Raw genomic sequence first — 57,671 nt, 5'->3', positions numbered from 1 at the left:
TATCCACACCTTGATATCGGTGCTTACTCGCAACACAGCATCACCCTCTGACCCCGGCGATTTCGCTGTTTTGCATGAATACGCAAGTAAGAGAAGCAAAGATAGAAAAACCACGGTGGCGCTTACCGACACCTTGGTACATACATTTTCTAACCGTCACTTTCCCCTTGTTGTAGGGCGAAATATATCGCTACTTGCGCTTGGAATGTTGCCCGCTGCTAAAAAGCAGTTTGTTAAGCAAACCACTGGATACGGCTTAGGTGCTAAGTGAGCCATTGCCAAGCACATAGCTGTACTTGATCAGTTTTTAAAAGAATTCAAACCAAGCCTCTAACGAGTCTTAACCTAAGAAACAAGAGAGAGTTATGCAACACGTTGATATTGGAATAGTGGGTGGCGGAATTGTTGGCTTAACGCTAGCCGCTGCGCTAAAAGAAAGTTCGCTGTCTGTTGCGATAATTGATAAGCACCCTTTATCAACCGCCCTAGGCGAGAAGCCCACCGCACGAGTCAGTGCTATTAATCAGGCCAATATTGCTGCTTTGCAATCGTTAGACGCATGGCAATACCTTCAAAAAAACCGCGCCAATGCTTACGTGGCTATGCATGTGTGGGACAAAGACAGCTTTGGCGATATCCATTTTAGCTGTGAAGAAATGGGCAGCGATGCCCTTGGCGTTATTGTTGAAAACCAGGCATTAATTAATGCGCTGGCGCAGAGCGTTGAAAGTCAGTCTAACGTTCAGGTATTTGAATCTGGCATAGAGCGGGTGCTGTCAGGGCCAAATCAAAATATGGTGATGTTTGACAATAACGACGCCCTTAGCTGCCGACTGCTTATTGGCGCAGATGGTGCTAACTCCTTTGTTCGTCAGCAGGCAGGTTTTCCAATCACGTTTAAAGACTACGAACATACGGCCATTGTTGCCAATATCAAAACCGCGCTGCCCCATGAAAACGTGGCAAGGCAAGCTTTCACCCCAACAGGGCCTCTTGCGCTATTGCCTATGGCAGAGTCCAACGTTTGTTCTATCGTGTGGTCACAAACACCTGAAGCTGCGGCTAAACTTGCCGCAATGAGCGACAGTGATTTTTGCAATGCTCTTACAGCCGCAAGTAACAGCATTCTTGGCACAACCGCGCTAGAAACTCAGCGTTCAGCATTTCCATTAACCATGCGCTACGCCAGAGAATGGGCTAAAGACGGCATCGCACTAGTGGGAGATGCCGCCCACACCATTCATCCTCTTGCGGGACAAGGCGCAAACTTAGGAATGCAGGACGCGCTAGCACTGGCTGAATTATTGATACAGCTGTCGAACGAGGGCAGCGATATTGGGTTACACAAAAACCTACGACCTTACGAGCGCAGCCGTAAAACCGAAGCGATGAAGATGATTGCAGCCATGGATGGTTTTAAGTTGCTATTTGACGGTAACGACCCGCTTAAAAAGCTTATTCGCGGCGTGGGCTTGGCGGCTACTGATAAAGTGGGGGCGATTAAGCAGGCCTTCGTCAGTCATGCAATGGGGTTATAAACCGCTTTGTGTATTTAGAAAAGCGGTACTAAAAACGTAGACAAAGAAACCATTTAAAAAATAATAATATACACGACAGGTGAATTTTATGGATAAACGACATTTTTTAAAGTTTGCAGGCGCTGGGCTCGCGCTATCACCGGCACTTTCGGTGGCGGCAAATGCCTCTTCCAGTGCTGACGCCAGCAGCACTGCTCCTATGCCGTCGCTATCATCACTAAAACCGCTCACTGAAAACGCAAAGCCTATTACCCAAGCAGAGCGAAAAGCAAGAATAGAAAACGCACAGTCTTTAATGAAAGCACAAGGCATAGCGGCCATTCTTATCGAGCCGGGCGCGGCAATGGACTATTTCTCTGGTATTCAGTGGTGGCGCAGTGAACGACTAACGGCGCTTATTATTCCTCAAAAAGGGGATATTGCTGTTGTTACTCCGTTTTTTGAAAAGCCAAGCGTACTAGAGTCTCTTAAAGTAGGCGATGATGTTCGTGTGTGGCAAGAGCATGAAAGCCCCTTTGACGTTGTTGCCGACATTCTAAAATCGAGAGGCGTTACCAGCGGCAAGTTAGGTGTTGAAAATAGCGTTCGCTACTTTGTGGTGAACGGCGTAAGTAACGCTATGCCTAGCTTGGAAATTGTGCCTGCAGAGCCTATTACCCGTGGCTGCAGGATGTATAAAACGGCTGCCGAGTTAACGCTGATGCACAAGGCGAATGAAGTTACTCTTGCAGCATACGACGTTGTGTTTAAGCACCTCAAGCTAGGCATGAACCAAGCTGAAGTTAAAGCCTTAATGCACAAAGCACAGCAACAGTTAGGTGGCAGCAATACGTGGTGTCTTGCCTTATTTAATGACGCCAGTGCGTACCCGCACGGCACCAATGCAAAGCAGGTTATTCAGCAAGGCTCCGTAGTATTGCTTGATAGCGGATGCAGTGTGCACGGGTATCAAAGTGATATCAGCCGTACTCTCGTGTTCGGTAAGCCATCACAAAAAGTGACAGACGTATGGAATACTGTGCGAGAGGGTCAAAATGTCGCGTTTGATGCAGCCAAAGTGGGCACACCTGCTGGTGAGGTGGATGACGCCGTGCGTGCTTATTACGTTACTCAAGGTTACGACAAAGACTATGCACTACCTGGGCTAAGTCATCGCACAGGACATGGCATTGGCATGGAAGGTCACGAAAGCGTGAACTTTGTTCGCGGCGAAACAGCACCGCTTAAAAAGGGTATGTGTTTTTCTAACGAGCCTGGCTTATACATTCCTGGCGAGTTTGGCGTGCGGTTAGAAGACTGTTTATATATGACAGACAAAGGCCCACGATACTTTACTGAGCCACCTGCATCGCTAGAGGAACCGCTGGGTCGTCTAGTGCCTATGGTATAGCACTTTCACCCGTTAGTTATTTTTAAGCCGTGTCGTAAAAAAATCCGCCAAGGTCTTACTAATAACAGGGTGCTGGGTATCTTGGTTGAACAAGCAAATATTCACCTTGCCCAATTTCGGTAGGTGAGGGTGTTTAAGCAAAGTCAGGTTGGCAGGTAGGCTTGATTTTGCCAACGCGGTAACGCCTAAGCCCTGCTGAATAGCCGCAGTTATGCCCCCCAAGTCAGCGTTGGTATACGTGATTTTCCACGCAAATGTTTGTTGCTTGAGTTGCTCTATTACCCGGCTTCTATACATACAGCCATCTGGGGCCAGTACAAGGGGAATAGTGCTACCTACCAGCGGATGCGCACTATCTCCTACCCACACCACATCATCTTCTAACACCACTTCGCCTTCGGTGTCTTCATCGGGATTCACCAACGCCAAAATAAGGTCAAAATGATCTCGCTGGCTAGGGTGCAGTAAGTCTCTGCTGAGAGAGGACGTGACTTCTAATGATACATCGGGGTAGCGCTTTGAAAATTCGCCAATTAACCCTGGCAACAGGGTAGAGGCAAACTCATTGGGAATGCCCAATCGAAGACGGCCGCTAAGCGGGGCAGGGGTTAAACTTCGAAATATGCTGTCATTGAGTTCAAGTAACTCTTTGGCTTTTGCATACAGCCAATTGCCATCTGCACTTGGCACATGTCGCTGGCCCAGCTTGATAAAAAGCTTTCGATCTAACTGCGATTCCAGCTTCTTAATTTGCAGGCTGATAGCTGGCTGAGAACGACCAAGAAAGTCGCCGGCTTTAGCGTACCCACCAAGCTCAATAACACTCACAAATGTACGCAAGTTATCTAACGAAAGCTGTTTCATTATATAAGTATTTCTAATTACCTACCCGCTCAACATTATATTTGTAAATGTTAATATTGAAAACCGCTATTACTCAATCAATAGGTTCTCGTATTCGGTTTTTGCATTTTAAGCAGCATATCTTTCACCATTTGCTGTGGGTTAATCGTCGCTGCTGCTTTATGACGTGCACTATCGTGCTTAAGTGGTGAAAAGCGCTTCATGCCAGCAAAAATGCAATACCAAGAGGGGCGTAAATACACTAAATTGGCATCTACTTCGTTTAATGCATCTTCAAAATTTGCGCCGCTGTCCCATTCTTTTAGCAAGTAGGCAAGGGTATCTGGCACCTTCATTTCATTTCTACATGCCACCCAATAAGGGGTATCGGTGCGTGTATTAAGATAATAATGCGCAGCAATGTAATCTCTAATACCATCGAACATGCGGTTCATTTCGTTATTGTATAGGGCGTGTTTACGGGTATCAGGCATGGGCTGCTGCCAACAGTCGATGAAGTGATGAAGCGCGTATTGCACTAACATCAAAGCGGTCGCTTCTAACGGCTCAATAAAACCTTGAGACAGACCAACGCTTAAACAGTTTCCCGCCCAATGGGTATTTAACCGGCCTACCTCCATCTTCAAATGACGGGCAGGGCTGCCAGAAGCGCTATTATTAAGAGTGTTTTCTTCATTTAATACGCTTCTAAGCTCTTGTTCTGCTTGTACCGATGTACAAAAGCGAGAGCTGTACACGTAGCCATTGCCCGTGCGAGCGGTAAGGGGAATATTCCACTGCCAGCCATATTTTAGGGCTATTGAACGTGTTTGATATTTGATGGTGTCACTACGTTTAGTGGGTATGGCTACCGCGGCATCGTTAAAAAGAGTGTCGGCATAGGATATAACTGGCCTATTCAGCGCTTTTTTACCTAAGATACCGCGAAAGCCAGAGCAGTCGATAAATAAATCGGCATGCAGCACACCGTGTGAATCTGTGTGGAGCGCTTCGATGTTATCACCATGAGCGTGTACATCGACTACATTGCCTACTTTGTGAATCACCCCTTTGCTGGTGGCATAACGCTTTAAAAACTCGCCCAACAAGCCAGCATCAAAATGATAGGCGTAATCGATATTGGCATTATCTACTATGGTGTTGGGCGCTATGTTCTGCTTTACCATTTCAGCGGCGGTAAAATAATGCGACTCAGAAATATTGCTTGGCTTACCATGCCGCCGTTTGTTCACTGCACTAAAGTAATGCTCGGCAGTGGGCACATCAAGCGCTGAAAAAAATGGATGAAAATAAGAGGGCGTTCGAGATGGGTGAGAGTCATCGCTTTTATTCCACCCTTCAAAGTTAATACCCATTTTGTAAGTCGCGTTACAGGCTTGCATCCAAGTTCTTTCTTCCACGCCTAGATAGGCGAAAAAATGTCGTAAATAGGGGGTAGAACCCTCTCCCACACCAACAGTGGGAATGTTGGAAGACTCAAGCAGCGTAATACTGCTCGATGGCAAAGACTGCTGGGTTTGTTGTTTTTGTTGAGAGTGAGAGCCAGACAGCTCAGCAGCTCTTGCGAGGTAACAGGCTGTCATCCAGCCTGCACTGCCTCCACCAACAATGACAATGTTATTGGGCAATGCTTTCATAGCGAAACCTTAGTGGAGCGTCTCACGACTAATTGAGGAATAAAGGTTTGGGTTAAATTATCGAATTGTGATTTTGTCTTTTTAGCCCGTAAATATTGAATAAGCGATGAGGTTGCAGATTGCGCAATTTCGTTGGTGGGCTGAGACGCAGTTGTCAGCGGTGGAAAAGTTTGTCTTGAGAATGGGCTATCCTCAAACCCCGCAATGGCTAAATCGTTGGGTACATCAATACCCTTCATTCTTGCGCCAAACAAGGTACCCGCGGCTATTTCATCGTTACAAGCAAATACTGCGGTGGGGCGTGACGGCATAGAGAGTAATACATCAGCACTTTTTACCCCGGTTTCAAATGAATAGGTGCCTTCTATAATTAACGATTCATCGAAGAGGATAGAGGCTTTTTTCAACGCTGCTTTGTAACCATTTAAGCGCTCGGTAGTCGATTTGTGAATGACTTCACCCGCGATAAATGCGATATGTTTGTGGCCTTGGGCAATTAAATGCTCAGTAATGTGAAAAGCGGCCTTGAAATCGTTTACCAAAACATAAGGTAGGGTAGAGCTAAATTCGCTATCGCCAGACAAAATACGCACGTAGCTAATATTTTTCTCATTAAGATGGTGCAGTACATCGGGCATTTCAGACAGAGGTGGAGAAAGGACTAGCCCAGCAAGCTGTGCAGAATCCACCATATCTACTAACTCTTGTGCAATATTCTCAGAACTTGCATCGCAGGGATGAATAAGAAGCTCGAAGTTATTCTTGCGACAAACATCTAAAATACCTTTCTGCATGTCAATAATGTAGTAGGCGTTGGGGTTGTCGTAAACGTAACCGAGTACCGAGGTAGCGTTACTGGCAAGATCTCGCGCTGCCTTATTTGGCGTGTACTTAAGCTCGGCAATTGCCTGTTCTACACGCTTGAGTGTATCGGGCTTAACCGTACCTTCTTTATTAACGACACGAGACACCGTTTTAATTGAAACACCGGCCAACTCAGCGACACTTTTGATTGTTGCAGCCAATTTTCACCTCACCAAAAAATTGCTTTAAATTTCAACAAATAAGTTCCATTTATTACTTTTTTGTTAAATTTTTAATTGCGCGTTCACATCTTGTCATGTAACTTAACACCTAATGACAGCGCTGTCATCTTTAAATGTATGCAGAAAACAGCGCCTGTCATTTTATTATTATAATAAATGACAGCGTTGTCATTTTGGCTGAGAGAAGGTTAAAACCATGTACAAAAATCAACAAAGCAAACTCACGAGAAGTATTCGCCTCGCCATTACAATGGGCGCATTAAGCGGCATGATAGTGCCGGTTGCACTAGCACAGCAGCAAGACGATCAACAGCAAACTAAAAAGAATCAAACTGAAGTAATAGAAGTTACGGGTATTCGCGGCAGCCAAAAAGCAAACATCAACGCTAAGCGTTTTTCAAACGCAATTGTCGATGCAATAACAGCCGAGGACATTGGCAAGTTTCCCGATAAAAACGTGGCAGAAACCCTAGCACGTGTACCAGGTATTACAATCGATAGAGATTTTGGTGAAGGTCAGGGCGTCACAATTCGTGGTGTACAGCCTGATCAAAACTTAACCTTAGTGAATGGTCAAGCAGTAGGTACAGGGCAGTGGTTTGTATTATCCGATGCCACTCGTAATTTTAACTTTGAAATTCTAGCCTCTGAAATGATTGCAGGACTTGAAGTATACAAGTCGTCTCAAGCTGATATTGATGAAGGTGCATTAGGTGGCACGGTAATACTGAAAACCAGAAAGCCATTCGACCTAGACGCGAACTCTGGTCAATTGTCTATCGAAGGGCAGTACGGCGATATTGCCGATGCTTTAGACCCATCAGTCTCGGGTTTATACAGCTGGAAAAATGAGGAAGAAACTTTTGGTATCTTGTTTTCAGGCTCATACCAAGAACGTACCGTGGAACGTGAAACTAACGAAGACTTTGGTTGGTTTGGGCCTAGCATTGCGCGTATCGACCCGCTTATAGAAGCCCCAAGTGGAGCGCAGGAAAAAGGCGCACTGCCGTGGGGAATGGGCTCTGCCTTATTTAAACAAGACCGCGAACGCGTTGGTTTTGATGTAACTGCACAATGGGCACCAACCGATAACTTCGATATGTCGGTGCACTATTTATCCTCTACCCTTAAGGCAGACAACGTTAACTCAAACCTTATTGGTATTCCATTTCGCGGCATTGCGTATATGGGAACAGATACCAATACGGGTACTGTGAGCGACGGCGTTGTAGAATCGCTTAATGTCACTGGTTTACCGCAGCGTCCAGCGTGGGCGCGATTCATTGCCTATGACAATATTTTCCGTGACGGTTCAGAAATGTCTACAGAAATTATCGATATTGAAGGTAACTATCTTACCGACAGCGGCGTGCTGCACTTCCAAATTGGTACCACGACGGGCGAGGGCGAAAACCGCGATTTCTTTACCGAGTTTTGGGCTGATGCTAACGACCCACGAGCTGCGTTCGATTTTTATAATCCAGGCGGTGATTCGCCTTACATCGACTTCACAACGGCAAGTCCGTGGCTGGCTAATCCGACTGACGAAATGTGGCTAGGCGGCATATTCGACCAATTCAACAGCACAGAAGATACTGAAAACTACGTACAGTTTGATTACGAGCACTCAGTAGACTGGGGCGCTATCACCGAGGTGAAAACGGGTGTGAAACGCCGCGATAGAAGTTTTTCACAGTCGCGTTACAGAACAGATTTGGCTAATTTAGCGCCAGTAGGCGAGGGAAGTTTGGGGCCTGCGTCAGATTTTTGGACCGGCGATATGCTTAACGTGTCTCACAGCGAAACCAATGCGGTAGCGGCAAGCTATTTTTTCCCAGATAAAGACAGCATGTACAACGCATTCTACGACGTTGCCGAGTGTACAGGCGATGAAACAACGCTGTGCCGCACTACCGATCGCTTCTTGCCAGAATCTTCTTTTGAAGTAGAGGAAGACATCACCGCACTTTACGTTATGGCAAAATTTAGCGGTGAGGGCTTTAGAGGTAATATGGGTTTACGCTATGTTGAGACCGACTCAACCTCTAATGGCTTCGACTTAAACTCTGGTGAAGCCGTTTCGTTTGACGGTGGATATAATGAATGGCTGCCAAGCATTAACCTATCTTACGATTTAGCCGAAGACGTATTAGTGAGAATGGCGGCGTCACGGGTGCTTACTCGTCCAGCGCCTTTCCAACTCGCTCCAGCGGTTAACCTAACGCCTGAAACCAGCTCTGGCTCTGCCGGTAACCCGCAGTTAGATCCGTTAACAGCCAATCAGTTTGAAGTTGGTGCCGAGTGGTACTTTAGTGAGTCATCCATTGCAGCAATTACAGTATTTAAGAAAGACATTAATGACTTTATCTTTACTAAAACCGTGTCTCGCGAAATTGATGGCCAGCAGATTAATCAGCTAAGAACGCCAGAAAATGGTGGCTCAACCAGCATTGACGGCGTTGAAGTGCAAGTGCAGCACGTGTTTGAAAATGGGTTTGGTGGTTATGCAAACTATACGTATACCGATGTAGCAGATGCACAGGTTGATGAAGCGGTACCCGTGACCGATGCCGACGGCAACATAACGGGGGCAACACTAGCCTCGCGCACAGTGAGCTTTCCAAATACGTCTAAAGACTCGTTTAACGTAGGGGTGTTCTATGAAACTGACTTGTACAGTGCGCGTTTGAACTACAACTATCGATCGGAGTACTTTATTGCCCAGGCCGAAATTGGCGACCAATTCCGCGACGAGCAATCGCAGCTTGATGCGCAGCTTAGCTGGAATATTACCGAAACCATTACACTTAAAGCTGAAGCCCTTAACTTAACCAATGAAATTTGGGAGAACTATTATGTTCGCTCAAGTGATGGTAAGCGACTGGGTGGAACGCAAAGTGCGAATGGACGTCGCTTCTTTGTAGGCGCTAGCATGAGGTTTTGATAGGTGAGGTTTTGATAGCTGAGGTTTTGATAGCTGAGGGCTCTAATAGCCCTAGCGAATTAGAACACTAGCTAATTAGAACTTTAGCGAGCTTGTGCTTTTTTAATTGGTACTTAGCCGAACAAAACATTAAGAAGCGTTCGTTACAAATGAGGGGCAGGGCATCTTTCTTGCCCCAACAGTTTTCCCCTGTAATTGTCGATGTAGCGGTTTATAAAACAGCTTGAGAATGCAGGTGCAAAGAGCGGCTTGAAAGAGCAAACGAAACAACAAGGAATTATAGAGTGAAACGTGTCTTAGGTTTATCATTGTTGCTATTGGCAAGTTGTACACTTAATGCCAACGCAGCAGTAAAGATGGGGAAGGCAGATCCTGCTCCTAAATCCAAACCAGAACAAGCTGCGTTAAATGCGTTGGGGGAGCATCTTGAAGTAAGTTACAACGTGCTTAGCAATCTCGACGATACATTTTGTAAATCTTATATTCAAAAAGGTGATTGTTTTTCTTCGCGCATCCAGTTGCGTGCTAAAGCGCAGACCATTGCAGCAACCACCTCACTGTATTTTAGCCATATCGCTCCACTTCGAGGTTTTTCTACCACAAGCGATATCGCGATTGAACACTTAAATGGCGACCTCCATCGGTTAACATTTAATAAAGCTGTACCGCCAAATACGGCTGTTAGCGTTGATGTTGCTGCCCCGTTTTGGCATGCATCTCGTTCAGACGCTATGGCGAATTACTATCTTACATTGGGCGAGCTATCTCCTGTTGTGGTTGCCTCTACTACTCGGGTAAAAGAGCCAGGCAGCGGGCTGCTTATTAACCAGCACACGGGTGATTGGCTAAATGAAGAGCAGTATAAGCGAGCCAACATCGATAATGTGCCGCTTATGGATAGCGAGTATATGTATGAGAAGTTGGAACGAGAAGAGCCGTCAGTAACCTTTCCTCTAGAAAGGCTAAATAGGTCACACCACGTAATCCCCAACGTGTTGGTACAAGAAAATACGGGCAACATTATAAGGGCGACAGGCGTAAGGTTTTCTAAAAAAGATGCTGAGCTACTAGCGCCTGCTCGAGCACAAATGTCATTCTTTGGTCTTGAAGAGCAACCCGACGGCCTGATGGTGTCGGTGGCCATTAGTGATGAGCCCACGCAGCGTGCTGCTGTAAAGCAGAGCGCGAGGCTAGATGCTACACCTAAACCCTCTGTCAATTCGGCTGCGAAGCCTTCTTTAGCCGAACAGACAAAACACAACGATAGTAGTTATGAGCTTGTTGTAAGTGAAACCGGCATTGAGATAAGCGCAGTTAATCACGTTGCAGCAAATTACGCCCTGCTCACGCTTATGCAGCTTTACAACCAACACGACAGAGAATTTACGGCTACCTTTATTAAAGATTCACCGCGATATAACTTTCGCGGCATGCATATGGACGTGGCGCGCCATTTTCCCGGTAAACAAGCAATAAAAAGCGTAATCACGCAAATGTTCACCTATAAGTTAAATACTCTGCATTTGCACCTTAGTGACGATGAAGGTTGGCGTATTGAAATAGAATCGTTACCTGAACTAACCAATGTTGGTGCATACCGCTGTCATGATTTGTCTGAAACTCAATGCCTACTGCCGCAGCTTGGAAGTGGTCCGCACAGAAGTGCCATTGGCAATGGCTATCTCTCTAAAGAGGATTACATTGAGTTAGTGCGTTATGCTCATCAGCGCGGCATAGAAGTTATTCCCTCTCTTGATATGCCGGGTCACGCGAGGGCTGCCATTGTGTCAATGAACGCGCGATATCATCGTTTAATGAAAGAGGGTAATAAAAAAGCCGCAGCGCAATATCTCTTGGTAGATAAAGACGACACAACTCGCTACGAAAGCGTTCAGTTTTATTCTGACAACACAGTAAACCCATGTTTAGACAGTACGTTTACCTTTATCGATACGGTAATGCGAGAGATTAAGGCGCTGCATGTGGCGGCTGACGTACCTCTTAAACGCTTTCATATTGGTGCGGATGAAACGGCAGGGGCATGGACTGAATCTCCAGTATGTCAGGCCAGTGGAGTCAATACAGACACCATGCTGCCTGCGTTTGTCACCCGAGTACAGCAACTCGCCTCAAAGGCGGGGCTAGAAATAGGGGGCTGGAGTGACGGCATGGAAAAAGCCGCCTCTACCTTAGATAATACAAGCGTATACACCAATGTGTGGCATCTTTTAGCAGCTGGTGGAAACGACACCGTTGCCCACTTTGCCAATGAAGACATTCCGGTAGTGCTGTCATTTCCAGACGTGCTGTATTTTGATTTTCCCTATGCAAGTCATCCTCATGAACCTGGCTACTACTGGGGTTCAAAGGCGACATCGAGCGAAAAGATCTTTTCTTTTATGCCTGAAAACTTGCCGCAACACAGCAGTATTTGGCAAAACAGAATGGGCAACGATTATGAAACATCCGACAGTAATAATACCGCGTCGGTAATAGGTATTCAGGGACAGCTTTGGAGCGAAGTCACTGTTAATCAAGCTGCAGTGGAATACATGGTATTTCCGCGGCTGTTAGCGCTAGCCGAGCGTGCCTGGCATCAAAGTGAATGGCCACAAAGTGAATGGCCACAAAGTGAATGGCCACAAAACGAGCGCTCTCTAAGCAGCACAGCTAATAGCGAGAGCGCTGCTGAAAAAGACTCCCAGCGCCAGCAGGCTTGGATAAATTTTCGAAACGCGCTTTACACGCAGCATATTCCAGCACTGGTTAAGCAAGGTATTAACCTGCGGGTCCCTACACCTGCTGCAGCAATTAAAGAGCAACACCTTGTAATGAAACAGCGTCCTGGTTTAGTCAATGAGTACAGTATCGACGGGCAAACATGGCGGGAGTTTACTCAGCCGTTTCCTCTTCCTGTTAACAGCAGCGTGCACGTGCGCACAAAAGTGGCAGGCACACAAGCGTATAGTCGGGCTTTAGTGTTATGAGCTTGCGTCTTAACTTGTTGTTTTTATTGGTTAAAAATGACAGCGCTGTCATCATCAAAGGCGCTGTTTTAAAAATTAGGGACATATTCCCGCATGAGAAAATGTGAATGAAATCTAACTTATTTTTTATTGGAATAGACGGTGGCGGTACAAAGTGCCGAGCTCGTCTAGAAGACAGCAATGGCATGCTAATTGGCGAAGGTATAAGCGGGCCTGCCAATATTATGCGCGATAGTGCCTTGGCACAGCGCTCAATGGTTGAAGCTATTGAAAAAGCGGTTGCTGCATCAAGGCTCTCTATTGGTAAAGAGCAGTGCGTGGTCGGCGCTGGTCTTGCCGGTGCAAATATAGCGCAAGCAGCTGTGCAGTTTAGCGATTGGTCTCACCCTTTTCATCAAATGCATGTACTCAGCGACCTGCACGCTGCCTGTTTAGGGGCGCACAATGGGCAAGAAGGCGCTGCAATTATTACCGGAACGGGCTCATCGGCTACCTGTTGGAATAACGGAGAGTTTACCGATATCGGCGGACATGGATTTCCCATTGGCGATGTGGCAAGCGGTGCATGGCTTGGCTTAAAAGCCGTGCAGCATACTTTGCTGTGTTTAGATGGTTTACGCCCAGTGGACGAACTGTCGGCAACAATTTGCAAAGCGCTTCACACGCAAAATGCAAACGATATTGTTAGTGAGTGTGCCACCTTTAATACCCATCACTTTGCCGCGCTAGTAGAGCAGATGCTGCCACTTCTTTATATGTCGGTAGACAGTGTAGTGAGTCTGTTTACAGAGGGTGCAAACTACCTTGATCGCGTGGCAAACGTGTTGCTGGCGAATAATGATTGTTCTCTGGCCATGATCGGCGGCTTGAGCACCATATACTCTCAGCATCTTTCTAGCCCTATACAGGCGCGCACAGTATCGAGCAAGTCATCGCCTCAGCAAGGCGCACTGTTTTTCGCAAAAACTCGATATTCCGATCTTGAATCCTTAAAGTTAACAGGTGAACAATGAATTTTTCAATTATGGCTAAAGAGGCCAGAGAAGCTCCTTTGGTAATACAAAATCAGTTGTCTAAAAATGACGACAACGTAAAGCGAATTGCCGAAAAGCTTCGCAGTATTAATCCTCAACTCATCTACATTATTGGGCGCGGCTCCTCTGATCACGCTGGGGTATTTGGTAAATATTTATTTGAAACTGAGCTGGGTATACCCGTGTGTAGTGCAGCGCTGAGTATCGCCGGGGTATTCAATAAACAGCTAACATTAAATAATGCGGTAGCCTTTGTCATATCGCAGTCGGGAAGAAGCCCTGACATTTTAAGGCAAGCCGAATCTGCCAAAAAGGGTGGTGCGTTTACTATTGCAATTGTAAACGATGAAACGTCGCCATTAGCTCATTTGGCCGATGCGGTTATTCCAATCTCTGCGGGTGAAGAAAAAGCCGTAGCGGCAACTAAAAGCTATCTGGCGACGCTGTCTGCGCTATTACATTTATGCGCTCACTGGAGTAAAAACGATGAACTACTTGCATCGCTACAGGCATTGCCAGCTAGCTTAGATTCAGTGGTGAGTGCCCCCATGCAGCTAACCACTGAGTTTCTAAGGGCAACGCGAAACACTATTATATTGGGGCGCGGCTTTGGGTATGCGATTGGTCGTGAAGTAGCGCTTAAACTAAAAGAAGTGTTAGGCATTCACGCTGAGGCCTTTAGTAGCGCAGAGTTTATTCACGGGCCAGTCACATTGGTTGAGCAGCAGCTCAAAGTAGTGTCTTTACTTGTTAACGATGAAAGTGAAGCACTGCACAGGACCATTATTGGCGATGTAATAGGCCGAGGCGCTCAATGTACTGAAATAAACGCTGGCAGCGCGAATGCGGCTGCCAGAGCGATTACTACTGCTAGAGCGATTACCGATAGTGGCCTTCATCCTCGCTTGCTACCCTTGCTAATTATGCAGCGTTTCTACTTAGATATTGAACATATTGCGGTTGATATGGGGCTTAACCCAGACACCCCGCCCGGGCTTAATAAGGTAACGAAAACACAATGAATAAAACTATCTATGTCGATTCAATCTTAGTCAACGCTGAATGGAAAACGCAGCAGGTGATGATTGTTGAAGACGGCACTATTTCTGACATTGTCGACGCTGCTAAATTCGATACCGGCAGTGAAACGACTGCAAACAGTAAGCACCTCGCTAGCATGGTGAATTTTGACGAACGTATTGAAGGAACGGTTATACCTGGCTACGTAGATACCCAGGTGAATGGCGGTGGCGGCGTTATGTTCAATCATGCCCCCACACTGGAAAGTTTAAATATTATCGCTGATGCCCACGCGCAATTTGGCACTACGAGTTTGTTTCCCACGCTTATCACCGATGACTTTGCCACCATCAGCAGCGCTGCCGACGCTATATCGCAGGCAATACGCTTAAATCACCCCTCTATTATGGGCGTTCATTTTGAAGGGCCGCATTTGTCGGTAGCGAAAAAAGGGGTGCATAAGGCCGCTCATATCAGAACAATGTCAGATGAAGAGTTGGCGGTGTACACGCGAAAAGATATTGGCCAAGTTATTGTTACCGTGGCGCCTGAAAATGTGTCGCCTGAGGTCATACATACCCTTGTTAACGAGAATGTGATTGTTGCGTTAGGCCATTCAAATGCGCCATATGAGGTGGTGCAGCAAGCCCTTGATGCTGGTGCTACTGGGTTTACCCACTTATTTAATGCCATGTCGCCATTAACCTCGAGAGAGCCGGGTATGGTGGGCGCTGCACTTTTATCTGATGCCATTTGCGGGCTTATTGTCGACCATCAACATCTTCATGAAAAGTCGGCAGAACTCGCCTGCAAAGTGAAAGGTGAAGAGGGCATTATGCTTGTCACCGATGCCATGGCTCATGTTGGGGGAAGAGAAGACACTATTGCTTTTTTTGATACTGAGATCACTCGCACGAGCACCCGCACGGGGGAGAAGTTAACCACGCCCGATGGCACATTAGCCGGCAGCTGTTTAGATATGCACTCGGCGCTACGTCACTGTGTTAACGATTTAGGCATTACGCTTAAAAGTGCAAGTGTAATGGCAAGTACCACGGCCGCTCGTTTCACTCGCACCCAGAATAACATTGGCCAATTAATAGCGGGAGCCGCGGCCAATTTTGTTGTACTTGATGAGCAGCTTCACCTTAATCAGGTTTGGCAGCATGGCAGAAACCGAGATAATGCTAAATAAGTGTTAATAAACAGCAATTACTAAAAAACACGAAATAACAAAGAAAATACAAAAACAAATACAAAAAAATACTTAAAGAGAGCGTAACAATGACCCTACATGCCCAAACAAGCGCTATACCGCCAAGCGGACTTGCGCGCTTCACCCCAATAGTCAGTATTGGGCTATTGTTCTTTATTTTTGGCTTTATCACCTGGCTTAACGGTGCGCTTATTCCATTTTTACAAATGGTGTGCGAACTCACAGAGATTCAAGCTTTGCTTATTGCGTTTTGTTTTTACATTGCCTATGTGGTGATGGCGCTACCAATGGCGAAAATACTTGAAAAAACAGGCTATCAAAAGGGCATGAGTTTAGGGCTGGGTATTATTGCGCTAGGGTGTGCGCTATTTGTACCTGCTGCCCTAAGCGCATGGTTTCCCATATTTTTACTCGCGCAATTTGTTGTGGGCAGTGGGTTAACCATACTACAAACCGCTTCTAACCCTTTCATCGTGCGATTAGGTAGTGAGGAAAGCGCGGCTGCGCGAATAGCGTTTATGGGGCTTTTAAACAAAGCCGCTGGCGTATTAGCACCCATTATATTTACCGCGCTTGTGCTAAATGGCTTACCTGGTGTGAATCAAGAAATGTTAGCTGCAATGGCAGAGCAAGAGCGAGCGGCGTTAATTAACGATATGTCGGTGTCTCTTATACAGCCTTACATAGGAATGGCTATTGCGCTTACCGTACTTGCGCTGGGTTTTACAAAAATCAATTTACCCGCCATTGAGGAAGGCAATTCTGAAAAAAACTCAGAACAACACTCTGACCGAGCTGGCAATGTAGACAGTGGCGTTAATACTCCGCAAGCTGATAAACGTATTTTACAGTTTCCCCATTTGGTATTGGGCGCAGTAAGCCTGTTCTTTTACGTAGGGGTAGAGGTAGTGGCTGGCGACACAATAGGGTTATACGGTTCATCCCTTGGTGTGGACAATGCGACTACATTAACTTCGTACACTATGGTGGCCATGGTGATTGGGTATGCCATCGGTTTAGTGTGTATTCCTCGGTTATTCTCACAGCAGGCCGCGCTGCTTGGCTCTGCTGTTACTGGTGTATTATTCACCTGCGCTATTTTGCTTGCATCAGATACAAGTACGTCAATTTCAGACGCCTTATGGGGCTGGGCTGGAATTCAGGTATTGCCAAACAGCGTAGCGCTTATCGCACTGCTGGGTTTTGCTAACGCGTTAGTATGGCCTGCTATTTGGCCGTTGGCTCTCAATAATTTAGGTAAATATACCGCGCAAGGCTCTGCGCTACTTATTATGGGAATAGCCGGTGGCGCCATATTGCCAATGGTATATGGCGGTGCAAGTGAGTGGGTAGGCGGGCAGTATGCCTACGCTATTATGCTGCCCTGCTACTGCTTTATTGGCTACTACGCTATTTGGGGAAGTAAAAAGCAAACTTGGTGAGGCGCAGTTTTGTTAAGGGGCTAGCTTGATAAGGAGCAGTTTTGTTGAGGAGTAATTTTGTGAAGTGACTGTCTTGTTGGGTGGCTGTCTTATTGAGTGGCTTGTTGAGTGGCTGTTTTATTGAGTGATAAGGCGGTGGTGAGAATGAATGGCGAATGTGCGTGGCTAAAATAGTATCGAAAACTCTGCTCTTAGTATTTGAACTTTTGAAACTCACTATTGCCCGACCTCTTGTAACTGTCAAAAACCGCAACTGGCAAAACCACAGTTACCAACAATTGGCTAGGTGGCTTGTATTTAAACAATATGTTTATGGCTTTATTTTTTAAAAGGGTACAGCTCATCGGGTTAATTGACATTCACGAAATGACAAGGAGCTTTAATGAAGCTTATTAAGACAACATTGCTCACCGCCGCCTTAACCGCAGGACTAAGCGCAGGTGCAGCCATTGCACAGGAAACAAATACGCAAGCCTCCAAGGCACAAGGCGTACAGGCTCAAGAACAGCAGGGCGCCACACAACAGATACAAATTTCTGAAAAGCAGGTAGATCAGTTTGTTGATGCCTATTTAACGGTTCAGTTAATAGGGCAGAAGTATCAGGCAGAAATTCAGGCTGCTGGCGATCAGGCAAAAGCTAAAGATCTTCAGCAAGAAGCCAGAGAAAAAATGCAAACCGCGATTTCCGACAGCGGTATAGCCATGCAGAAATACCGTGAAATTTCTCTTGCCGCCAATCAAGACGAGGCATTACGAGGCCGCATTTCCGAAAAGCTTACCGTAGAGCTAGAGTCGCGCCAGCAGGCCCAAAACGTCGACAGTTAAGTCGCTTCACATTTACGCATTCTTAATAAAACGCTGCATCAATATGTAGCGTTTTTTATTTTGCGCTATTTATTTAGCCTTCGTCTATTTAGCCTCAGTCTATTTTGTCACTATTTATTTAGTCCTTATCTATTTTTCCCCAATTGGCAAACCTGCTCTATCAACGCTCTCTAATCTTGCTAAACAGGCTCTCCTCGAAGGCTTTTCTTAAGCTCTTTTACAGCTCGTCTAAAGCCCTTCTCAACTCCTCTAATGAATATAACGTTTTCTGATGTTCTCTAGTATCTACATCAGGTTTTCAAATGTAGTGATAAGAATTATCAATTTGTTGCGCGATTGTTACCTAACTATACTCAATATCGTTTTCTATCTTTCAACAAGAGTAAAGTGGAATGTCTAACACCACCGCCCTACATGCGAAGCACCTAGAAGCTGGTGCCAAAATGGTCGACTTTTTCGGCTGGGATATGCCGATTAACTATGGTTCTCAAATTGAAGAACATCACGCCGTACGCCAAGACGCCGGTATGTTTGATGTGTCTCATATGACCATTGTTGACGCGAAAGGCCCGCAGGCAAAAGCGTATCTTCAATACCTATTGGCAAACGACGTTGCCAAGCTGAAAGACAAAGGCAAAGCCCTTTACAGCGGTATGCTAAACGAAGAGGGTGGGGTTGTTGATGACCTTATCGTGTATCACTTTGACGAAACCAATTACCGCTTAGTGGTTAACTCAGCCACTCGCGAAAAAGATATGAACTGGCTGTTGAGCAAAGCAGAAGATTTTGACGTAACCATCAACGAACGTTCTGAGTTCGCGATGATTGCAGTACAAGGCCCAAATGCAAAAGAAAAAGCGGCAACGCTTTTCAGTGCGGCGCAAAAAGAAGCAGTAGCCGGTATGAAGCCGTTCTTTGGCGTACAAGCTGAAGACCTTTTCATTGCAACAACAGGCTACACCGGTGAAGCGGGCTACGAAATTATGGTGCCAACGGCGCAAGCAGCAAGCTTTTGGCAAAGCTTGTTAGACGCAGGCGTTAAGCCTTGCGGCCTGGGCGCACGAGACACATTGCGCTTAGAAGCAGGTATGAACCTTTATGGCCAAGACATGGATGAAACCATATCGCCACTAGCGGCTAACATGGGTTGGACGATTACTTGGGAGCCAGCAGACAGAGACTTCGTTGGCAGAAAAGCCCTCGAAACACTGCGTGAAACAGGTACCGACAAGCTAGTAGGCTTAGTAATGACTGAAAAAGGCGTGCTTCGTCACGGCCTAAAAGTAAAAACAGAAAGCGGCGAAGGGGTAATCACTTCAGGTACGTTCTCACCTACATTAGGCCATTCTATTGCCATGGCACGAGTGCCTAGCAATGTGGGTGACACAGTAGAAGTGGAAATGCGCAAAAAGTGGGTTACAGTAAAAGTGGTTAAGCCCTCCTTTGTTCGCAACGGAAAAAGTGTTTTATAAGTTTACGTCTCAAGTTTACAAAATTGACAAAGATTAACAGGAACGATTATGAGCAACATCCCAACTGATTTACGTTATGCCGCTACCCACGAATGGGTTCGCTCTGAAGGCGACGGTGTTTTTACTGTAGGTATTTCTGAGCACGCACAAGGTTTACTTGGCGACATGGTTTTCGTTGAGCTACCTGATGTGGGTGACGCGGTAACCACTGGCGACGACGTGTGTGTTGCTGAGTCGGTTAAAGCGGCTTCTGACGTTTACACGCCAATCACTGGCGAAGTAATTGAAGTTAACGAAGACCTAGAAGACTCGCCAGAGCTAGTAAACTCTGACCCATACGGCGAAGGCTGGATGTTTAAGATTAAAGCGGAAGACCCTGCAGAAGTAGAAAGCTTGCTTGACGCAGAAGGTTATGAAAACAGCATTGACGAAGAGTAATTCGTTACGAGGGCGTGTTGATCTTTGATGTACATTTTTGTAGCGGTCTGTGAGTTATTTAGACAAGGCGAATGGTTGAAGGTCTAGCGGGCTAAATCGAAACCATACAACGCAGGGTAAATAGCTCACAGACCGTTGCCCGAAGGGGGCGTTATGTAAGCATTTTATTCTTTGTCACAGCCCTTTGACTTAGCCCACTAGGCCTACAGGACTGTTCCGCGCATTAAAATGCTTTCATTTAGCCCAAAACTCGTACAACAAAGGTCAACACGCCCTAGAAAGATACACAGTTGAAAAAGGGGCATGAATATTATTCAGCCCCTTTTTAACTTTTAGATTTAACGACGCCCTTGCGGCAACCATTAAGAGTGCTTAACAACGTTATGTCGAATACTTCCCCTACATTGGCTCAATTAGAGCAAAAAGATACGTTTATCCGCCGTCATATTGGCCCGGGTAAAGGCGAAATTGAAGAAATGCTGTCTGCCATTGGTGCTAGCTCATTAGATGATTTAATTGAGCAAACCGTACCGGCAGGTATTGCGCTACCAGAACCGTTAAAATGCGGCGAAGGTGCGACAGAAGTTGAAGCATTAAGTGAATTAAAAGCGGTTGCGGCGAAAAACAAAATTAACCGTTCGTTTATCGGCATGGGTTACTACGATACCCACGTACCTAACGTTATTTTGCGTAACGTGCTAGAAAACCCAGGTTGGTACACAGCGTATACACCTTATCAGCCAGAGATTGCGCAGGGTCGTTTAGAAGCTATTTTGAACTTCCAGCAAGTCACCATCGATTTAACAGGCCTTGAGCTAGCATCTGCATCATTACTAGATGAAAGTACCGCGGCAGCCGAGGCTATGGGCCTTGCCAAGCGCGTATCGAAAAACAAAAAAGCGAACATCTTTTTTGTGTCTGACGATGTGCACCCACAAACACTAGACGTTGTGCAAACTCGTGCCGACATGTTTGGTTTTGAAATTGTAACTGGCCCTGCAGAAGAAGCGGCAGAGCACGATGTATTCGGTGCGCTTTTACAATACCCAACTAGCACAGGCGAAATTAAAGATATTTCTGACATTATTGCCGCAGTACAAGCGAAAAAAGGCATTGTGGCAGTAGCGGCAGACCTAATGAGCTTAGTCATGCTTAAGTCGCCTGGCGAGCTAGGCGCAGACGTTGCACTAGGCAGCGCGCAGCGCTTTGGTGTACCAATGGGCTATGGTGGTCCACACGCTGCTTTCTTCGCAACCCGTGAAAGCTACAAGCGTTCATTGCCAGGGCGTATTATTGGCGTAAGTAAAGACTCACGGGATCGCCCAGCGCTACGTATGGCACTGCAAACTCGCGAGCAACACATTCGCCGCGAAAAAGCGAACTCGAACATCTGTACTGCGCAGGTATTACTGGCCAACATGGCAAGTTTTTACGCCGTATACCACGGCCCACAGGGCTTAAAAACCATTGCCGAGCGTATTCACCGTTTCGCTGACATTCTTGCAACCGGCCTAACACTTAAAGGCGCTAGCAAAGGCGTAGCCCTTAAGCACAGCACGTACTTCGATACACTCACTGTAATGGTTGAAAACAAAGAAGACGTACTCGCAAAAGCCTATGCCAATGGCATGAACTTACGTTCAGATTTAGACGGTGCAGTAGGCGTAGCGTTAGATGAGACCACTACCCGCGAAGATATCTTAGCGTTATTGGACGTTATTTTAGGTGACGGCTTTTGTGAAGAAAACGGTTTAAGTGTTGAAGACCTAGATGCAGAAGTAACGACACAAGCCGTTAAGTCTATTCCAGAAGAGTTAGTACGTACTAGCGACATTTTAACTCATGAAGTGTTCAATAAGTATCACTCTGAAACTGAAATGCTGCGTTATATCAAAAGCCTTGAAAACAAAGATTTGGCATTAAACCACTCTATGATTTCACTGGGTTCATGTACCATGAAGCTAAACGCGACGGCAGAAATGATACCCGTAACTTGGGCTGAATTTGGGCAATTGCACCCGTTCGCGCCACTTGATCAAGCCGTAGGCTATCAAGAAATGATTGCAGAATTAGCTGAGTGGCTAATTGATGTAACGGGTTACGACGCACTTTCTATGCAGCCTAACTCAGGTGCGCAGGGCGAATATGCTGGCTTATTAGCTATTCAGCGCTACCATGAAAGCCGCGGCGACAGCCACAGAAACGTATGTTTAATTCCAAGTTCTGCCCACGGTACTAACCCAGCTTCGGCGCAAATGGTTAGCTTAAAAGTAGTGGTAGTAGCCTGTGATTCAAACGGTAACGTAGACCTTGACGACCTTCGCAAAAAAGCGGAAGAAGTGGGCGACAACCTATCATGCGCAATGATCACGTACCCATCTACTCACGGTGTTTACGAAGAAACGGTGAAAGAAATATGCGATATCGTTCACGAGCACGGCGGCCAGGTTTACATGGACGGCGCTAACATGAACGCGCAGGTGGGTATTACATCACCAGGCTTCATTGGCTCAGACGTATCGCACCTTAACTTGCACAAAACATTCTGTATTCCACACGGTGGCGGCGGCCCAGGTATGGGGCCAATTGGCGTAAAATCGCACCTTGCCCCGTTTTTACCAAATCACACCGTGATAAACGTAGAAACTGCGGGTAAAGACTGCGGCGCGGTAAGTGGTGCGCCATGGGGCAGTGCATCTATTTTGCCTATTAGCTACATGTACATCAAAATGATGGGTAGCGAAGGCCTACGCCGTGCAACGGAAGTGGCTATTCTTAACGCGAACTACGTGGCTAAGAAGCTAGAGGGGCACTTTGAAATACTTTACAAAGGCAACAACGACCGCGTAGCCCACGAATGTATTATCGACCTTCGCCCACTAAAAGAAGCCAGTGGCGTAACCGAGCTAGACATTGCTAAGCGCTTAAACGACTACGGTTTTCACTCACCAACAATGAGCTTCCCAGTGGCAGGCACATTAATGGTAGAGCCAACCGAGTCTGAAGCGAAGTACGAGCTAGACCGTTTCATTAACGCCATGATAAGCATTCGCCAAGAAATAGCGAAAGTAGAAAGCGGTGAGTGGGATGCAACAGACAACCCACTTCACAATGCACCGCACACGCTAGCTGACATCTGTGATAGCGACTGGAACCGCAGCTACGACCGCATGCTAGCGGCGTACCCTGCACCAGAAGTACACAGAAACAAATTCTGGCCAACGGTTAACCGTATTGATGACGTATACGGCGACCGTAACTTAATTTGTTCTTGCCCAAGCATAGAGAGCTATATTGAGGGGTAGGTTGGTGTTGAACTGCTGACATTGATTTGAAAGGCGAACCGTTTGGTTCGCCTTTTTTGGTATTGAGGCTTAAAAATAAAGCGCGCCCAAGTCTAATTAATTTAATTGCATAATTTTGCATCTATTCATGCTGCTCGCTCGTTATCTTAAAAAATTTAAAAATTTACAGGGTTCATCATGAAAAAAACACTGCTTACAGCAGCACTAACAGTTGCACTTTCAACTAGCGCATTTGCTACATCGTATATCGATCAGAACCCTGATGGTGGGAACGAATTTAGCCCTTTAAATATTGACCTCAGAGACTTTGATTTTAAAAACGTGCAAATGCCTAGCACAGGCGACTTTACGATGTTTGATTATGTAGAACCCGCTTCTTACATCGAAACGAGCATTCTCGCTTTTTACACGCAAGATTTACTAGATAGTCTTGGCGGTGATATTACGCAGGTGTATGCGTTCATTGATAAGTCAATAGAATACAACAACCGGGCTTTTGAATACGGCGGCATCGGCATTCGTCGTAGTCTTGCCGGTATCGTTAAGCTAGATGAAGATTTCGATAACGATAGATTAAACTCTGATGCCGGTGGCGTTGCTTATTTTAACAACTATATAATCGGTGTAGATTCCAACGATTTTGCACCTAGGACTGCTTTAGGTGAAAGATATGCTGAATATTCAGCATCATACTTTGTGTTATTTTCGGTTCACAATGGTGCGGTACCAAAGGTTGGACAGGCTGTTTTAGGAAGAAATGTAGCCTATACAACAGCGAGTAGAGGTGGCGAAAGTCGTAGCCTTAGCACAATGGCTCATGAACTTGGTCATAATGATGGGATGGAGCATGACCGTTCAGAGAGAGAATTTGAATTTTCATATCACCTATCTGAATACGGTATCTCGGCGGTTTGTAACAACAAGCAAACCATAATGGGACCAGGCGGATTTGGAGAAAAACTACCGTTCTTCTCAGACCCTAACATCACGGTATCAGGAACAGGTGAACAGTGCGGCATTCTTGATGTTGCAGATGTTAACAGGGGTTATCGTGACTATATCACGAGCGGCTTCTTTGATAGGAAATCGGGGATACTAAGTGAATATGAAGAAGTGCTACCAAAATCCGGGGTTGCATCCTTAGTGATGGATAACTCAGTAGACGAAGCAAATAGCGTTATCCGTGGCACAATTGTATGGGATGGTTTATCTCAAGACCAAGACGCTTTTGTGAACGTGGTTGTTGATGATTACCTTGATACAACGCCAAGTGACTTTGCATCACAAGACATTCACATTGTTTACGATGGGCAGTCTACTACTGACTTTGAGATTCAACTGAATGACGACAGTGACATTGAAGCTAACGAACAAGTACGCTTTAAGTTACATGCAAACAATGGCGTAAAAATCGATTCAACACAAGATGATGCGACCGTAACAATTGTGTCTGACGAACAAGGTGACACTGGCACAGTAGAGTTCGCTCAAACGTCAATGAGCGGCGATGAAGGTCAAACGCTTAATGTGGTATTAAATCGAGTAGATGGCAGCACAGGCGATGTTAACGTGTCGCTTAGCGTTCAAAGCGGAACAGCAGACAGCAATGATGTTACCCTTAACGCGCAAACCGTCTCATTTGCTGATGGGGAAACCTCTAAAACCATTACGGTAACGCTAAACAACGATGATATTGAAGAAAGCACTGAAAGTGTAACATTAACGCTTTCTGACGCGGTCACAGGCAGTGACGACTCAATCACAATTACTATTGCAGATAACACCGAATCAACAGCACCACCTCAAGAGACAAGACCTAGCTCAGGTGGCGGAAGTACGGGGTTAGGGTTTTATGCATTAGGACTATTGGTGCTATTGAGTAGACGTTGTTGCTCATCGCAGTCAATAGTTAAGGGTTAAATAAAACCGCTCTCTCTGGCCAAACTTGTGTTTGGCCAAATACCGATTTCGGATTACCCAGTTAGTGAGTAATTTGGTTGCAGTAGCTAGAGTAAATGGTTTTATGCCTGTCTTATCAGTAAGTCTTGTTGGTTAATATAGGCATGTCTCAAAGCTAATAGGGCTTCCGGGGGCTAAAATTTGACGTAGTCGGCTTACACAGCCTTTTCAAAATCTGTTTGCTAATTTAAACGCTAAAAAAACCGATGATTCATGTCGAGTGGCAAAATATTCGCAATTTTGAGTGTTCTTTTACAGTAGTTTTGGTCGAGCAGCTTTGCCACTAATGTTGGTTTGAAAAGCAAACTGGCTGATTTACCCGTCATACTTATGGCCATTAATTTTATTTAATTTTAAAAATATAGGGTAAGCATCCTAAGAATAGGCTTTTTTAAGGAAAAAAAAACCAGCTCATCCCAAAGTCTAATATACGTAAGTATTGCTCGTTCTTACTATGCGCGAGCAAAATTTGAGGTCGTGGGTAATAAAAATCAGCGCTTAGGAAATAGGGAGAATAATGTGGATACAGTTGCGCATCAAACAGCCAATAAAATCGTTCAATTAAATCAGGAAATAATGCTCACGTTACAGCAGTGGATAAAATCGTCACAGCTAACACCAGACACATCAGCTTCATCAATACCCCACAACGTTATTCAGAAAATGAGAAACGTGGACGCCCTTCTTCTTATCATCGGTCAGTCCCCTCTCTATATTCATATCATTGCTAAACATGGCATGGGGCATGATTACGAGAATCGACACTATTACGGAGTCACTAAATAACGATGAAATCATATTCTGACAGGCAGAAGTTGCATATCACATCAGTTTCCCTGCTTCTGATAAATAAAGCAGTGCTAACGTATTGTGCATTCAATGTAACCAAACCTCTTTCCTATATCTTGGTTTTATCCATGGCACTGACGGCAATGACATTGTTGGCTCTTATTAAGCTAATTAGGCGACAAGAAGATAAGGTGCATTGGTTTGAGCAGTTGCTCGATTCGGTTCCCATGCCTCTCTCCGTCACGGACATGGATATGAAGTGGACGTTCGTAAACAAAGCCGCGACAGACCCTCTGGGAGTGAGTCGGGAGAGTGTGTTAGGTATGGCATGCAACAACTGGGGGGCCAACATTTGCAAAACGCCTGATTGCGGCGTGGAATGTTTGAGAAAAAACAAAAGTAAAACACGCTTTCATCAGTGGAACCAAGATTTTGACGTCGAGACTACATTTTTATACGCAAAGTCGGGAGAAAAAATTGGACATGTAGAAGTAGTTGCAAACATTACTGATAAGTTAGCCTTAACCAAAGTTATGAAGAAAGCGGTAGGGTTGCCTGATATTTTGCGAGACGACTCCACTCGTGTAGAAACGGTAAGTAGCGAGTTACTCAGTGCTACCGAAGCGCTTCAGTATACCTCTGAGAGCATGGCCAGTTCTCTGTCTGCTATACAGGAAAAAGCCTATACCAATGTTGAGCGTGTTGCTGCCGTGCGACAAACCGCTTCAGAGCTCAGCGAGCGAGCGCAAACGATTGACGAAGCCATGGAGAGACTGGTTGTTCTTATCGACAAAGTGACCAATACAAGCGCCTCCATTAGTAAAGTCATACAGGTTATTGAGGGTATCGCGGAGCAAACTAATTTACTGGCCTTAAACGCCGCTATAGAGGCAGCGCGCGCAGGTGAATCTGGGCGAGGCTTCTCTGTTGTAGCTGATGAAGTAAGAACGTTAGCACAACGCTCTGCGAGTGCTGCTAAAGAGACCACTACGCTAATTGATGACGCGATTAGCGTTTCAGCTAACAGTAAGCAAGCAGTAAACGATGTTGCAAAAAAGACTGCAGCGATTAACGACGATGTTAAACACGTTTTAGAACTTATACAGAGTATTGATACTGCCACACACGCACAAAGCGACAACATCGGTACGGTTAACGCCGGCTTGGATAAACTGAGAGTTAAGATTAGCGATAATGCAACTGTCGCAGAGGAAATGTCCAGCACTGCATCGAGGCTTATCAATGCCACTCAAGATATCACGCATGTGCTTGATGACGTTAATCAGTTAGGAGAATCTCCCAAAGATCCCAATGGCAACGAGGTCATCGCTAAAATGGCGGTTTGATGTTGTCGTTCTTATAAGTTTTTTGAATAGCTCAGCGCATTGACATGCGCTTTTGCGGGTCGGAAATGATACAGGAGTCGCAATTACATGAATGAGATAGAAGATATATTGCAAGTTATTAATCTTGATAAAGCCACTTTCGAGCAACGCAAGGCTTTTATTTCACTCAAAGACAGTGATGTTAGTTTACTTCTTGCGCTGCACGAGCCCATGAAAAGATATGAAGCAGAATTGATTGACGGGTTTTACAACCATCTCATGGCCTTTTCGATTGTCAGCGATATTTTATCTTCTGAGACAGTACGTGAGTCACTGCGTAACAAACAAGCGCGATATTTTCTAGAGTTAACTTCAGGAAAATACGATTTGGCGTACGCTAAAAATCGTTTGTTAGTCGGACTCGCACACCAAAAAATAGGATTGACGGCAGAGTGGTATATCGGAGCCTACGGGGTATACTTAGCAATGGCAGCGTCTTGTATCAGGCGTATCTACTGTGGCGATAATGCGATTGCAGTCGCCTCCATCTCTGCGCTCAACAAAATTGCCCTCGTTGATATTACGCTTGCCTTAGACGCCTACGGGTACGCGAGTCAAAAGAATTTGTTTGAAACAAAAAGTAACCTTTCTACCCAGTATGACTTTCAACTTGACCTTCATGCCGCTATTAACCGCATTCAGCAATCCTTTATCTCGGATATGCCGTTTGACGACGCATTAGAGATACTTCTAAACGAATTACTTAACTTGACGGGCAGTAAATTTGGCCTTATTGGCGACGTGTTGCATCCCAGCGATGGCTCACCCTATCTGAAGGTAAGAGTGTTAACCAATATTGCTTGGAATAAACAGACCAAATCACTGTACGAAGAGCGTAAAAAAAGTGGTCTTGAGTTTCACCGACAGGACAACCTATTAGGTGAATTGCTTCGCACAGGGAAACCGGTAGTTAGCAATGCCCCGGCTCAGGACCATCGAGCAGGAGGGGTTCCCGATGGCCACCCTAAACTTGCTGCTTACCTTGGTCTTCCTTACTTCCATGAAGGAAAGTTAATAGGCATGATTGGGCTAGCCAATCGAAAACAAGGGTATGATAAAACTCTAATTACACATCTTAAGCCCCTACTTGATGCACTCGAAGCACTGTATGAAGCAAGAAAGTTAAAGAAACAACTTTATATTAGCCAGCAAGAAAACGCACGCTTGGCAAAGGTAGTAAAAGAGACCACCAACTCCGTTATCATTACAGATGCAAAGTTTGATATTCAATGGTGTAACGATGCATTTGAAAAGACCAGTGGCTTTACGCTTGAAACGGTAATCGGCAACTCGCCGTTAACCTATTGGTCCAGCTCAAAAACGCCGTCAAGCACATTTGCAAACCTTACGTACGCCGTAGACAATTGCACCGATGTTGATTTTGAAGCAGTTCATCAGCACAAAAGCCATAACGACTTTTGGATAAAGGCCACATGTAGTCCGACGTTTAGTGACAAAGGGGAGCATTCTGGCTTCATTATTATCGCCTCGGATATCACCGAGTCAAAAGCGCAGAGGGATGCGCTCACCAACTTTAAAAGTGTTGTAGACCAAACTTTAGATTCAGTGATTTTTATCGATGCAGCGCAATTTACTATCCTTTATACCAATGAAGGTGCGTTAGGTTATTTTGCTTATTCAGAAGCCCTATTTAAGCAGCTTAAACCGCACCAGTTGTTTCAGTTTATGAGCGCGTCTGATTTTTCTAAAATGGTAATCCCACTTCTTGAGGGCACTTCCTCGCATCTTAGGTTCACCTCCTCCGTCGTTAACGCCACCAATAAATCCAAACCGGTTGACGTGCACATGCAACTGGTAACCACTGCGTTTGGCCAACGAATTATCATCGCTATTTTGCGCGACCGATCAACTCAAGCACATTTAGAACAAATCCGCGCAAATAATCAATCGCACGTTGATAGGCTTTTACAACAATCTAGCGACGCTATCGGTATTATTTATGATAATCAATTCATAGAGTGTAATGATGCCGCGGTGCGGCAATTTGAGCTTTTGGATTTATCGGCTGATGCCGAATTTTTGGTCAATAAAACGCAACTTCTATCGCACATATCTGCGAAGTTTAGCGCAGAAATTCGCGAGCATTCGGGCCGTGCGCTAGTGGCTGGGTTTCAGCGTTTCGAATTAATACATTATTTATCCAGCTGTAGCAGCATTCCGTTTGAAGTCACCATGACACCGGTACTGTATGAGGACAAGACCTGTGTGCAGACCGTATGGCGTGATTTAAGCGAGATTAAAGCCCAAGAGAAGCGGATCATGCAACTCGCCTATTTCGATGATTTAACCGGTTTGGCAAACAAACACTTGTTTGAAGAGCGTGTTACTCACCTAATATCACTAAGCAAACGGTACCGGTACTCCATTGCCACGATGTTTCTTCAAGTCTGCAATATAAACGATATCAACGAAACTTTGGGGTATGGCACTGGTGATTTGCTGATTAAAGCGATTTCGCATCGACTCAATGGCGCTATAAGAAGTGCCGATACTATATCTCGGTATATCACGCCAGAAAGCGAACTAGATGAGTTCGACAGTGAATTAGTAGACAGAGAATTTGATTCACTAGCACGCTTACACTGCGATAATTTTGCGCTGTCAGCCGTGGTAACAGAACAGTCAGGAGTGACACGCTTGCTGGACAGACTGACCACATTATTGGCAACACCTTTTTACATTGATAATGCTGAAGTCTCTGTGACAGTTAAAATGGGTGTAGCAATATTCCCAAATGATGCAGACTCTTACAACAAGCTGCTGCGCGGTGCTAACATTGCGCTAGAACAGGCTATAGAAAGCAATGAGCCATACTGTTATTTCAACGCAGAGCTAGGCGAAAAAATTCAAAAGAACGCGCTTATAATGAGGCGACTTGAAGACACACTCAATCATGATGCTTCAGGACTGAGTCTTCGGTTTCAGCCGCAAATTGATTTAGGTACTAATACATTATCGGGCGTTGAAGTACTTTTGCGATGGTGTGACGCTGAGCTTGGGCGCGTCAGTCCCGCTGATTTTATCCCTCTTGCCGAGGAGCGAGGGTTGATCGATAAAATAACGGTATGGGTGGTCGATGCTGCTTGTAAGCAACTAAATGCATGGGAGGCTAGGGGCATCAACCTGTACGCAACAACTAGCGCGAAATTTGCCATCAACCTTTCTGCACGCAATCTCTATAGTAGCGACTTTTTAAACGACCTCATAGATATTATTCATCAACATGGCCTCTCTGCTGCCGACTTTGAGTTTGAATTGACTGAGACAGGGTTGATGCAAGAACCTGAGAAAGCGCTGTCCTTATTGAATTTTCTTTGTAACTCAGGGTTTCAATTAGCCATTGATGACTTTGGCATGGGTCATTCATCGCTTAGTTATTTGAAAGATGTGAGTGCTGATGTACTAAAAATAGACATGCATTTTGTGAAAACTTTGCTTACCGACAAGGCTAATCTCGCAATCGTGAAAACCATTATATCGACGGCAAAGATATTTGGTTTAAAAACGCTAGCTGAGGGCGTTGAAACTGCTGAATTGGCAGAGGCGTTAAAGGAACTCGATTGTGATTATGCGCAGGGATATTTTTATGATGCTCCGCTTGATGATGAGACATTTTTTACAAAGTGGCTAACTACTCACACAATAAAGTGATAATACTGTCAATGGTTAAACTAAGCCTATTTCAACAAGCATAGTGAGAGAAAATGTGTTTGATTTTTTGTCCCGCGGTAATACTAAACAAGACAGGCATGAGACCTACTACTAAACGAGACAGGCATACTAAACGAGATACTAAAAGATACTAAACGAGACAGGCATGTTAGGCAGTCAAGGTACTAAACGAGACAGGCATGTTAGGCAGTCAAATAAAATTGAGCTCGCTCTTCACACCTGTGTTTGGGCAATGGACCGGTTTTAAATTACCCAGTTAGTACTAAACGAGACAGGCATGTTAGGCAGTCAAAGGGTACTAAACGAGACAGGCATGTTAGGCAGTCAAATAAAATTGAGCTCGCGCTTCACACCTGTGTTTGGGCAATGGACCGGTTTTAAATTACCCAGTTAATGAGTAATTGGGTTGCATTAGCTAGCGCAAATGGTTTTATGCCTGTCTCGTTAGTTATTCTTCGTTAGTTATTGTGCCTGTCTCGTTAGTTAGTCTCGTTAGTTATTCTTGTTGATTCAAATAAACACATCGGTCTGTTATGTCTAGTAGGTGTAGATAATCACCGCGAACGGGAGGTAAAGGCCTGATGTGGTCTTTTCAGTCATGTTCACTGTGCAAATTTTTCTGGCACCGATTGTTTACGAGTTGCCAACGCAGCGTAGAGTAGCGGCAGAACAATCAGTGTAAAAAAGGTGCCAATTAACATACCTGCTACCAATATAATCCCAATGCTATTGCGGGCCTCAGCACCAGCGCCAGTTACTAGCACTAGCGGAAAATGACCAAGCACTGTTGCACCTGTGGTCATCAGTATAGGCCGCAACCGTGTGGCCGCTGCTTCTTTAACTGCTTCCAGCTTTTGCATACCTGACAGCTGCAGTTGATTGGCAAATTCAACAATTAAAATACCGTTTTTCGCAATTAACCCAATAAGTGTAACAAGGCCTATTTGACTATAAATATTAATGGTAGTGAGCGATAGAAATGGCAGCATCAGTGCCCCCGCTAGTGCCAAAGGCGCACAGCCAAGCAGCACCACTAGTGGATCTCTAAAGCTATTAAATTGAATAGTCAGCAAGAAATAAACAATAATTAGCGCAACGCCCAATACGCCAAGCATAGTGTTACCTTCTTTGCGCAATTGCCTAGACTCACCGGCGTAGTCTACTGAATAACTTGCAGGCAAAATCTCGGCCGCAATAGCTTCAATAGTAGTTAACCCTTGTTCTTTCGTAATATGAGGGAGCACACCGGCTAAAATTCTAAATGAACTTTGTTGATTAAACGAGCCAAGAACGCGAGGGCTCGTGAAGGTATCTAAGCTTGCAAATGAAGACACCGGCACCAATTGTCCGGAGTCTGCTCGTACCCTCATATCTAAAATGTTCTCGGGATTGAATCGACTGCTGTCATCAACAATAGGTATTACGCGGTATGCCTTGCCGTCTTTGTTGAAGTAATTGACAAAATTGCTCGACATCAACACGCCTAGTTGATTGTTAACTTCTTGCACAGTTAACCCTAAATCTGCAAGCAGCGCTTTATCAATGCGCAATTCTGCTTGAGGTAAGTCTATTTTAAGGTCGGTATTAACAAACATGTAATTGCCTGACGCATTGGCCTTACTGATAATTTTATCGGCGTACATTTTCATTGTTTTTGCATCATCGGTGGTGCGAAACACCACTTCAACATCAAACTGGCCTGCGGTTGGCAGTGATGCGGGAAGTATAGGGAATAGTGTTAGCCCAGTTACACTGCCTAAACGTCCGTAAAGGTCATAAAGCATATCGTGAACTGATTGCTCGCGCTCATCAAAAGGGGCAAGCTCAACACCACCAAAACCTGCCGATGCCGTTAGTATTTGCCAAGTAAACTTAGCGCCCTCAGATGCGTTCAGCACAGTAACCGTATCATTCATCTTTGCAGACGTGTATTGCTGCGATGATTCTGGCGGCGCTTCTACAACAACATTGATTGCGCTTTGGTCTTCAGTAGGGGCTAACTCTTTTTGTGAAAACAAATAGAAGGGCACGCTTAGCAAGGAAAATACAATAGCAATAACAGTAATTTGTGCTCGCCATTCAAAGCAGCGCGCAAGTAAGCGCTGATATGCTTGCTGCAAGTTGTCAAAATAGCGATTTACTCGTTGTGTAAACGGTCCTTCTTTGCCACCTTCAGGGCTAACATAAGCGCTCATGATAGGAGAGAGCGTAACGGCAACAACGCCTGAAATAAGTACCGCTATTGCTAAGGTGAATGCAAACTCTCTGAATAGAAAGCCAGTTAAACCGGTTAAAAAGCCAATTGGCGCATAAACGGCTGCAAGTGTTAGTGTCATGGCAATAATGGGAACCAGTAATTGCCTTGAGCTAATAAGCGCAGCCTGCAGGCGAGGTTTCCCCTCGCGCATATGCCTGGCTACGTTTTCAACCACCACGATGGCGTCGTCTACAACTAAACCAACAGAAAGTACAATTGCTAAAATGGTCAGTAGATTAAGCGAGTAGCCAATGGCAGAGATAACCGCAATGGCACCCAACACCGATATAGGAATAGTCACAAGAGGGACCAATGCGGTACGAAAAGACCCCATCATTAACAAAATTACGATACCTACCAAAAGTACGGTCTCAATTAATGTGATAAAAATCTCCTTAATTGAGTCTCGCATGTACAAAGTGCCATCGTAGCCAGTAGTAATCCTCATACCTTCCGGCAGCGTTGCATTAACCACGTCTAAACGCTCGTACAACGCGTCACCTATATCAATTTCATTGGCACCAGGAAGCGCCCACACTGCCAAGAACACTGTTATTCTATCATCAAGTCGGGCAGTGACGATCCCTTCAGCTTCACCCAAGGCTATTTGTGCTACGTCTCCCAGCTTTAATTGGCTTCCATTGTCGTCTCGAATAATTAGCTGCTCAAAGTCGGTGACTGAGCTTAAGTTGGTATTCGCCATTAAATCGATGCGCTGGCGATTGTTCTCGCTATAACCCAAAGTGGCTATGGTGTTGTTCGCTTGGAGCGCAGAGAAAACTTCACTTGAGCTCAATCCATAGACCGCCAGTTTGTCTGGATTGAGTAATACACGCATTGCTGGGTTACGACCGCCTTCTAGCGTCACTTTCTGTACGCCGCTTATATCGTTAAGTACGGGAATAACATTGCGGATAAGATAGTCACTTAGCTCGCTACGCGTTTCGTTCTTCGCTTCCACATCTAGGTAAAAAACGGCGTAAGGGCTGTCTGCGCGAATAATATCAATAGCAGGGTCTTCTGCACCCGTTGGTAGTTCAAACTTAATTTGATTGAGTTTGGTGGTAAGGTCAGAAAGTGCGTCGGTGGTATCGTGGTTAAGCTCTAACCAAGCGGTAACTTTGCTCAAGCCTGCTGTTGTAACCGAGTCGACATAATCTACACCGGGCACCGTTGAGGTAACACGCTCAATGGGTTCGGTAACGTAGCCTTTCACCACGTCGGCAGATGCGCCAGTATAAACAGTATTAATCACCAATGAGGCGCTCTTGATTTTGGGATATTGCTGTACGGAAATATTATTGGCGGCGTTTAGCCCAGCAAGTAAAATTAATACACACAACACAATAGCAAGCACAGGTTTGGTAACAAATGCGTCCATAATTGAAGGCTTATTGTCATGTTGCATGCTCATGGTTGTTCTCCGCGCATGCGGCTTTTACTTGGTGCTTGTGTATATACCAATAAGCCTTCTGAAAGCTTAAAAGCGCCCTCAGTTGCTATAAACTCGTCGCCGCTAAGCCCACTTAATACAACCTGCTTATTGCTCATCCGTTTACCTAAGGTGACAGCCACGGCATGTGCCCGCCAGTTATTCTGTTCGTCTTGTTTTAGGAGGTAAACGTAGCTACCGGTATGGTCACGATAAATCGCGTTGGTAGGCACCAATACGGTATTCACTTTTTTACCCTCAACAACAATGTTTACCATTTGATTTGGTGTTATCTGATTGTCTTCATTATTAAGTGACGCTCGGTAACTGACTTGTCGCGACGTCTCATTTATCTGGGGGTTGCGTGCAATGATATAGGCTTGAAACTGTCTTGAGTTTTGCCCAATAGTGCTTACAGTAATACTGTTGCCAATGTCGGGCTGTCTTGCTGTTTGAGGCAGCGAAAAATCAATCCAGATTTCATTAGAGTTGCCAATGAGACCAGTCACGGTTGTGTTTACATCAAGCAACTGACCCACTTGGTAGTCTTCTAAACCAACCGTGCCATCAAACGGTGCAATTATGGTTTTCTTGGCGATTACAGATTGCAACCGTTCTATTTCTGCTGCAGCAATAGACATATCTGCCTCAGCAATGTCGACATCGTTTTGACTAGTTCGTTTTTGGTTTAATAATGTTGCTTGGCGGCTATATTGTGCTTTGGCTAATTTATGTCTTGCTTGAGCCGCTTTTAAGTTGGCTTCATCAATACTGGTGTCTTGGCGAAGCAACACTTGGCCTGCCTTTACACTGTCGCCAGGTTCATAACCCAAAAAAGTAATAGGGCCTGCAAACTCTGTGGTAAGCATTAGCGATTTTGTGGCTTTTGCTGCTCCCACAACTTCATATTTATTGGATACAGGCTGCGTAGTTACTACTTCACTTTTTACACTGCCTGATGGTTCTGGGAAAGACTCACCGAAGGCTATAGCAGCTTGAATTTGCTGAAACTTTACAAAACCTAGTGATGCAATTACCACAAAGATAAGAGCAATACTGACTAACCAACGTTTAATATTCATAACTGTGTTCTCTTTTATCGAAGGTTCTCTTCAGTAAGTAATGTTGCAGTTCTATATACCGCATTTTGTGTTAATGGATATTGCCATGGGTAGCTGTTAATCAATCTAACCATACTGCGAACGAGTGGATCCATTGTCTCCAATGGCATTGATAAAGAAGCATTGCCTTCAACAATTTGGCGAGATTGCTGCACACGTAAAACTTGCTCATACCCTACGTTCATTGCCCAGCCACTGACGGTGATTTCTTCAATGAACGCGTCTAGGTCGACATCATTTGCGAAGTCTTCAGCGGTAATACCTTCAGCCAGTCTCGATTTGAACGTTTGCTCGCATAAGGCTCCCCCTTCAATCATTTTTTGTGTCCAAAGAGGTGATGCTTTACGAATAACGGCGTCATTCGTTGCGTAAGACTCAAGTTCGCTGTCAAAAGAAAATAGCTGCATTTTTTTGGGCGACAGTAAACAAAGCGCGATAATTTTTTCAGGTGTACTGAGAGGTAAATTAAACACATGCTGAAAAACTGTTGAGATGTGCGAAAAAGACGCGCTGGTTAAAGCCATCACAATGTCTTCCTTGCACTGAAAATGTTTGTAAACCGAACCCATGGAAAGCTCAGCTTTTTCCGCAACTTTTGCCATGGTGAAGCTTGTTACTGAGGAGTCAGCAATGCACTGAACAGCTGCATCCAAAATCTTTCGTTGTTGCTCTTCACTAGTTAATTTAGCTGCTGTTGTCATGTAATCCTCATTGACAAAAATTGCAATTTCGATCGCTGTTAGCTATTGATTGAACAATATTCGAATATTATTCGAATTACGTTCATTTTTGATACTAGAGTTTTCTTTGTACGAAGTCACTTAAACTTTTTTAATTAATGTCACTGAATGAATGCTTTCAAAGTGTTATCTAGCGGCAACTAAGCAACAACTACGCAAGACAGGCACTCGAACCAATGGAACTAAGCCAGACAGTCATGTTAAAATTCGGGAACTAAGCCAGACAGTCATGTTAAAATTCGAACCAACTAGGCAACAACTGACCCAGACAGTCATGTTAAAAAGGGCCTCATGAATTACTTTCAATTAGCCCTTACGAACTAAAGAACTGAATGAGGCAGTCATAGAAAAATAACAATTACACGTGTAGCAACGATATCTGTTGTCTTACGCATGAGTGGAGGTATTCAGTAAGTCAGGAAAGATTAAGTGTATTCACCTTTGCTAAAGTGAATTGGTGCTTCGTTATAAAGTTACTTACATAGCGCCTTCTTTCAATGAAAGAAGTTGATAAATTAATTGCTGTCTTTAAGTGTAAAACCTTTAAACTATGTATTATCCAAGCAAGCGCATGGCATTTTGACGACAGTGTACCCGTTGCTGACTTCGTTTATGTGCAAATTCCTCTAGCTTTATCACTTTTCCCGCCACGTGTTTGAAGCAATGTTCAAACTGTGTAGTCAACGTTAACCAGTTTTCGTTTTGTATATTGAGACGTTTTAGAATGTTCGGTACGTTGCTACCTATTTTGCCGCGTTTGTGTAGGTTAATACTTCGGCCTGTTAAATCGACAAGTTGTAAATAATCACTGAGATTGAAAGGCAAGCCCTTTGGCATATCTTGCCGTGGATCGCTCGCAAAAGGCATGAGTCGTTTTGGCGTTTCACCCACACGGGCCGCGCGAATACGATACTGAATACTGGTATGGTTAGAGCTCTCTGGCGTTTTAGCGATATTTGCGCGTACCGGATTTAAATCAACATAGGCCATGCAGGCGGCAAGCGCCGATTCATCCAGAAGCGCTTGCGATTTAAATCTTCCCTCCCAGAAGTGTCCGGTGCACTCATCTTCTTTATTGGCCGCTCGGGCGATATACTCATTGAGGGCGCGCATAAACCAGCTTATATCATACAGTCGCTGTCGCCATAACGCGGCAGTACTCTCTACCGTTCTTATTTGCGCCTGGCTTAGATTTTCGCGAGTTGACGTCGACATATATTGCTGTGTTAACAGCGTTCCTCTATAAAGAGTGTGCCAACGCTGGATAACATCTACTGTTGATAGTGCTAGAGCTGTATCTTTATCAACATGTAACACTAGGTGAGTATGGTTACTCATTACTGCGTAGGCACACACATTAATTGCGAACACGTCGCTTAGAATATGAATGCGATCTTCTACCCATTGACGTCGATGTTCAAAGCTTTTCCCATCTTGCTCACCACATAAAAAGGCGCGACGAACACAGCGAGAAATGCAGTGATAATAGGGCGTATCGAATAAATTAATTTGAGACTTTCTGGCTTTAGGCATTCACAAACTCTAGCAATGATTCACACTTAAAATATTGTGAGGAAAAAAGTGCTCTGAGAAAAGTGTATTGAGGATCAGTTTTAAGGTTGTTTTATGGATGTCACAAAAGTTGATAGTTGATGTATTAGTCGTACTTATGGCTGTCTCAATAGTTGCTTTCGAACGCAACTAAGCAACGAGTAAGCCACAACTAAGTATGACAGGCATGCTAATCCCAACGAATCATGTATAAGATGGAAACTTAAGTGACCTATTATCGACACGAATTAACGAAGCATACATCAATCGTCGTCTGAACTTACTCGCTTTGCATGACGAAGTTTGGCGTCTTTAAGCTTTTCGAATTTCTTCTTTAACGCCGGTATCGCGTCAATTTCGTGCAGCCATATCGGCAACTTGTTTCGCTCTTTGTTCTTGAATTAATTTTTTATTTTTCTTTCACTTATAGTGAATCTCATCCCAGAACCGGACAGCATTGTACTCTCAGTGTCGGAGAATATTGGTCTTCTATATTCGTTTAATATTTTATTTACGAATCTTGACTGACACTCCTTCGGGCCCATCCAACGTCTTGTCATTCCATATGAGTCTTTTTTGGGGTGCCGCTTACACTTAATTTTGAAGTCGTCATTGGATGCTACCGCATTGTAAGCATCGTAAAAATCGACTATAGAGTTGAACAAAAGCCGCTCATAGTAGGCTTTCGATCGTTGTCCTGTCACTTCAATCGTCTCTACTTTGTTACTTTTTTCGGATATGTTGGAGGGTTTATCTTCCGATGAAAATACACTTGTAGAGAAAAACAAGCTTAAGTAAAGTACAGCTTTCACACTTGTTTTTATGACCATAATTCATACTCCCTTATTAATTCTTGATGGTGGCTTCTGAACCACCTAATAAGTGAACCATGCCTTTTCGCAGTGAATAAAATGCCTATGGCACTAAATTAAACATTCTCACATCGCCTTCAGCATAAATCTCACATTGATTATTAACGTTATGCTTGTAACGATACTGTTCACATTGGCTAAGTGCTTGCTGGTTAGCTTCATGTTGAGAGGGTTTGTTAACTACATAGGAGTATGCGTAGGCTCCTTCGTCCCCCATGGCAAGGGCAAAAGCCTTTTTATATTTGAAGTCAAAATATTTATTAAAAACCTGATTTATTTTAGCTATTCGATTATTACCAGAGTTTTCGTTTTCTGCCGCTACATCGAGTATCTCATCCTTGAATGAAAGGGTATTTAGAAACTGCTCTGCGTCTTTGCTACTTTTGCTGTTAAAGCTATTGTATAAATTACGATAGAAATCTATTTTTTCGTCGTCATTTAAGTTGATATCAGCTAAGTGGGATTGCACAACTTCCGGCTCGGAATAGCTCAGTTTTTTTAAGTAATCAATCTTATATCGATTAGTATCAATATTACTTTGTTCAGATATCCACGCTAAGGCATCATCGGCTCTGTTATCTGGCCATGCTCGCATAATATCTTTTAGCGTCTTAATTTCATTTGAAGCATTTGCTAAAAAATGGTCAGCGGCATCTTCCAGTGAATCGCTCATCCAAAAGTAAAAAGCGGTTTGTTCCAAACTTTCGCGCTCAGCGATATCTTCAATCTGATTTAAACGTTCAAATAAAGCGGTAGGGTCTATTTTCACCCAATCAATAATGACAGATCTTAATATCGACATATCATCTAAGCGACTTAGTTCGTTAAATAGGTTTAGATGTTCTTCGCTTGTTTCTAATTCAAAGCCTATGGAAGTCAAACTATTTCTAAGGCTGACTCCCATATCTTTAAATATTTCGAGGGTATCTATTAACTGCGGTAAATCGGACTTAGCTAGCACATTTAATAAAGCAGAGTTTGCACTTAAATCGATATCTTCGTGAGCAAGCTCTAGCATTTGGTTTAAATACTCAAAGCCTAGGTCAGGCTTTTTTTCAGCAATTTGTGCCTTTATTAATTCTAAGTAAATTGGAAATTCTGGCATTGGGTTGTAACGTTGTGCGAAAGCTAATGCTTGTTCGGGGGCTTTTTCTATCAATTGCGCAGTCATAATCTGATAGAGCTGACTTCGTTGAAATTCATTGCTATTTTCGAACAACGGAGCCAAAGCTAATAGCTCATCGGTAGATAACGCTTCTAGTAATGCAACCAGTTTTAGAATTGACTTTGCTTGTTTAGGGTTTTCTTCTATCTTGGCTATTAAGTCACCTACTTCAGCAGCAATATTTTCCATTGAGTTAGGAGAGCTTTCAGGCAGATGTGACGATAATTTATCTGCGGAATTGCTGTTAACACTAAGCGTGTTTTTCGCCTCTAGTGACGACTCTTTATCGTTTGACGTGCTGTTTAAATCAACACTCTTATCTGAATTTGGTGTTACTTGTTGCGCGGTATTACGACCAACTGCAAAGGCTAACGCGGATGTGACAATGATGAGAATTATCCAATAGCTTGCTTTCATGAGACCTCTCTCAAATGATAAATATATTGGAGAGATACAATTGAATAGACAGCCCTCCTTAGCTACTAAGTTGTAAGCCTAACAGGTTTTTTTACTAGGCACACATAATTCAGTATCTATAAAAACAGCTATGTAGCCTAAGCTTGCGCTATTGGCTTAGGGCCGAAAAATATTCTCATCACATTACTCACCACACTTTTCAGTTAACTACGCCAGTAAACTCACCCCAAGCGCGGCCATAACAAACCCTATTATAAATTCGAGTACCTTCCAGGCTTTAGGTTTTTTGAAAACAGGAATGAGTAATTTCGCGCCGTATCCGAGCGAAAAGAAAAAAACAAACGAGCCGAAAATTGCGCCTAAGCCAAATGCAACTTGCTGCCCTTCATATTGAGTAGATATTGAGCCTAGCAAGACAAACGTGTCGAGGTACACATGCGGATTAAGCCATGTAAAAGCAAGACATGTCATTGTTGCCGCTAAAAGGCTTCCAACTTCTTTTCCCTGTGCCTGTAAAGCGTGATCTGTCGTAAAGGCTGACTTAAAACTAAGTGCACTGTAAAAAAACAGAAATGCTGCGCCTAAATAACGAGCCAGTTGTTCGATAAGTGGAAATTGTTGTACAACTACACCAAAACCTGCCACACCAAGTGTGATCAAAATAGCGTCTGATAAAGCACAAATCAAACAAACAACAAAAACGTGCTGTTGCTTCAGCCCTTGTTTGAGTACAAACGCATTTTGCGCACCAATGGCAAGTATAAGAGATATACCAAGTGAAAAACCTGCTAAAAATACTGAAAAGCTCATTTATACTTCCGTTCCTTACTTTTCTTTTGGTATAAAACACGAAGCCATATCAACTGGTAACAAAGGCTGGTGCTTTTTTAGGGAGGATTACAGCAGTCCTATTAATAAATTGCACGGTCAACTTGAACAATGCATTAAATGGTCTGTTTTTTAAAGCATGCCTTTTGCAATAACGAGTTCATTTATCTTCCGCGGTAATAGGCGTTAATCTATTAAATCGCTATTGTAAAAGAGTGGCAGTTGAATTTAACTATCCAACAAGTAATAAAAATACTTATACAAAACCGTCAACTGGGGCTAGCATTTTGAACTTTTTAAAGAGCCTTATTGGCTTGATTAATCCAAAGAACGCAAAGACTTCTTACACGTTTGCCGTTTGTTGCATTGTTTTAGCCTTACTCAGCGCTTGCTCCATATCACCTCAAGATGAAGGCGTTGCCACAACACTAGCATTTAGCCCCAGTGATGACACACGCTTTTCAAATGAAGTGATGAACGTGGCACCATTTTTACCAGCCAACCAGGTTAACAGACACGAGCAATGTAATATAAAAACTGCCGATACAGCGTTTAAAACCTCAAATGAAGTTAATTACGGCAAGTATGGATGGGAAAAGCGTATCGCCCATCAAACGGAATTCTTTGATATTCCAGAGCAAGAGGGGCGTATTCTCGTCGTTGATTTTGCACAGGCAGAGGATACGTTGGCTTATCGTTATTTAAGTAACGATACTAGTCACAATACGCTTTACGAGCCGTGGAGTTCATCGAAGATATTTGCCTTTACTGGCGCTATAGCCAAATTGCGTGAGCAGGGTTTAGGAGCACAAGCAAAAGTTGGCGGCACTTACGTTGCTGATATGATCACCTCTATAAATACTTATGAAGCCTTTGGCACGTCGATAGGCGACTCAAATGCACTCGCCACTTTGTTTGCCAATATTGCTGGCCGAGATAATCTCAGCGCGCTGTTTTACGACGGTTGGTTAAAGCTTTCAACGCCCAACATATATTTTCGAGGTGCTTATGGTCCTAGCGCATATAAACCTAGTTCTTATGAGGCGCAAATGCTTGATGGCACGAGTAGTATACAATTACAGCCTTATTTAAACGCAGCGGATGATCCAGGGTATGTAACTTATCGCTGCGAGAGCTGCGGGTTAACAGGCAACAAGCCAATGACAACCCTGGCACAGGCGGAGTTTTTAAAACGACTGGCCAGTCATACGCGCGACCCACTTACTCAGCATCCAGCTCTTGAGGCCGTCGATGTTAAAACGCTTTTTTATGGTAACGGAAACTCATTAGGTAACGAACGCTTTGCAGGTATGAGCGCGGGTATCTCAGTAATGTTACAGCATGCAATTGCCAACAGTATTCAAGCTGATAAAGTCACAAGTACAAGCAAAAGCGCCAAAGTCATTTTAGACGAAGCAAGTCAGGGTGAATGGCGTGTATTTCAAAAAATAGGGTGGGGGCCAAGTGAAACGCGCGGTACCACAGAGTTAGTAGTGCTTGCACATGTGTGTGTGCCATATTACCAAGGCGGTCGAGAATTCACCGTTAGCGCGCAGGTATCTGTGCCTAATGCAGATGAAAGTCTACTTCCTGCTGCCGGTAAAAAAATGCAAAGGTTATTAGAAATAAGCATGGATAAGCTTTTATAAACTTAACTCGTTTTTGGCTTCTGTCGCTTTTACTTCCTTTAAAGCGAATTGTCTAATGCCCACCTGCTGTTAATCTGCTTTTAATGTTCAGTAAAAGTACTCTTAACCATAGATGTATATGCTTAATAGCAACCAATACAAAGCGATGTGCCTTGTATTAATCAATGCTATTTAGGTGGGAGTCTACTCATGAAATTACGTACTCAATCGATAATGAAAGCTACTCTTTTAACTGCCTCAGTGATAATCGCATCTGGCTGCGCTGCTGTGGCAAAGCCCCAAATGAGTAATGATACAGCCAAAAGCGCAGCTATGATGAAGCATCAGAGCGAAGATGATGTGCTTTTGTATTCAAATCAGTGCATTACTGAACGTGAGGTAGTTAACGCACAGAAAATGTGGGGTGATGGCATTGTTAGAATTGGCAGCGTTTTTTCTAATAAAGGTGATTATTCTAACGAAGCCGCCGATTTTATTCAGCAAATGTACGGCTATGATTTAAGTAGCGTTTTATTTAAGCCCACGCTAGCGGCTAACGATCAGTTTAGGTCAAGTTTTGATGCTGCTTTGTCGTACTTCGTAGGTGGTAACGATGCCTACGAAGAAGATAAGGGTTTTGCGATAAAACCATATACCAAAGTGAAGTTCGACAACGTGGGAATTATTAACAATAGCTGTCGTATGGCTGTTGCAATGGGTAATTATTATTTCACTGACACTACTGGCGGCGAGACCAAAGTGGAATATACGTTTGCTTACGTGAAAGACAACGAAGGTGATTTGCGTATTGTCGCTCATCAGTCGTCACTCCCCTATAACCCATCATCAAATTAAACCTCGCTATTAGTGCGATATGAAATGATTCATATCGCACTACCTCTCATTAGAGCACCATAAAGCTCATCACACCGAGGTTTTTATGCGCACGATAAAAAATACAATAATCACTATTACTGCTTTATCATTACTGCTGATGTGCAACGCTGAATCGCACGCAACAACAAACGATTTTCAATCATGGAATGCTGTTGCCCTTGCTGGTAACGCTGATAAAGCGGGTAACTTGCAGTTCTGGTTTGATGGACACTTACGATTTAAAGACGATGCCTCTCAGTTAGGTGTTTCAATTTTTCGCCCTGGTATAGGCTATCGTATGTCTGACGACCTCACGCTGTGGTTAGGTGTAGCTAGAATTACGGTAGATTCAGAGGTCGGCACTGTTGAAGAAGACCGTCTTTGGCAGCAAGCGACTTATTCATTGCGGCCGTTTTTAGGCGGCAGCTTATCGGCGCGAACGCGTCTGGAACAGCGCTATCGCGATGAACAAGGCGACGACATAGGACACAGAATTAGACAATTTGTTCGCTGGGAAAAGCCGCTAGGCGACAAGTGGTCTTTTGTTGTTTGGGATGAGCTATTTGTAACTCTCAATGATACACAATGGGGGCAAGAAAGTGGTTTTGATCAAAATCGATTCTATGCTGGCCCAGCTTATCAACTCAATGATAATTGGCGCATTGAAGTTGGATATATGAACAACTACATACATTCGCCTGGTGCTTCTTCAGCAGAGGCTCAAATTAACCACAATCTTTCTCTCACGTTTTTCGGATCGTGGTTTTAACAGTTTTAATAAAGACCAGTTTTAATTAAGACAGTCACTTTAAACGCGTGGTTTTAACAGTTTTAATTAAGACAGTCACTTTAAACGGTTTTAATTAAGACAGTCACTTCAAGAGCGCTTCAAGAGCGACGGTTTTATTGTGGCTGTCTCTTTAATACCTCTATCGCGATGAACAAGGCGACGACATAGGACACAGAATTAGACAATTTGTTCGCTGGGAAAAGCCGCTAGGCGACAAGTGGTCTTTTGTTGTTTGGGATGAGCTATTTGTAACTCTCAATGATACACAATGGGGGCAAGAAAGTGGTTTTGATCAAAATCGATTCTATGCTGGCCCAGCTTATCAACTCAATGATAATTGGCGCATTGAAGTTGGATATATGAACAACTACATACATTCGCCTGGTGCTTCTTCAGCAGAGGCTCAAATTAACCACAATCTTTCTCTCACGTTTTTCGGATCGTGGTTTTAACAGTTTTAATAAAGACAGTCACTTTAAAAGAGGTTTTAATAAAGAAGGTTTTAATTAAGACAGTCACTTAAGAAGCGAGTCATATTGTGCCTGTCTCTTTAGTATCGTTTTTTTAGTATTGATTATTTATAGGGTTTGAATAGTCACGTCTCCTTCTGGGAAACCTCGGCACGCTAGCGTATAACCCGCAGCTTGTTCTAGGTCGGTAATCCCTGGAATCGATGCATCTATTTGCCTTACTTTGCCTGAACGTAATTTGCATTTACACGAACCACAGGTTCCGTCCCCGCACGCATGAGGAATGGCAATGCCACGAGCGTTAGCGACCTCAAGAATGCTTTGATTAGTAGCGACTTTGATAATATGTTTTTCGCTATTTTCCGTTAATATACTAACGTTAAATTGTTCGCCATGCGGTTCGTTCACTGCTTTGGTAAATTCTTCAACATGCACACAGCTCTCTTCTACATCATTCTTTGATAGCGTAGCTACGGTCATCTCTTTTAGTCCAATCGGGCCGCAGATGTAGTAATGTCGATTGCCCCCGAATTGGATTAATTCAGTCAATGTATCTTCAGATAAACGACGATGAGTACCTAATCGCTCTTTAGAATGGCGACTAACCACGTAACTCACCTTTAAACGTTCAGTATATAAGGACATTAATTCATCTATCTCTTTTAAAAACATTAACTCATCGTGGTTGTGAGAAGCATAAATTAGATGGATTAGGGGATCAGAAGTCGCCAGGCTTGTTTTCATTATCGACAATATAGGTGTTATACCACTGCCTCCAGCAATCAAAACGAGTTCCTCAATTTTTGAAGCACTGCTGTTGTATGAATAACCTGTCGACTTCGGGGGATAAACAAAAGTGCCAAAAGGCCCCCTTACAACTACTTCATCACCTACTTTCAAGTCTTGATTAATAAAACCTGACATAAGCCCTTCTGTTGTTTTCTTAACCGCAATGCGTAACGTGTTAGAGCCAGGCGCATCGCACAAAGAGTAACATCGTGTTTGATGGTGCCCGTTCAGCCATTTGCTCACGGTAATGTATTGGCCTGCTTTAAACTTTAAACTCTCCCCCTGTGGAAGCTGAAGAGTGACGGCTACAGAATCATTAGTAAGTTTTTCGATATCTTTCACCATTACCAGCATGTTGATGGCATGACCATAATCTAGTAATTGATTCATCACAGTAGATTTCATAAAACTCAGTCGAAATCCATGACCAATATTCTCTATCGCCGCATTATTTTTCTTCAATTCTGGCAAGATTTCCATATACACATTTCGATAGGTGTACCAAGGTAAGCGTGGGTAAAGGTGATGAATCAAATGATAATTCTGCCCAAGAAGCAGTATGTTAAGCACACTACTTGGGTAGATACGCGTATTGTGATAGCGCGATAGTGATTTGTGAGGATGATGGGGAATATAGTCGAAAAATATCGCTAATATGAACATGGCTAGCACTGCAGGAATGACTGCAAAGCATAGAAGCTCGATAGCGTATCCAGACCACACTAGCATTACTAGTAAGGCAGCCATCAATACTAAATAAACAACCGTGCTTGGCCAAGTATTTCGAATCGTTTGAACGCTGCGATACCGGGTAAACGCTAACGTGTAATATTGAAGGGGCAGCCATATACTTGCTGCAACAACATGGTACCAACGCTCACCCAAATTAAATTTATCAGGATCGCGGTCGGGATCATTAGTGAATGCGTGGTGCCTGTCGTGAATTTTTTGAAAAAATTTGTAAGGCACTATCATAAAGGGCAAGCAGGCAATCCAGCCTATAGCTGCCTCAAATGGCTTTAACTTAGAATCCACTTGAAAAATAGCGCCATGACCGGCTTCATGCAGTACTGTAAAGCTGACAAACGCGAAATAAGTGCACATTAAAGTGGCTATTGGGTATGGCAAATAGTCATTTGCGGTTGAGCTTAGTACGACAATATAACCAACGGCTACGCCAATGAATAAAAGTAACGTTCCCCATGCAATTTGGGGTATGTGGCTTTGCCATACCTTTGGATAGTCTTTGTTTCCTAGCTCAGCTGTAGCAGGCTGGTCTACGCTCTTCATAACTTCGCCCTCTTTTCACATCGTGCTCACAATAAACTGCCATTGCTCAAATTAACCTTTCTTTTTATGACAAATTAATTATCATTTACTGACAAATGCGTTCTTGCAAATATGAACATGAATTATTTACCTCAGATAAACAAAGCCTATTTGTTGATTGCAATCTCATTAGATTTTGCACCCGTTGAGGTGCTGCTTGAGGGAACTACTATCAGCCTTGACGATATTCAGATGAAGAGTAGCTTTGATATCGCACAAGCTATTCCTTTGGTGCACAACTTGCTGAAGAATTCTGACAACCCGAATTTGGCAGTGATCTTTGGTCAGCATCTTGGCGTGACAGCCCACGGTCCTGTGGGTTATGCAACAATTAGCGCACCGACATTAGGTAAAGCTTTAGAAACATTCTTAGAGTGGTTTCAGCTACGCTGCCAAACATATTCTGGAAAAATAGTGGAGGGAGAGGAATACATTGAAATTCAAGTGTTAGACACAACACGCGACAAAAAATTTGAGTCCTTTTTCTTTGAAGCCCTAATGCGCGCGTTTGAAATATTGATAGGTCTTGTGCTTGGGCACGCTCCAAAAAACGAAACATCCCTTCATTTCAAAATAAATGCAACAGGGCGCAGGGATGAAATGATTAACGCGTATGATTCCAAACTGTTTTTTAATGCTGATGTGAATAAGATCTGTATCTCAAAAAAAATCTGGTTTGAACCATCGCCAATGGCCGACAGAGAGTCCTACGAACTCAACCTTAAAAAGTGCCAACAATTGCTCGAACTTCAGCAGAGCAGTAAACGAATAGATCTACAGGTCAAACACATTCTGAACCAGCATTTTGACCAAGCGAAACAAAGCCTAGGTATGGACAAACCCTTTCCTAATCTAGCAATGATTAGTACACAATTGAATTTAACTGAACGCACATTGATAAGACGGTTAAAGTCTTGTAATACCTCTTACAAACAAATAGTGGAGTTACTTCGCTTACGCAATGCCGAGCAGCTGCTTTTGGATGCGCGATACACTATTTATCACGTAGCTGACATATTGGGATACCGGGAGTCTGCAAATTTTTGTCGAGCGTTTAAACGCTGGACGGGTCAAAGTCCGGCGCAGTTTAGGCGCTTACCTCAACGCAATAAAGACAAATTGAAATAGGAAAACAGCTACTTGGAGTTGCGTTTATCCAGCGCGTATTGAACCGCCATTCTAGCAGCACCTGCACCAATGCCCGATACCACTGCCCAAGTTACGGCTTCTTGAAGATCGGTATTGTCACTTCCCTTATCTTTAGGAGCAGGTTCGTTAGTCACCTTTTCCCACGATTTTTGCAGCGTTTTTCTGGCCAGCATGCCAGCTGATGCAGCGGCAAGGCCAATGCCTACGGTCGTAATTAATTTGTCACTCATCGTATTCTCCTTAAATTGGTCGTGAAAAGTCTGTGTGAAACAGCTATCGCAAGCTGCGATGGGTAATTAAACCCATCGCTTAGCTTGCGGTTGTCTACTTACCTCTCACCATGTTCATCACGAGTGATACAACCAGTAAGATTAAGAAAACACCAAAGATAATTTTGGCTATACCCGCTGCAGAGCCTGCAATTCCACCGAATCCTAGAACGGCAGCAACTATTGCAACAACTAAAAATATTAATGCCCAACGTAACATAATGTATCCCTTCATTTTGTGAGTTCACGTTTGAAGGTGCAAAGCATAGGCCTACTTTAAAACCTTGCTTAAATTAATGTATGAAATGTAGCCGTAATAGGGCCTGTAGAGTGATGGTGTGAGTAAAGCAAATATGTCTTTTAATGCCATTGCAAAGCTAGTATTTGTCTGGTGGTGAGTATTTTTCCCAATAAATCTGTAAATATTTCTTAATTTTAATTTGCAATTTTACCAACAATGCTTTGACAAATTCATTCTTTTCTCACTTTGTTACAAGTTTCGCATTAACAGGTGCATCATTTAGGCGTAGTTTAGAATTTGAACAATAAATAAAAAGAACGCGTCACTAACAATTACTACAAAGGAATGATCATGCTCAACATAAGCGGTCTCACCAAAACTTACCCCAATGGAGTTAAAGCCCTTAACGGCATCAACCTATCAATTCCCAAAGGAATGTTTGGGTTACTTGGCCCTAACGGTGCCGGCAAATCCTCTTTAATGCGCACTATCGCTACCCTTCAAACACCAGATACAGGTTCTATTCAATTTAACGATATTGATGTACTGGCCGATCCTAACGGGTTACGTCAGTGCCTCGGATATTTACCGCAAGACTTTGGTGTATATCCGCGCATTAGTGCAGAAAAGCTGCTAGATCATCTAGCCGTGCTAAAAGGCATTAGCAGCAAGCCTGAGCGTAAAGACGCGGTGGAAAGCTTGTTGGTTCACACCAATTTGTGGCAGCACAGAGACAAAGCGGTAAGTGGTTATTCCGGCGGTATGCGTCAGCGCTTTGGTATTGCTCAGGCATTATTGGGCGATCCTGACCTTATTATTGTGGATGAACCTACCGCTGGCCTCGATCCCGAAGAGCGCAATCGTTTTCACAACTTGTTAGTCAGCTTAGGTGAAGAGAAGGTTATTATACTCTCTACACACATTGTTGATGATGTATCAGAGCTTTGCCCGAAAATGGCCGTGCTAGGGCAGGGAGAAATTTTATTAGAAGGTAACCCTATTAGTCTCACCACAGAGCTGGCGGGACGCATTTGGCGCAAGCAGGTGAGTCAAGATGAGTACCGCGAACTCGAGCAGAGCCTTAATATTATTTCTGTCCGTTTAATTGCCGGTAAGCACGTTATTCATGTAATGGCCGACACGCCCCCAGAAGGGTTTGAACAGGCGCCAGCTAATTTGGAAGATGTGTATTTCTCTACGTTGCACAATAGCCGCGCTGCAACTGCTGCGTAAGGGGAATAACCATGTTTTTAAATAGCCTTGCGTTTGAATGGCGATATTACCTTCGCCAACCTTCGTTTTACGTCACCATGCTGGCGTTTTTCTTGTTACCTTTTTTGGCAACCACTACCGATAACGTTCGTATTGGTGGCGGTGGTAACGTGCTGTATAACGGCTCGTTTGCTATTACTCAAACCGCGCTTATTATGGGTATTTTTGCGCTGTTTTTGTTGGTTAACTTTGTGTCTGGCACTGCCACGCGAAACCACTCCAGCAATATGGGCGAGCTAATATACACTCGGCCTATTACGCCGCTGTCGTACCATTTGGGCCGCTTTTTAGGTGCCTATTTGGTCAGTATTTGCGTATTTGCCATGGTGCCTATTGCCATTTTATTAGGCTCGTTAATGCCTTGGATAGATCAAGAGCGAATAGGGCCCACTAACCTTAGTTTCTACCTAACTACCTTTTTTTACTTCTCAGTGCCCAGCATGCTAGCACTGGGTATGATTTTTTATGCCGTTGCCCAGCGTCTTCGCTCAATAATGGCCGCGTACTTGGTAGCAATGGGTATATTCATTTTCTACCTCATTAGCGGGGTAGTCACCTCTGAGCCCGAATATCGCACCATTGGCGCATTGTTAGACCCCTTTGGTCTTCGTACCTATGCCGAGATAACCCGTTACTGGACTGTGTTTGATAAAAACACCAGCGTTGTGTCATTAGAAGGTGTATTACTGCAGAACCGTTTAATTTGGCTTGGCATTGGCGCATTGATACTGGCCACTGTTGGCAGTATTTACCAAATGCGCTGGCAGCAAAAAAGCCGTAAAGAAAAACCAAGTAAAGCCTCCACGGTAACTCCACCCAAAACCCTTAACCTTACTATTAAAGCAAAGGCGGGCGGGCAGTTTGATAAGTTACTTACCCGTATTGGCTTTGAAATGCGCCAAGTTATGTTTAGCCCGGCCCTACTTGTGCTGATGATTTTTACGCTGTTCAATCTGTCTGCCCTGTATTTTGTGCCTATTGGCGGTGTGTACGGTACGCCAGATTGGCCGCTTACCTATAAAATGGTTGAGTTTATTCGCGAAAGTTTTGGGTTGATGATGCTTATTGTTATCACCTATTACAGTGGCGAAATTGTATGGCGTGAGCGTGGTTCTGGTATGGGCGATATCGTCGATTCAACGCCCGCTTTTAATCTAATCTTTTGGGTATCTAAGCTACTTGCAATGTGGGCGGTAACCGCCGTGCTATTTGCTATTGGCATTGTTTTTACCGTTATCTATCAGGCTACCCAAGGGTACTTCGAAATTGATTTTGGCACCTATCTTATTGGGATCTATTTTGTATCATGGCTTCCGTGGGCGCTATTGGCGGTTCTGGCATTTTTTATTCAGGTACTAAGCCCAAATAAATTTGTGGGTATGCTGCTGTTTGTGGCGTACTTCATTGTTAGCTTAGTATTTGCTGAACTGGGTTTAGAACACAACATGTTCAGCTTTAGCGACGCGCCAAGCGTGTTGTATTCCGACCTTAACGGCTGGGGATGGTTCTTAGCGCCTTTCGCTTGGTATATGGCTTACTGGGGCGCGTTATCGCTAGCGCTATTCACCATTGGTTATGCATTGTGGCAGCGCGGGCCAGAAGTATCACTTAAACACCGTTTTAAGCTACTAGGTTATCAGTTAGGGGCGTCTGGAAAGGCCGTGTTGGCAGCAAGCCTTCTCGTGTTCGTACTTACGGGCAGCTTCATTCACTACAACACCAAGGTGGTAAACACTTACCTTACTCAAGATGAGACCTTCGAGCTTCAAGCTGAATACGAAAGTCAGTTTGGCCAGTATGAAGACGACTTATTGCCGGTCGTCACCCAGGTAAATGCGAACGTTGATATTTACCCAGAGGCCCGCCGTGTAGAAGTGTCGGCAGATATGACCATCAGCAATCCGTTTGATGAGCCAATTTCTCGCACCTTGCTGTCAATTCCACGGTTTACGACTACATGGGATGTGGTAATACCTGGCGCGCAAATTACCGAGCGCTTCGACAACCTGTCTGCGGCGTGGCTAACCTTCGACAAACCATTAATGCCGGGTGAAACGAGGGAAGGTACTCTGTCAGTGTTGCGCGAGCATAAAGGGTTCAAAGATGGCGGCTTCGATCTGCAGATAGCCGAAAATGGTACATTTATCGATAATTTCTCGCTGTTTCCATCTTTTGGGTTTAACGGGCGTTATGTGATTTCAGACCGACACGAGCGACGTAAGCGCGATCTGCCAGAGCGCCCTCGGGCCTATAAGTTGGAAGATACCTCACGTTATGCTGAGAGTGGGTTTGGTAAGGGAGTCACCTTTATCGACTTTGAAACTACGGTATCTACCAGCGGCGATCAAATCGCTATTGCGCCGGGTTACCTGCAAAAAGAGTGGCAGGAAAACGGCCGTAACTATTTTCATTACAAAATGGATGCGCCAATAGTCAATTTCTTCTCTTACCTTTCTGCGCGTCACGACGTGACTAGAGACGCGCATAATGGTGTAAATATTGAGGTGTACTATCACCCTGAACACCATTGGAATGTGGATGTAATGGTGCAAAGTGTGAAAGATTCTCTTGATTATTTCACTAACGCCTTTGGCCCTTATCAGCACAAACAAATGCGCATTATTGAGTTTCCAGGGTATCGGTCGTTTGCGCAGAGTTTTGCCAATACGGTGCCTTACTCTGAGGAAATTGGGTTTATTGCAGATTTGCGCGACCCTGATGACATAGATTATGTGTACTATGTTACCGCCCACGAGGTAGCTCACCAGTGGTGGGGACATCAGGTAGGTGCTGCCAATGTTCAGGGCCAATCAATCATTATTGAAAGCTTGTCTCAGTACAGTGCCATTATGGTATTGCGTGAACGCTTTGGCGAAGAGAAGATGCGACGCTTCCTCAAGTATGAATTGGATCGCTACCTTCGCGATCGCGGTAGCGAGTTGATTGAAGAAATGCCGTTTATGCGCAGCGAAGACCAGCAGTATATTCATTACCGTAAAGGCTCGGTAGTCATGATGGCAATTCTAGATAGGTTAGGAGAAGGGCGTGTTAATACGGCACTAAAAAACTTCTTAGAGGCCTATAAGTTTAAAAACGATCCGTATCCAACTACCTTAGATTTGCAGGCTGCCCTTAATGCCGAGGCGACGAACGAGGAAAAGCAGTTTATCGCAGACTTGTTTGAGCGTATTACCCTGTTCGACTTAAAAATGCTGTCAGCTGAGGTTGAAGAAACAAGCGACGGTGAGTTTGCCGTAACCATGACGGTATCGGCGGGCAAGTTTGAGGCAAACGGCGATGGACGCGAAACGCAAGGGAGTGTTGATGAATACATTGATATTGCGCTATTTACTGGAGACCCTGAAGACGTGTCTGAAAACACTCAGGTGCTTTATAACCAGAAGCACAAATTAATCAGTGGGGAAAATACAATAACCGTGACTGTGGATGAAAAGCCAGCCTATGTGGGGGTTGACCCCTTTGTAAAAATGATTGATAGAGACAGCGGAGACAACGTAATTAAGCTGTAATTTATATCAGCAAACATAAAGCGGAGCAGGGGGTGTTTCATAATTTGAAACGTACGCTTGCTTCGTTTTAATCACTAGCAGCAAATCGATGGCTTTGTTATCGAAAGCTAAAGCTAAGTAGACCTTAAGATGTCTTTTTCAGTTCGCTGTGTGATTTTAATACTTTGCTTCCATCGTCCTGTTCAATCATATACGCGGGGTCGGTTTCGCTTGCATCTCGTTTAACCGATGAGCCTTTGATAGTGCGTTCAACCTCGCTGGTAAACTTCTCTCGAATATTGCCCGAAGCACTGCCGTTGCCCCATTCCCATTCAACTTCTGTGTTAATAGCATAATGTTTCATTTCAAAAATCCTTGTAGTGGTGGCGACTTCATTAAACGGTTCGACCATACCTCGCAAAACCTGCAGAAATAGGCTCTGTAAAATAAATCTCTGTTAAATAAAGCCTCGAATACTAAACCAGCACGAACTTAACCAGCATGAATAAAGCAGCTAAGTAGTTAACATAGTTGTAAACGCGAAGGGCTAATTAAAGGTTCATAAGAGGTATAGCTATACATTTCGATGTTTACTTTTAAGATCTGCTTTAAGGTATGTTCTGACTTTGTTTCTAGATTGCGAGTTTTTGCTATACACTCTTGTTGCTATACACTCGAAGTAGCCAACCCAATTCGACTAGGCCTCAATCTATAAGTTTAACGATATTAACTGTCAAACTGTATTGTATTCACTATAAACGTAGCTTTTAGAGAAGCAGTCCTCAGAAAAAGAAGGCTACCGATAGGAAATTATGACATCAGAAAAAATGACTATTGAACAACCGAGATCGGCTTTTAGCGCTTTTTTTATAAGCGCTCGATCATCGGGTGTGTTTTCTATCGTTAATTTCACTAGCTTTATCTACATCATCGTTTTGGGGCTTACCTTCAAAGACCTGTACAGCTTTATGGAAGATTGGGTGGTTATCACTCAGGCCATTGGTGTGCTTGTTATTTTGATGAACGTTGTCGCGCTTAATAAAACCAATAATGTACCGCTAGCGGCAGCAATTATGCTGTTTTGTATGTTTGCCATACACATGGCAAACGTCACCTTTGCAGGGGGTATTGATACTGTCCATTACGCGTGGATCTTTATCTTTCCTATCCTTGCTGGTGGAACAATGGGATGGCGCGGGCAAATATTCTTTTGGTTTATCAGTGTGCTTGGCACCGTTTACTATTACGTGTGGCCCGAGCAAATGGACACACTTCCTTACGAGGGTGACATGGGCTATACACTGGCTACGCGCCTGATGTGTTTAACAATTTTCAGCCTTATTATGCTCACCTATTACTTTACGCTAAACGAAAAAATGTTGTTTTTGCGTAAAGCCCTTAAACTGGCCTCGTTTGAAAGTGACTTGTTTTCTGGGGTATTTAACTCAAAAGCGCAAAGTGTGTTGTTGGTAGATGAAAAAGGCACTATACAACGCGCTAATCACACCGCTCATACTACTTTCGGCTTTGCTGAAGATACGCTAATTCATCAACCAGTGAGTACGCTATGTTTGCACGCCGCCCGGCTTTTTGCTGCAGATACGGTAGATAAACCGACACGAGAGATACAGGTACAAACCAAAGATGGCCGAATTGTTTGGATTGAATATTCAGCACTTAGCGTTTTGGATGAAAATGAACATCGACACAGCTTGATCACCATCGAAGACATTAGCGATCGCAAAAAGCATGAATCTGAGCTGTCTCACCTAGCTCATTACGATCATCTCACCAAAATGCCAAATCGCCTGATGCTTCAAGAGCATCTTGCTTCTTTGCTTAAACTTCACGCTAACGTGTCTTTTGCCGTTATTTTTATCGACCTTGATAAGTTTAAAGACGTTAACGATATGCACGGTCATGAAGCCGGCGATGCGGTATTAGTGGAAGTTGCTCGTCGTTTAGAGCGCTGTGTACGAGAAGGGGATTTCATCGGTCGCTTCGGTGGTGATGAGTTTATATTGCTAAGTGAAATCGACACCTCTAAAGATGAAATTGTGCGCTTAGTACAGCGTGTGCAAAAGGTGATATTACAGCCCATTTATTACCAAAACAGGCAACACAACATTGGCTCAAGCGTGGGCATAGCGCAATACCCAGTTGATAGTGAAGATGCAAACGACTTACTTCGCAAAGCAGATGCTGCTATGTACCGCACTAAAATTAACGAGAAAGGCGCATTCGCTTTTTACAACTTAGATTACGACATTGATTTACAGCGCAAACTTCGCCTCAACACAGACTTGAATTTTGCATTAGATAAGAATGAATTGTCGTTGGTGTTCCAACCTATATTCGATAAGAACAAAGTGCTTTGTGGTGCTGAGGCTTTGCTGCGTTGGGAGCACAGTGAACTGGGCTTTATTTCGCCCGATGACTTTATTCCAATTGCCGAGGATGGTGGCCAAATTTTACACATTGGCGATTGGGTTATAGATGCTGCTTGTAAGGTACTGCGAGAGTGGCAGAAAATGGGACATTCTGCGCTTAGTATGTCGGTAAATATTTCCTATCGACAACTTGCCGACTGTGCTTTGGTTGATGTAACTCGCCGCAGCTTAAACAAGCATGGCTTGAAAGGCGATAACTTGATACTTGAATTAACCGAGCGTGTATTTGCAGACGACTTAGCGCTGGTTCGAGAAAATATGCGAATGCTGTCTGAGCTAGGGGTGAAAACGGCCATTGACGATTTTGGTATTGCCTATTCCAGCTTGAGTTATTTACGCAGTGTAAACTTTGACATTTTGAAAATTGATCGCAGTTTCGTTAAAGATATTGTGGATGATCACGAAGCCAAAAACCTCTGTCTTGCCATACACTCAATGGCGAAAAGCCTGAGCTTACAGGTGACGGCAGAGGGTATTGAAACCGAAGCACATTTTAAAGCCTTAATTGAAATGAATGTAGATAAGTTCCAAGGCTATCACTTGGCAAAGCCACTCACTAAAAGCGACTTTTCTAAGTTCCTGAGTTAACCCTACACTGGTAATATTAAAGCAATGTGCTCATACTCAAATTTTTAAGCCGTTAAAAGAGACAATGGAAACAAAGCTCCCAATATACAAAAAGCTGCTGGTGACATTTCGCGTTGAGCCTGGCTGCCTTGGGCCGCAAGGCCCAGATTACGTGGAAGAATTTTGTGTGTTTGCTAAGCAGAAGCTTAAAAATCATCACGGTCATTGTTTGCGCTGGTCAATTAAACCACGCTATGACAAATCGCTGCCAGAGTTAGAGTTTCAGTTCAAAAACAGTATTGTGTCTCGTGAGAATGCGGATAAATACATGAACAGCTTCGATATCGACATTGACGTGTTTGTAGAAGGGCTAGAGGAGTCTCTAGCCGATCTCATTGATGTGTTTTTCGAGCGGTAAGAAAGTAGACATAGCGACTTTCCAATCTCGCTACATTACTCTGGTACTAATTCCACCTCAAGCTCTCTAGGCAGCACATGGCATAAGTCTTTGCCAATACCAAAGTCGTCTACCTGAAATGTCTGGTAGCCTGCTTTTTCAACGGTAATTGAATAAAAGCCAGGGCGCTCAGCTAGCATAGCGATTGATTCCTCCCCGTCACAGGTACCAGTGGCTGCTTCTGAAAAGTCTCCTTCGGTTGCCGTAACCGCTGTATCACAAGCAATCGGTGTGCTTGTAGATTGGTCGGTAACCGACACTATCAAGCCATTTTCCACACTGGTAGTGCAGGTAATGTCGTCTACCGAAACTACGTTACTTACTGTAATAGTGTATTCGTCGTCGGCAGTCTGTGCGTTGCCGTCTACTTGAATAAATGTAGGGTAGCCTAACTCAGGGTGATATTCGACTATCAACGATTCCGCACGACTCTCTTCTAAAGCAATTCGTTCGAATAAGCTATCTATCGTTTCTGTATCGCCTATATCTAGAGGCAGTGCGACGTTA

General features: G+C 44.1%; 39 protein-coding genes and 1 pseudogene (2 of these 40 running past the window's edge). 26 read left to right on the top strand and 14 right to left on the bottom strand.

The genetic code is table 11. The features are described 5' to 3' along the window. From V7R39_RS08545 to V7R39_RS08535, 3 genes are all read left to right on the top strand, one after another. Positions 1-271, top strand: the final stretch of a protein-coding gene (locus V7R39_RS08545; RefSeq protein WP_334030039.1) for an FAD-dependent monooxygenase. 1,055 nt of this gene lie to the left of the window's left edge; only the last 271 of its 1,326 coding nucleotides appear in the window; its start codon lies beyond the left edge, outside the window; its stop codon occupies positions 269-271. Positions 272-365: 94 nt separating this feature from the next. Continuing rightward, complete coding sequence (locus V7R39_RS08540) at positions 366-1,538, top strand: FAD-dependent monooxygenase (protein WP_334030037.1); 1,173 nt, start codon at positions 366-368, stop codon at positions 1,536-1,538. Positions 1,539-1,626: 88 nt separating this feature from the next. Continuing rightward, positions 1,627-2,928, top strand: coding sequence for a M24 family metallopeptidase (locus V7R39_RS08535; RefSeq protein WP_334030035.1), 1,302 nt, complete (start codon positions 1,627-1,629; stop codon positions 2,926-2,928). Positions 2,929-2,940: 12 nt separating this feature from the next. Here the strand turns inward: V7R39_RS08535 and V7R39_RS08530 are convergent, their stop codons facing one another. The 3 genes from V7R39_RS08530 to V7R39_RS08520 form a co-directional block, all read right to left on the bottom strand. Continuing rightward, on the bottom strand, positions 2,941-3,792 hold the full coding sequence (locus V7R39_RS08530; protein WP_334030034.1) for a LysR family transcriptional regulator: 852 nt from the start codon (positions 3,790-3,792) through the stop codon (positions 2,941-2,943). 77 nt (positions 3,793-3,869) lie between these two features. Beyond that, the gene (locus tag V7R39_RS08525) at positions 3,870-5,429 is read right to left on the bottom strand and encodes a tryptophan halogenase family protein (RefSeq protein ID WP_334030033.1); all 1,560 of its coding nucleotides are present in this window, start codon (positions 5,427-5,429) and stop codon (positions 3,870-3,872) included. Beyond that, a complete protein-coding gene (locus V7R39_RS08520; protein WP_334030032.1) occupies positions 5,426-6,454 on the bottom strand; it encodes a LacI family DNA-binding transcriptional regulator in 1,029 nt (342 codons plus the stop codon). Before V7R39_RS08520 ends, V7R39_RS08525 begins: the two co-directional genes overlap by 4 nt. A 217-nt stretch (positions 6,455-6,671) precedes the next feature. On the opposite strand from V7R39_RS08520, the gene V7R39_RS08515 reads away from it, so the two are divergent. From V7R39_RS08515 to V7R39_RS08450, 14 genes are all read left to right on the top strand, one after another. Then, positions 6,672-9,419 (top strand): TonB-dependent receptor, encoded by a 2,748-nt coding sequence (locus tag V7R39_RS08515; protein WP_334030030.1) that lies wholly within the window; start codon positions 6,672-6,674, stop codon positions 9,417-9,419. A gap of 284 nt (positions 9,420-9,703) precedes the next feature. Next, positions 9,704-12,406 carry a family 20 glycosylhydrolase gene (locus V7R39_RS08510; RefSeq protein ID WP_334030028.1) on the top strand — a complete coding sequence of 901 codons (2,703 nt, stop codon included), beginning with the start codon at positions 9,704-9,706 and terminating at the stop codon, positions 12,404-12,406. 107 nt (positions 12,407-12,513) lie between these two features. Then, the gene (locus V7R39_RS08505) at positions 12,514-13,419 is read left to right on the top strand and encodes a BadF/BadG/BcrA/BcrD ATPase family protein (RefSeq protein WP_334030026.1); all 906 of its coding nucleotides are present in this window, start codon (positions 12,514-12,516) and stop codon (positions 13,417-13,419) included. Beyond that, positions 13,416-14,462 (top strand): glucosamine-6-phosphate deaminase NagB-II, encoded by a 1,047-nt coding sequence (gene nagB-II, locus V7R39_RS08500; protein ID WP_334030024.1) that lies wholly within the window; start codon positions 13,416-13,418, stop codon positions 14,460-14,462. The genes V7R39_RS08505 and nagB-II overlap by 4 nt, the downstream gene beginning before the upstream one ends. Further along, positions 14,459-15,655, top strand: coding sequence for an N-acetylglucosamine-6-phosphate deacetylase (gene nagA / locus V7R39_RS08495; RefSeq protein ID WP_334030022.1), 1,197 nt, complete (start codon positions 14,459-14,461; stop codon positions 15,653-15,655). Before nagB-II ends, nagA begins: the two co-directional genes overlap by 4 nt. Before the next feature lie 89 nt (positions 15,656-15,744). Next, positions 15,745-17,118 carry a sugar MFS transporter gene (locus tag V7R39_RS08490; RefSeq protein WP_334030021.1) on the top strand — a complete coding sequence of 458 codons (1,374 nt, stop codon included), beginning with the start codon at positions 15,745-15,747 and terminating at the stop codon, positions 17,116-17,118. Between the two features lie 382 nt (positions 17,119-17,500). After that, entirely contained in the window at positions 17,501-17,944 is a 444-nt protein-coding gene (locus V7R39_RS08485) for a DUF4168 domain-containing protein (RefSeq protein ID WP_334030020.1), read from the top strand. A 392-nt stretch (positions 17,945-18,336) separates the two neighbouring features. Then, the gene (gene gcvT / locus V7R39_RS08480) at positions 18,337-19,416 is read left to right on the top strand and encodes a glycine cleavage system aminomethyltransferase GcvT (protein ID WP_334030018.1); all 1,080 of its coding nucleotides are present in this window, start codon (positions 18,337-18,339) and stop codon (positions 19,414-19,416) included. A 48-nt stretch (positions 19,417-19,464) separates the two neighbouring features. After that, positions 19,465-19,854, top strand: a complete 390-nt coding sequence (gene gcvH / locus V7R39_RS08475; protein ID WP_334030016.1) for a glycine cleavage system protein GcvH — start codon at positions 19,465-19,467, stop codon at positions 19,852-19,854. 383 nt (positions 19,855-20,237) lie between these two features. Then, on the top strand, positions 20,238-23,159 hold the full coding sequence (gcvP, locus tag V7R39_RS08470) for an aminomethyl-transferring glycine dehydrogenase (RefSeq protein WP_334030014.1): 2,922 nt from the start codon (positions 20,238-20,240) through the stop codon (positions 23,157-23,159). A gap of 177 nt (positions 23,160-23,336) precedes the next feature. Then, a complete protein-coding gene (locus V7R39_RS08465; RefSeq protein WP_334030013.1) occupies positions 23,337-25,079 on the top strand; it encodes a Calx-beta domain-containing protein in 1,743 nt (580 codons plus the stop codon). 558 nt (positions 25,080-25,637) lie between these two features. Then, on the top strand, positions 25,638-25,904 hold the full coding sequence (locus tag V7R39_RS08460; protein WP_334030011.1) for a hypothetical protein: 267 nt from the start codon (positions 25,638-25,640) through the stop codon (positions 25,902-25,904). A 2-nt stretch (positions 25,905-25,906) separates the two neighbouring features. Then, positions 25,907-27,253 carry a methyl-accepting chemotaxis protein gene (locus V7R39_RS08455; RefSeq protein WP_334030010.1) on the top strand — a complete coding sequence of 449 codons (1,347 nt, stop codon included), beginning with the start codon at positions 25,907-25,909 and terminating at the stop codon, positions 27,251-27,253. Between the two features lie 87 nt (positions 27,254-27,340). Further along, positions 27,341-30,964 (top strand): EAL domain-containing protein, encoded by a 3,624-nt coding sequence (locus tag V7R39_RS08450; RefSeq protein ID WP_334030009.1) that lies wholly within the window; start codon positions 27,341-27,343, stop codon positions 30,962-30,964. A gap of 623 nt (positions 30,965-31,587) precedes the next feature. On the opposite strand, the gene V7R39_RS08445 is transcribed toward V7R39_RS08450, so the two are convergent. From V7R39_RS08445 to V7R39_RS08420, 6 genes are all read right to left on the bottom strand, one after another. After that, the gene (locus V7R39_RS08445) at positions 31,588-34,656 is read right to left on the bottom strand and encodes an efflux RND transporter permease subunit (RefSeq protein WP_334030007.1); all 3,069 of its coding nucleotides are present in this window, start codon (positions 34,654-34,656) and stop codon (positions 31,588-31,590) included. Continuing rightward, positions 34,653-35,756 (bottom strand): efflux RND transporter periplasmic adaptor subunit, encoded by a 1,104-nt coding sequence (locus V7R39_RS08440; RefSeq protein ID WP_334030005.1) that lies wholly within the window; start codon positions 35,754-35,756, stop codon positions 34,653-34,655. The genes V7R39_RS08445 and V7R39_RS08440 overlap by 4 nt, the downstream gene beginning before the upstream one ends. A 14-nt stretch (positions 35,757-35,770) precedes the next feature. After that, complete coding sequence (locus V7R39_RS08435) at positions 35,771-36,496, bottom strand: TetR/AcrR family transcriptional regulator (protein WP_334030003.1); 726 nt, start codon at positions 36,494-36,496, stop codon at positions 35,771-35,773. 594 nt (positions 36,497-37,090) lie between these two features. After that, the gene (locus V7R39_RS08430) at positions 37,091-38,068 is read right to left on the bottom strand and encodes a transposase (protein WP_334030002.1); all 978 of its coding nucleotides are present in this window, start codon (positions 38,066-38,068) and stop codon (positions 37,091-37,093) included. A gap of 933 nt (positions 38,069-39,001) precedes the next feature. After that, a complete protein-coding gene (locus V7R39_RS08425; protein WP_334030000.1) occupies positions 39,002-40,540 on the bottom strand; it encodes a hypothetical protein in 1,539 nt (512 codons plus the stop codon). Between the two features lie 207 nt (positions 40,541-40,747). After that, positions 40,748-41,350 (bottom strand): LysE/ArgO family amino acid transporter, encoded by a 603-nt coding sequence (locus tag V7R39_RS08420; RefSeq protein ID WP_334029998.1) that lies wholly within the window; start codon positions 41,348-41,350, stop codon positions 40,748-40,750. 332 nt (positions 41,351-41,682) lie between these two features. On the opposite strand from V7R39_RS08420, the gene V7R39_RS08415 reads away from it, so the two are divergent. The 4 genes and pseudogenes from V7R39_RS08415 to V7R39_RS08400 all read left to right on the top strand — a co-directional run. Continuing rightward, positions 41,683-43,017, top strand: coding sequence for a hypothetical protein (locus V7R39_RS08415; protein ID WP_334029996.1), 1,335 nt, complete (start codon positions 41,683-41,685; stop codon positions 43,015-43,017). A 189-nt stretch (positions 43,018-43,206) separates the two neighbouring features. Beyond that, complete coding sequence (locus V7R39_RS08410; RefSeq protein WP_334029994.1) at positions 43,207-43,851, top strand: phosphoribosyl-AMP cyclohydrolase; 645 nt, start codon at positions 43,207-43,209, stop codon at positions 43,849-43,851. 85 nt (positions 43,852-43,936) lie between these two features. After that, positions 43,937-44,641, top strand: coding sequence for a DUF2490 domain-containing protein (locus tag V7R39_RS08405; RefSeq protein WP_334029992.1), 705 nt, complete (start codon positions 43,937-43,939; stop codon positions 44,639-44,641). Between the two features lie 176 nt (positions 44,642-44,817). Beyond that, positions 44,818-45,114 (top strand): annotated as a pseudogene (locus V7R39_RS08400) (DUF2490 domain-containing protein); the annotation flags it as partial. Positions 45,115-45,240: 126 nt separating this feature from the next. Here the strand turns inward: V7R39_RS08400 and V7R39_RS08395 are convergent. Next, positions 45,241-47,211 (bottom strand): fatty acid desaturase, encoded by a 1,971-nt coding sequence (locus V7R39_RS08395; protein ID WP_334029990.1) that lies wholly within the window; start codon positions 47,209-47,211, stop codon positions 45,241-45,243. A gap of 111 nt (positions 47,212-47,322) precedes the next feature. Between V7R39_RS08395 and V7R39_RS08390 the strand changes: the two genes are divergently transcribed. Continuing rightward, on the top strand, positions 47,323-48,378 hold the full coding sequence (locus V7R39_RS08390) for an AraC family transcriptional regulator (protein WP_334029989.1): 1,056 nt from the start codon (positions 47,323-47,325) through the stop codon (positions 48,376-48,378). 8 nt (positions 48,379-48,386) lie between these two features. Here V7R39_RS08390 and V7R39_RS08385 read toward each other — a convergent pair whose 3' ends face one another. Together V7R39_RS08385 and V7R39_RS08380 are read right to left on the bottom strand one after the other, a co-directional pair. Then, the gene (locus V7R39_RS08385) at positions 48,387-48,629 is read right to left on the bottom strand and encodes a DUF4235 domain-containing protein (protein ID WP_334029988.1); all 243 of its coding nucleotides are present in this window, start codon (positions 48,627-48,629) and stop codon (positions 48,387-48,389) included. Between the two features lie 94 nt (positions 48,630-48,723). Further along, the gene (locus V7R39_RS08380; protein ID WP_032097534.1) at positions 48,724-48,888 is read right to left on the bottom strand and encodes a DUF1328 domain-containing protein; all 165 of its coding nucleotides are present in this window, start codon (positions 48,886-48,888) and stop codon (positions 48,724-48,726) included. A gap of 372 nt (positions 48,889-49,260) precedes the next feature. On the opposite strand from V7R39_RS08380, the gene V7R39_RS08375 reads away from it, so the two are divergent. Then, on the top strand, positions 49,261-50,142 hold the full coding sequence (locus V7R39_RS08375; RefSeq protein ID WP_334029986.1) for an ABC transporter ATP-binding protein: 882 nt from the start codon (positions 49,261-49,263) through the stop codon (positions 50,140-50,142). A gap of 11 nt (positions 50,143-50,153) precedes the next feature. Beyond that, complete coding sequence (locus V7R39_RS08370; protein WP_334029984.1) at positions 50,154-53,711, top strand: ABC transporter permease/M1 family aminopeptidase; 3,558 nt, start codon at positions 50,154-50,156, stop codon at positions 53,709-53,711. Between the two features lie 124 nt (positions 53,712-53,835). Here V7R39_RS08370 and V7R39_RS08365 read toward each other — a convergent pair whose 3' ends face one another. Continuing rightward, positions 53,836-54,054, bottom strand: a complete 219-nt coding sequence (locus tag V7R39_RS08365; protein WP_032097538.1) for a DUF2945 domain-containing protein — start codon at positions 54,052-54,054, stop codon at positions 53,836-53,838. Between the two features lie 448 nt (positions 54,055-54,502). Between V7R39_RS08365 and V7R39_RS08360 the strand changes: the two genes are divergently transcribed. After that, on the top strand, positions 54,503-56,728 hold the full coding sequence (locus tag V7R39_RS08360; protein ID WP_334029981.1) for a putative bifunctional diguanylate cyclase/phosphodiesterase: 2,226 nt from the start codon (positions 54,503-54,505) through the stop codon (positions 56,726-56,728). Positions 56,729-56,792: 64 nt separating this feature from the next. Further along, positions 56,793-57,125: a hypothetical protein gene (locus V7R39_RS08355; RefSeq protein ID WP_334029979.1), complete on the top strand. Its 333-nt coding sequence runs from the start codon at positions 56,793-56,795 to the stop codon at positions 57,123-57,125. 35 nt (positions 57,126-57,160) lie between these two features. On the opposite strand, the gene V7R39_RS08350 is transcribed toward V7R39_RS08355, so the two are convergent. After that, on the bottom strand, positions 57,161-57,671 hold the 3' portion of the coding sequence (locus V7R39_RS08350) for a DUF6174 domain-containing protein (RefSeq protein WP_334029976.1). The gene runs 254 nt beyond the window's last position; the window shows 511 of its 765 coding nt (coding positions 255-765); its start codon lies beyond the right edge, outside the window — the gene reads right to left on this strand; its stop codon occupies positions 57,161-57,163.

Origin of the sequence: Alteromonas sp. P256 (assembly GCF_036864455.1) — a bacterium.
Taxonomy (GTDB): Bacteria; Pseudomonadota; Gammaproteobacteria; order Enterobacterales; family Alteromonadaceae; genus Alteromonas.
The sequence above is the reverse complement of the archived record's forward strand: the minus strand, read 5'-3'. Positions and strand labels throughout refer to the sequence as shown.

Excerpts from the sequence above, each read along its gene's own strand:
- V7R39_RS08540 (WP_334030037.1), top strand. The coding sequence starts at position 366 with ATGCAACACGTTGATATTGGAATAGTGGGTGGCGGAATTGTTGGCTTA.
- V7R39_RS08535 (WP_334030035.1), top strand. The coding sequence starts at position 1,627 with ATGGATAAACGACATTTTTTAAAGTTTGCAGGCGCTGGGCTCGCGCTA.
- V7R39_RS08530 (WP_334030034.1), bottom strand. The coding sequence starts at position 3,792 with ATGAAACAGCTTTCGTTAGATAACTTGCGTACATTTGTGAGTGTTATT.
- V7R39_RS08525 (WP_334030033.1), bottom strand. The coding sequence starts at position 5,429 with ATGAAAGCATTGCCCAATAACATTGTCATTGTTGGTGGAGGCAGTGCA.
- V7R39_RS08515 (WP_334030030.1), top strand. The coding sequence starts at position 6,672 with ATGTACAAAAATCAACAAAGCAAACTCACGAGAAGTATTCGCCTCGCC.
- V7R39_RS08505 (WP_334030026.1), top strand. The coding sequence starts at position 12,514 with ATGAAATCTAACTTATTTTTTATTGGAATAGACGGTGGCGGTACAAAG.
- nagB-II (WP_334030024.1), top strand. The coding sequence starts at position 13,416 with ATGAATTTTTCAATTATGGCTAAAGAGGCCAGAGAAGCTCCTTTGGTA.
- nagA (WP_334030022.1), top strand. The coding sequence starts at position 14,459 with ATGAATAAAACTATCTATGTCGATTCAATCTTAGTCAACGCTGAATGG.
- V7R39_RS08490 (WP_334030021.1), top strand. The coding sequence starts at position 15,745 with ATGACCCTACATGCCCAAACAAGCGCTATACCGCCAAGCGGACTTGCG.
- V7R39_RS08485 (WP_334030020.1), top strand. The coding sequence starts at position 17,501 with ATGAAGCTTATTAAGACAACATTGCTCACCGCCGCCTTAACCGCAGGA.
- gcvT (WP_334030018.1), top strand. The coding sequence starts at position 18,337 with ATGTCTAACACCACCGCCCTACATGCGAAGCACCTAGAAGCTGGTGCC.
- gcvH (WP_334030016.1), top strand. The coding sequence starts at position 19,465 with ATGAGCAACATCCCAACTGATTTACGTTATGCCGCTACCCACGAATGG.
- gcvP (WP_334030014.1), top strand. The coding sequence starts at position 20,238 with ATGTCGAATACTTCCCCTACATTGGCTCAATTAGAGCAAAAAGATACG.
- V7R39_RS08465 (WP_334030013.1), top strand. The coding sequence starts at position 23,337 with ATGAAAAAAACACTGCTTACAGCAGCACTAACAGTTGCACTTTCAACT.
- V7R39_RS08455 (WP_334030010.1), top strand. The coding sequence starts at position 25,907 with ATGAAATCATATTCTGACAGGCAGAAGTTGCATATCACATCAGTTTCC.
- V7R39_RS08450 (WP_334030009.1), top strand. The coding sequence starts at position 27,341 with ATGAATGAGATAGAAGATATATTGCAAGTTATTAATCTTGATAAAGCC.
- V7R39_RS08445 (WP_334030007.1), bottom strand. The coding sequence starts at position 34,656 with ATGAGCATGCAACATGACAATAAGCCTTCAATTATGGACGCATTTGTT.
- V7R39_RS08440 (WP_334030005.1), bottom strand. The coding sequence starts at position 35,756 with ATGAATATTAAACGTTGGTTAGTCAGTATTGCTCTTATCTTTGTGGTA.
- V7R39_RS08435 (WP_334030003.1), bottom strand. The coding sequence starts at position 36,496 with ATGACAACAGCAGCTAAATTAACTAGTGAAGAGCAACAACGAAAGATT.
- V7R39_RS08430 (WP_334030002.1), bottom strand. The coding sequence starts at position 38,068 with ATGCCTAAAGCCAGAAAGTCTCAAATTAATTTATTCGATACGCCCTAT.
- V7R39_RS08425 (WP_334030000.1), bottom strand. The coding sequence starts at position 40,540 with ATGAAAGCAAGCTATTGGATAATTCTCATCATTGTCACATCCGCGTTA.
- V7R39_RS08420 (WP_334029998.1), bottom strand. The coding sequence starts at position 41,350 with ATGAGCTTTTCAGTATTTTTAGCAGGTTTTTCACTTGGTATATCTCTT.
- V7R39_RS08410 (WP_334029994.1), top strand. The coding sequence starts at position 43,207 with ATGAAATTACGTACTCAATCGATAATGAAAGCTACTCTTTTAACTGCC.
- V7R39_RS08405 (WP_334029992.1), top strand. The coding sequence starts at position 43,937 with ATGCGCACGATAAAAAATACAATAATCACTATTACTGCTTTATCATTA.
- V7R39_RS08395 (WP_334029990.1), bottom strand. The coding sequence starts at position 47,211 with ATGAAGAGCGTAGACCAGCCTGCTACAGCTGAGCTAGGAAACAAAGAC.
- V7R39_RS08390 (WP_334029989.1), top strand. The coding sequence starts at position 47,323 with ATGAACATGAATTATTTACCTCAGATAAACAAAGCCTATTTGTTGATT.
- V7R39_RS08385 (WP_334029988.1), bottom strand. The coding sequence starts at position 48,629 with ATGAGTGACAAATTAATTACGACCGTAGGCATTGGCCTTGCCGCTGCA.
- V7R39_RS08380 (WP_032097534.1), bottom strand. The coding sequence starts at position 48,888 with ATGTTACGTTGGGCATTAATATTTTTAGTTGTTGCAATAGTTGCTGCC.
- V7R39_RS08375 (WP_334029986.1), top strand. The coding sequence starts at position 49,261 with ATGCTCAACATAAGCGGTCTCACCAAAACTTACCCCAATGGAGTTAAA.
- V7R39_RS08370 (WP_334029984.1), top strand. The coding sequence starts at position 50,154 with ATGTTTTTAAATAGCCTTGCGTTTGAATGGCGATATTACCTTCGCCAA.
- V7R39_RS08365 (WP_032097538.1), bottom strand. The coding sequence starts at position 54,054 with ATGAAACATTATGCTATTAACACAGAAGTTGAATGGGAATGGGGCAAC.
- V7R39_RS08360 (WP_334029981.1), top strand. The coding sequence starts at position 54,503 with ATGACATCAGAAAAAATGACTATTGAACAACCGAGATCGGCTTTTAGC.
- V7R39_RS08355 (WP_334029979.1), top strand. The coding sequence starts at position 56,793 with ATGGAAACAAAGCTCCCAATATACAAAAAGCTGCTGGTGACATTTCGC.